Source organism: Sphingopyxis sp. (assembly GCF_036261875.1).
Classification (GTDB): Bacteria; Pseudomonadota; Alphaproteobacteria; order Sphingomonadales; family Sphingomonadaceae; genus Sphingopyxis.
In genome coordinates this window covers 112533-169675 of the sequence record NZ_DATAJZ010000034.1, presented here as the reverse complement: position 1 = coordinate 169675, position 57143 = coordinate 112533, and the positions used below count along the sequence as shown (strand labels likewise).

Annotated in this window: 51 protein-coding genes (2 of these 51 cut by a window edge); 18 read left to right on the top strand and 33 right to left on the bottom strand. The window is 66.4% G+C overall.

Going from position 1 to position 57143, the window contains the following annotated elements; all coding sequences use genetic code 11:
* Together VHO04_RS15470 and VHO04_RS15465 are read right to left on the bottom strand one after the other, a co-directional pair.
* Positions 1–569 carry the beginning of an acyl-CoA dehydrogenase family protein gene (locus VHO04_RS15470; protein WP_329629133.1) on the bottom strand. It extends 637 nt beyond the left edge of the window, so the window shows 569 of its 1206 coding nt (coding positions 1–569); it begins with the start codon at positions 567–569; its stop codon lies beyond the left edge, outside the window.
* Positions 570–573: 4 nt separating this feature from the next.
* A complete protein-coding gene (locus tag VHO04_RS15465; RefSeq protein ID WP_329629132.1) occupies positions 574–1986 on the bottom strand; it encodes an aldehyde dehydrogenase family protein in 1413 nt (470 codons plus the stop codon).
* Positions 1987–2103: 117 nt separating this feature from the next.
* Here VHO04_RS15465 and VHO04_RS15460 point away from each other — a divergent pair, with 117 nt between their 5' ends.
* Positions 2104–2514: a GFA family protein gene (locus VHO04_RS15460; protein ID WP_329629131.1), complete on the top strand. Its 411-nt coding sequence runs from the start codon at positions 2104–2106 to the stop codon at positions 2512–2514.
* Complete coding sequence (locus VHO04_RS15455) at positions 2511–4700, top strand: CoA transferase (protein WP_329629130.1); 2190 nt, start codon at positions 2511–2513, stop codon at positions 4698–4700. The genes VHO04_RS15460 and VHO04_RS15455 overlap by 4 nt, the downstream gene beginning before the upstream one ends.
* Positions 4701–4775: 75 nt before the next feature.
* Here the strand turns inward: VHO04_RS15455 and VHO04_RS15450 are convergent, their stop codons facing one another.
* From VHO04_RS15450 to VHO04_RS15410, 9 genes are all read right to left on the bottom strand, one after another.
* Positions 4776–5048 (bottom strand): hypothetical protein, encoded by a 273-nt coding sequence (locus VHO04_RS15450; RefSeq protein WP_329629129.1) that lies wholly within the window; start codon positions 5046–5048, stop codon positions 4776–4778.
* Between the two features lie 131 nt (positions 5049–5179).
* The gene (locus tag VHO04_RS15445) at positions 5180–5896 is read right to left on the bottom strand and encodes a response regulator transcription factor (RefSeq protein ID WP_329629128.1); all 717 of its coding nucleotides are present in this window, start codon (positions 5894–5896) and stop codon (positions 5180–5182) included.
* Positions 5893–8562: a sensor histidine kinase KdpD gene (locus VHO04_RS15440; protein WP_329629127.1), complete on the bottom strand. Its 2670-nt coding sequence runs from the start codon at positions 8560–8562 to the stop codon at positions 5893–5895. The genes VHO04_RS15445 and VHO04_RS15440 overlap by 4 nt, the downstream gene beginning before the upstream one ends.
* On the bottom strand, positions 8559–9149 hold the full coding sequence (gene kdpC / locus VHO04_RS15435) for a potassium-transporting ATPase subunit KdpC (protein ID WP_329629126.1): 591 nt from the start codon (positions 9147–9149) through the stop codon (positions 8559–8561). Before kdpC ends, VHO04_RS15440 begins: the two co-directional genes overlap by 4 nt.
* Before the next feature lie 10 nt (positions 9150–9159).
* Positions 9160–11193 (bottom strand): potassium-transporting ATPase subunit KdpB, encoded by a 2034-nt coding sequence (gene kdpB, locus VHO04_RS15430; RefSeq protein ID WP_329629125.1) that lies wholly within the window; start codon positions 11191–11193, stop codon positions 9160–9162.
* A 12-nt stretch (positions 11194–11205) separates the two neighbouring features.
* Positions 11206–12909: a potassium-transporting ATPase subunit KdpA gene (gene kdpA, locus VHO04_RS15425; RefSeq protein WP_329629124.1), complete on the bottom strand. Its 1704-nt coding sequence runs from the start codon at positions 12907–12909 to the stop codon at positions 11206–11208.
* 12 nt (positions 12910–12921) lie between these two features.
* Positions 12922–13011, bottom strand: a complete 90-nt coding sequence (locus VHO04_RS15420) for a potassium-transporting ATPase subunit F (RefSeq protein WP_329629123.1) — start codon at positions 13009–13011, stop codon at positions 12922–12924.
* A 12-nt stretch (positions 13012–13023) separates the two neighbouring features.
* A complete protein-coding gene (locus VHO04_RS15415; RefSeq protein ID WP_329629122.1) occupies positions 13024–13254 on the bottom strand; it encodes a hypothetical protein in 231 nt (76 codons plus the stop codon).
* 42 nt (positions 13255–13296) lie between these two features.
* On the bottom strand, positions 13297–15039 hold the full coding sequence (locus tag VHO04_RS15410; RefSeq protein WP_329629121.1) for a class I adenylate-forming enzyme family protein: 1743 nt from the start codon (positions 15037–15039) through the stop codon (positions 13297–13299).
* A 322-nt stretch (positions 15040–15361) separates the two neighbouring features.
* On the opposite strand from VHO04_RS15410, the gene VHO04_RS15405 reads away from it, so the two are divergent.
* From VHO04_RS15405 to VHO04_RS15395, 3 genes are all read left to right on the top strand, one after another.
* Positions 15362–16033, top strand: coding sequence for a hypothetical protein (locus VHO04_RS15405; protein ID WP_329629120.1), 672 nt, complete (start codon positions 15362–15364; stop codon positions 16031–16033).
* Positions 16034–16188: 155 nt separating this feature from the next.
* Positions 16189–16431: a hypothetical protein gene (locus tag VHO04_RS15400; RefSeq protein WP_329629180.1), complete on the top strand. Its 243-nt coding sequence runs from the start codon at positions 16189–16191 to the stop codon at positions 16429–16431.
* Positions 16432–16479: 48 nt separating this feature from the next.
* A complete protein-coding gene (locus VHO04_RS15395; RefSeq protein WP_329629119.1) occupies positions 16480–17235 on the top strand; it encodes an alpha/beta fold hydrolase in 756 nt (251 codons plus the stop codon).
* Here VHO04_RS15395 and VHO04_RS15390 read toward each other — a convergent pair.
* Together VHO04_RS15390 and VHO04_RS15385 are read right to left on the bottom strand one after the other, a co-directional pair.
* The gene (locus tag VHO04_RS15390; protein WP_329629118.1) at positions 17186–18229 is read right to left on the bottom strand and encodes an alpha/beta hydrolase; all 1044 of its coding nucleotides are present in this window, start codon (positions 18227–18229) and stop codon (positions 17186–17188) included. The two genes, VHO04_RS15395 and VHO04_RS15390, sit on opposite strands and share 50 nt — an antisense overlap.
* 48 nt (positions 18230–18277) lie before the next feature.
* On the bottom strand, positions 18278–19648 hold the full coding sequence (locus VHO04_RS15385) for a DEAD/DEAH box helicase (RefSeq protein WP_329629117.1): 1371 nt from the start codon (positions 19646–19648) through the stop codon (positions 18278–18280).
* Between the two features lie 367 nt (positions 19649–20015).
* Here VHO04_RS15385 and VHO04_RS15380 point away from each other — a divergent pair, with 367 nt between their 5' ends.
* Complete coding sequence (locus tag VHO04_RS15380; RefSeq protein ID WP_329629116.1) at positions 20016–21488, top strand: glycerol kinase; 1473 nt, start codon at positions 20016–20018, stop codon at positions 21486–21488.
* A gap of 32 nt (positions 21489–21520) precedes the next feature.
* On the opposite strand, the gene rpmE is transcribed toward VHO04_RS15380, so the two are convergent.
* The 12 genes from rpmE to rpsB form a co-directional block, all read right to left on the bottom strand.
* Positions 21521–21748, bottom strand: coding sequence for a 50S ribosomal protein L31 (gene rpmE, locus VHO04_RS15375; RefSeq protein ID WP_257548458.1), 228 nt, complete (start codon positions 21746–21748; stop codon positions 21521–21523).
* Positions 21749–21976: 228 nt separating this feature from the next.
* A complete protein-coding gene (fabZ, locus tag VHO04_RS15370; RefSeq protein ID WP_329629115.1) occupies positions 21977–22453 on the bottom strand; it encodes a 3-hydroxyacyl-ACP dehydratase FabZ in 477 nt (158 codons plus the stop codon).
* A gap of 5 nt (positions 22454–22458) precedes the next feature.
* The gene (locus tag VHO04_RS15365) at positions 22459–23142 is read right to left on the bottom strand and encodes an OmpH family outer membrane protein (RefSeq protein WP_329629114.1); all 684 of its coding nucleotides are present in this window, start codon (positions 23140–23142) and stop codon (positions 22459–22461) included.
* The gene (gene bamA, locus VHO04_RS15360; RefSeq protein ID WP_329629113.1) at positions 23142–25826 is read right to left on the bottom strand and encodes an outer membrane protein assembly factor BamA; all 2685 of its coding nucleotides are present in this window, start codon (positions 25824–25826) and stop codon (positions 23142–23144) included. The genes VHO04_RS15365 and bamA overlap by 1 nt, the downstream gene beginning before the upstream one ends.
* A gap of 71 nt (positions 25827–25897) precedes the next feature.
* A complete protein-coding gene (rseP, locus tag VHO04_RS15355; protein ID WP_329629112.1) occupies positions 25898–27028 on the bottom strand; it encodes an RIP metalloprotease RseP in 1131 nt (376 codons plus the stop codon).
* Entirely contained in the window at positions 27021–28181 is a 1161-nt protein-coding gene (locus tag VHO04_RS15350; protein ID WP_329629111.1) for a 1-deoxy-D-xylulose-5-phosphate reductoisomerase, read from the bottom strand. Before VHO04_RS15350 ends, rseP begins: the two co-directional genes overlap by 8 nt.
* Positions 28182–28183: 2 nt before the next feature.
* Positions 28184–28870, bottom strand: coding sequence for a phosphatidate cytidylyltransferase (locus VHO04_RS15345; RefSeq protein ID WP_414713124.1), 687 nt, complete (start codon positions 28868–28870; stop codon positions 28184–28186).
* 4 nt (positions 28871–28874) lie between these two features.
* Entirely contained in the window at positions 28875–29561 is a 687-nt protein-coding gene (gene uppS / locus VHO04_RS15340) for a polyprenyl diphosphate synthase (RefSeq protein WP_329629109.1), read from the bottom strand.
* Between the two features lie 122 nt (positions 29562–29683).
* Positions 29684–30238: a ribosome recycling factor gene (gene frr, locus VHO04_RS15335; RefSeq protein WP_329629108.1), complete on the bottom strand. Its 555-nt coding sequence runs from the start codon at positions 30236–30238 to the stop codon at positions 29684–29686.
* 23 nt (positions 30239–30261) lie between these two features.
* The gene (pyrH, locus tag VHO04_RS15330; RefSeq protein WP_257548439.1) at positions 30262–30984 is read right to left on the bottom strand and encodes a UMP kinase; all 723 of its coding nucleotides are present in this window, start codon (positions 30982–30984) and stop codon (positions 30262–30264) included.
* A gap of 115 nt (positions 30985–31099) precedes the next feature.
* Positions 31100–32026 carry a translation elongation factor Ts gene (gene tsf, locus VHO04_RS15325; protein ID WP_329629107.1) on the bottom strand — a complete coding sequence of 309 codons (927 nt, stop codon included), beginning with the start codon at positions 32024–32026 and terminating at the stop codon, positions 31100–31102.
* A gap of 133 nt (positions 32027–32159) precedes the next feature.
* Positions 32160–32984, bottom strand: coding sequence for a 30S ribosomal protein S2 (gene rpsB, locus VHO04_RS15320; protein WP_257548434.1), 825 nt, complete (start codon positions 32982–32984; stop codon positions 32160–32162).
* 600 nt (positions 32985–33584) lie between these two features.
* On the opposite strand from rpsB, the gene VHO04_RS15315 reads away from it, so the two are divergent.
* Positions 33585–33839 (top strand): hypothetical protein, encoded by a 255-nt coding sequence (locus VHO04_RS15315; protein WP_329629106.1) that lies wholly within the window; start codon positions 33585–33587, stop codon positions 33837–33839.
* Here VHO04_RS15315 and VHO04_RS15310 read toward each other — a convergent pair.
* Positions 33823–34596, bottom strand: a complete 774-nt coding sequence (locus VHO04_RS15310) for a phosphatidylcholine/phosphatidylserine synthase (protein WP_329629105.1) — start codon at positions 34594–34596, stop codon at positions 33823–33825. The two genes, VHO04_RS15315 and VHO04_RS15310, sit on opposite strands and share 17 nt — an antisense overlap.
* Positions 34596–35330, bottom strand: a complete 735-nt coding sequence (locus tag VHO04_RS15305; protein ID WP_329629104.1) for a phosphatidylserine decarboxylase — start codon at positions 35328–35330, stop codon at positions 34596–34598. Before VHO04_RS15305 ends, VHO04_RS15310 begins: the two co-directional genes overlap by 1 nt.
* A gap of 140 nt (positions 35331–35470) precedes the next feature.
* Between VHO04_RS15305 and VHO04_RS15300 the strand changes: the two genes are divergently transcribed.
* Positions 35471–36685 (top strand): NADP-dependent isocitrate dehydrogenase, encoded by a 1215-nt coding sequence (locus VHO04_RS15300; protein ID WP_297664009.1) that lies wholly within the window; start codon positions 35471–35473, stop codon positions 36683–36685.
* Between the two features lie 289 nt (positions 36686–36974).
* The gene (locus VHO04_RS15295) at positions 36975–38747 is read left to right on the top strand and encodes a cation:proton antiporter (protein WP_329629103.1); all 1773 of its coding nucleotides are present in this window, start codon (positions 36975–36977) and stop codon (positions 38745–38747) included.
* A gap of 148 nt (positions 38748–38895) precedes the next feature.
* On the opposite strand, the gene VHO04_RS15290 is transcribed toward VHO04_RS15295, so the two are convergent.
* On the bottom strand, positions 38896–41844 hold the full coding sequence (locus tag VHO04_RS15290) for a M16 family metallopeptidase (RefSeq protein WP_329629102.1): 2949 nt from the start codon (positions 41842–41844) through the stop codon (positions 38896–38898).
* Positions 41845–41947: 103 nt separating this feature from the next.
* Between VHO04_RS15290 and VHO04_RS15285 the strand changes: the two genes are divergently transcribed.
* Positions 41948–42805 (top strand): carbon-nitrogen hydrolase family protein, encoded by an 858-nt coding sequence (locus VHO04_RS15285; RefSeq protein WP_329629101.1) that lies wholly within the window; start codon positions 41948–41950, stop codon positions 42803–42805.
* A 389-nt stretch (positions 42806–43194) separates the two neighbouring features.
* Here VHO04_RS15285 and VHO04_RS15280 read toward each other — a convergent pair whose 3' ends face one another.
* Both VHO04_RS15280 and VHO04_RS15275 read right to left on the bottom strand, forming a co-directional pair.
* Positions 43195–43431, bottom strand: a complete 237-nt coding sequence (locus VHO04_RS15280) for a hypothetical protein (protein ID WP_329629100.1) — start codon at positions 43429–43431, stop codon at positions 43195–43197.
* A 176-nt stretch (positions 43432–43607) separates the two neighbouring features.
* Positions 43608–44393, bottom strand: a complete 786-nt coding sequence (locus tag VHO04_RS15275; protein WP_329629099.1) for an NUDIX hydrolase — start codon at positions 44391–44393, stop codon at positions 43608–43610.
* Positions 44394–44487: 94 nt separating this feature from the next.
* On the opposite strand from VHO04_RS15275, the gene VHO04_RS15270 reads away from it, so the two are divergent.
* Positions 44488–45123, top strand: coding sequence for a DUF4126 domain-containing protein (locus VHO04_RS15270; RefSeq protein ID WP_329629098.1), 636 nt, complete (start codon positions 44488–44490; stop codon positions 45121–45123).
* 59 nt (positions 45124–45182) lie between these two features.
* Here the strand turns inward: VHO04_RS15270 and VHO04_RS15265 are convergent, their stop codons facing one another.
* Positions 45183–46406, bottom strand: a complete 1224-nt coding sequence (locus VHO04_RS15265; protein WP_329629097.1) for an NAD(P)/FAD-dependent oxidoreductase — start codon at positions 46404–46406, stop codon at positions 45183–45185.
* Between the two features lie 78 nt (positions 46407–46484).
* Complete coding sequence (locus VHO04_RS15260; protein ID WP_329629096.1) at positions 46485–47222, bottom strand: IclR family transcriptional regulator; 738 nt, start codon at positions 47220–47222, stop codon at positions 46485–46487.
* A gap of 105 nt (positions 47223–47327) precedes the next feature.
* Here VHO04_RS15260 and VHO04_RS15255 point away from each other — a divergent pair, with 105 nt between their 5' ends.
* The 7 genes from VHO04_RS15255 (at position 47328) to VHO04_RS15225 (ending at position 56427) form a co-directional block, all read left to right on the top strand.
* Positions 47328–48245: an SDR family NAD(P)-dependent oxidoreductase gene (locus tag VHO04_RS15255; RefSeq protein WP_329629095.1), complete on the top strand. Its 918-nt coding sequence runs from the start codon at positions 47328–47330 to the stop codon at positions 48243–48245.
* Between the two features lie 10 nt (positions 48246–48255).
* Positions 48256–49437, top strand: coding sequence for an acyl-CoA dehydrogenase family protein (locus tag VHO04_RS15250; protein WP_329629094.1), 1182 nt, complete (start codon positions 48256–48258; stop codon positions 49435–49437).
* A 153-nt stretch (positions 49438–49590) separates the two neighbouring features.
* Positions 49591–50787: a CoA transferase gene (locus VHO04_RS15245; RefSeq protein ID WP_329629093.1), complete on the top strand. Its 1197-nt coding sequence runs from the start codon at positions 49591–49593 to the stop codon at positions 50785–50787.
* Positions 50788–50913: 126 nt separating this feature from the next.
* Positions 50914–52125, top strand: a complete 1212-nt coding sequence (locus VHO04_RS15240) for an acetyl-CoA C-acetyltransferase (protein ID WP_329629092.1) — start codon at positions 50914–50916, stop codon at positions 52123–52125.
* The gene (locus VHO04_RS15235; protein ID WP_329629091.1) at positions 52125–53714 is read left to right on the top strand and encodes an acyl-CoA dehydrogenase family protein; all 1590 of its coding nucleotides are present in this window, start codon (positions 52125–52127) and stop codon (positions 53712–53714) included. Before VHO04_RS15240 ends, VHO04_RS15235 begins: the two co-directional genes overlap by 1 nt.
* Positions 53714–54565, top strand: a complete 852-nt coding sequence (locus tag VHO04_RS15230; RefSeq protein WP_329629090.1) for an FAS1-like dehydratase domain-containing protein — start codon at positions 53714–53716, stop codon at positions 54563–54565. Before VHO04_RS15235 ends, VHO04_RS15230 begins: the two co-directional genes overlap by 1 nt.
* Before the next feature lie 53 nt (positions 54566–54618).
* A complete protein-coding gene (locus tag VHO04_RS15225) occupies positions 54619–56427 on the top strand; it encodes a diguanylate cyclase (RefSeq protein ID WP_329629089.1) in 1809 nt (602 codons plus the stop codon).
* A 151-nt stretch (positions 56428–56578) separates the two neighbouring features.
* On the opposite strand, the gene VHO04_RS15220 is transcribed toward VHO04_RS15225, so the two are convergent.
* On the bottom strand, positions 56579–57143 hold the 3' end of the coding sequence (locus VHO04_RS15220) for an aldehyde dehydrogenase family protein (RefSeq protein WP_329629088.1). It continues 866 nt past the right edge of the window; the window shows 565 of its 1431 coding nt (coding positions 867–1431); its start codon lies beyond the right edge, outside the window — the gene reads right to left on this strand; it ends in the stop codon at positions 56579–56581.

Here is a 57143-nt window from a genome sequence, read left to right as displayed (position 1 = left end):
ATCAGCAGGAAGGTGATCCCCTGCTGCTTGCGTTCACTCTTCGCGGTGCGGACCAGGCAGAAAATCCAGTTCGCGACATGGGCGTGCGTCGTCCATATCTTCGTGCCGGTGCAGACGAAATCATCCCCGTCGCGCACCGCCTTCATCTGCAGCGCGGCGAGGTCCGATCCGGCGCCGGGCTCCGAATAGCCCTGGCACCAGACATGCTCGCCGCTCAGCATCCGCGGCAGGAAAAAAGCCTTCTGCTCCTCGGTGCCAAAGCCGATGATCGCGGGGCCGCACATCTTGATCCCCATCGGCGATACCGGCGGCGCGCCCGCGCGGATGCGCTCGCTCGCGAAGATATGGTGCTGGACGACACTCCAGTCGCAGCCGCCATATCGGACCGGCCAGGCGGGCGCCGCCCAGCCCTTCGCATGGAGTTTCGCTTGCCATGCCATTTGCGACTCATGGTCTGCATAGACGCTGGTCATCAGCTTGCCGGCCCGGCGAAGCTCGGGCGTGAGTTCGGCCGCGAAGAAGGCGCGAACCTCTTCGCGGAAATTTTCGTCTTGCGCGCCGAGTTGCATCGGCTCAGGCCGCTTTCGGAATGAAGATCGCCTTGGGCCGGGTGAATTCGAGCAGGCCGGGGACGCCATTTTCCTGCCCGAAGCCCGACTGCTTCGCGCCCGCGAGCGGCGTGAAGGGCGTCGACTGGAGATTCTGGTTGATCCAGACGGTGCCGGTGTCGAGCCGATGCGCGATCGCGGTCGCCGCCTCGACGTCGGCCGACCAGACCGCGCCCGCGAGGCCATAGTCGCTGTCGTTCGCGCGCGCGACGACATCGTCGATGTCGATGAACTTGAGCAGCGGCAGCACCGGGCCGAAGGCTTCCTCGACGACGACGCGGCTATCCTCGGGCGGATTGTCGACGAGGGTCAGCGGCACGAAATAGCCTTTCTCGGGGACCGGACCGCCTTCGAGCAAGGTCAGCCCATTGGCGCGTGCATCGTCGAGCAGCGCGAGAACGCGGCGATATTGCGGCTCGTTCTGGATCGGGCCGTAGCGGTTGCCCTGCTCCGCCCCGTCGCCGACGGGCAGGTCCCTCGCAAGCTGGTGCAACCGGTCGCGCAGCCGATCATAGATGTCGGCGTGAATATAGAGCCGCTTCGTCGCGACGCAGACCTGTGCGGTGTTATGGAAGGCGCCCTCGAACAGTTGCGCCGCGACGGCGTCGACATCGACGTCGGGCAGCACGATCGCGGCGTCGTTGCCGCCGAGTTCGAGCGTGATGCGCTTCAAATCCTTCGCCGCCGATTCCATCACGCGGCGCCCGGTCGCAGTCGATCCGGTGAAGCTGATCTTCGCAAAGCCCGGATGCGCGGTCATCAGCGGGCCGAGCGCGTCGCCGCCGCTGATGATGTTGATCACGCCCGCCGGGAAGATGTCGCGAACAAGTTCGCCGATGCGCAGCGTGCAAAGCGGCGTGAAAGGCGAAGGTTTCAGCACCAGCGTGTTGCCGGCCATCAGCGCCGGACCGATCTTCCAGGAGGCCAGCAGCACCGGGAAGTTCCATGGCACGATGCCGCATACCACCCCCAGCGGCACATGATGGATCTCGATCCGCCGCGTATCCGAATCCTCGGTGACATCGACGGGGATGTCGAGCATCGTCGTTGCCTTCATCCACATCGCGGCGCCGAGGATTTCGGCCTTCGCGCCGGGAAACGGCCGCCCCTGTTCCTTCACGAACAGCGCCGCGAGTTCATCGGCATGGGCCTCGATCGCCTCGGCAGCTTTTGTCAGGCAGGCCTTGCGCTCGGCGATCGGCGTGTCGCGCCACGCCGGAAAGGCGCGGGTCGCGGCCGTAACCGCGGCATCGAGATCGGCGGCATCGGCATCAGGCGCGGACGCGAACACCTCGCCCGTCGCGGGGTTGAGCACGTCGATCGCCGCCTTAGCCCCGGCCGCGCGGCCGTCGATGGTCATCGCAAATTCGTCGCTCATCTGCCTCTGCCCTCTTGTGCGGCCGATCCATGTCGGCTCCATTGTCATCTGCGTCTTTACAAACTAACGACGTTAGATAAAAGCGCAAGCACGAAAAACGAAGCGGGAGAGCGAGCGATGTCCGAAATCGAAGGCGGCTGCAATTGCGGCGCCGTCCGGTACCGTCTGACGGGCGATCCGCTCGCCGTCGCCGTTTGCCATTGCAGCAATTGCCGCCGCCAGTCGGGCAGCGCCTTTTCGGTCAATGTCGTCGTCCGCGACGAGGCGATGCGGATGACGGGCGACGTCGCGACGTGGGAGGATCGCGACACCGAAAGCGGCCAGCCGGTGCTGCGACAATTCTGCGCGACGTGCGGATCGCCGATCCGCTCGCTGTCGGCGGCTTCGCCCAAGGTGGCGATCGTCAAGGCGGGCACTGCCGACGATCCGGGCCGGTTCGTCCCCGCCATCCACGTCTGGACCTCGTCGGCGCTGCCGTGGGTCGAGATCCCCGCCGGCCTGCCGCAATTTCCGCGCAACCCGGCATGAGCGCCGATCGCCCACTGTCGGGGCTGCGCGTCGTCGATCTCGTCGAGGGGCCGCTCGCTCCGATCACGCGCTATCTGGCCGAACTCGGCGCGCGCGTCGACCGCTTCGTCGCCGCGACGGGAGACGCTGCGGACGTTGCCGCCAATGCCGGAAAGATCGTCCACGCCGGCGCCCCGGATGAAAGCCTGCTTCGCCGCGCGCACATCATCGTGTCGTCCCCTTCGGCGGCGATCGATCCTGACGCCCTGCTGGCCAGCCATCCGGCGCTCGTCCTGATGCACGTCAGCAATTTCGGAACGGGCAACAGTTTCAGCGAATGGAAAGCCAGCGACGCCGTGCTGCACGCGCTGTCGGGCAGCCTGTCGCGATCGGGCCTTCGCGGCCGGCCGCCGCTGCTCCCGCCGGGCGAGCTCGCATGGCAATGCGCCGCGGCACAGGGCGCCTATGTCGTGCTCGCCGCCTGGTACAAGGCGTTGCGGTCGGGACGCGGCGACCGCATCGATTTTTCGGCGCTCGACGGCGCGATGCAGGCGCTCGATCCTGGATACGGCGTCAACGGCAGCGCGACGATGGGGCGCCCCACCCATCTCCTCTCGCGCGACCGCCCCGCCAAGGGAACCCAATATCCGATCTTTCCCTGCATCGATGGACAGGTCCGCATCTGCATCCTCGCCCCGCGGCAATGGCAGGGCATGTTCCGCTGGATGGGAGAGCCGGAGGCGTTTGCCGGCCCCGAGTTCATGAAGATCAGCACGCGGCAGCAATCGGCCGAATTGCAGGCCGCGCTTGCCGATTTCTTCCGGTTGCGCACCCGCGCCGAGCTGGAGGCCGAAGGTCAGGCGCATGGCGTTCCGATCGCCGGCCTGCTGAGCTTTGCGGAATTCGCCGCAAGCGAGCAGGTTGCGGCGCGGCAGGCCCTGACCGACGCATCCCTTCCCGATGGCACACGCGCGCTGGTCGCGAACGGCGTGCTGACGATCGACGACGTTCGCATGGGTCCGTTCGGCGAAGGGGTAGAGGGTGAAGCGCCGACACTGGGCAATGCCGGGATCGCACGTCCGTTCGAGGGTCTCAAGGTTCTCGACCTCGGCGTCATCGTCGTCGGCGCCGAAGCCGGCCGGATGTTCGCCGACGGCGGCGCCGATGTCGTGAAAATCGAGAGCGCCACTTTCCCCGACGGGTCGCGGCAATCCTATCTCCCCTATGGCCTGTCGGCCAGCTTTGCCGCGGGGCATCGCAACAAGCGCAGCCTGGGTCTGGACCTGCGGCAGGAGGACGGCCGCGCGCTCTTTCTCGATCTTGTGCGCGAAGCCGATGTGCTGCTGTCGAATTTCAAGCCGGGGACGCTCGACTCGCTCGGCCTCGATGCCGCGACGCTCGCGGCGATCAACCCGCGTCTCGTCATGACCGACAGCTCGGCCTTCGGCCCGACCGGCCCTTGGGCCAAGCGGCTCGGTTACGGCCCGCTTGTCCGCGCCGTGACCGGCCTCACGCACATGTGGCGCTATCCGGGCGATCCCGAAAGTTTCAGCGACGCGGTGACGGTTTACCCGGACCACGTCGCCGGCCGCATCAGCGCCCTCGGCGCGCTCGCGCTGCTCGTCCGGCGCGAACGGACGGGGCGCGGGGGCAGCGCGAGCGTGTCGCAGGCCGAGGTGATGCTGGCGCAATTCGCCGCCTATCTCTCGCCGGACCGTCGCAGCGAGCAAGTCTCTGCCGTCTTTCCCACAGCCGGCGACGATGCATGGTGCGTCGTCACGGTCGACGCTGACGAGAACGATCTGGCCGATATCGCCACGGCGATCGCAGGCCGGGACGCAATGGCGGCGGCAAAGGAGCTTCAGGCAAAAGGGATCGCGGCAGCCCCCATGCTGCGCGTCGCCGAGTTGACCGATTTTCCCTATTATCGCGAGCGCGACAGTTTTCGCATCGACGAACACCCCTATCTGGCCGAGCCGGTCATTTCCGAACGTCATGCGGCCCGCTTTCTGTCCGAAAGCTGCCCCCCTTGGAGCCCGGCGCCCCTCGCGGGCGAACAAAGCATCGACATAGTAAGGGCATGGCTAGGCATAAGCGATGCCGAGACCGGGCGGCTCATCGAGGCGCATATCCTCCAGCCCACCGGGGACGAGGTATTCGAAACCGTCCGCGAGCATCTTCATGGTCGCGCCCGAACTTCATCTTAAGCGAGAGCGACGGCTCGCTCTCTCAAGGACGGCTGCCGAGTAGCCTCCACCTTTGTCTTTTCCGCAGATTCCTCATCACCGGTCTTGATTTGGCGGCCGCCGCCAGCGCTCGGAGACCTCGACAGTCTCCCAGAGTCCGGGGCCGACAAACAGCAGCGCGCTGCCCGCGCTTCCGCAAAGGAAAACCGCCGCCGCAAGCAACATCATGAAGAATGTCGCATCGCGCGCCGATGTCGCCAGCGCAAGGTCATTCAGCCGGACGGCGACCGGCCAGCCGATAGCGAGCAGCGCAAGGCCGCCAGTCCGCAGGCCCAGATCGGCCGCGTGCGTTTCATGCCATTTCCTCATGAAAACCTCCACCGGAGGTCATTCAACTATGCAGGACGGCGTAGGATTTCGAGACCGGGAAATGCGACGCCGCGTTGAAATTGCATAGGATCGCTCGCCCCGGCCCCGATCATATCAGCGCGGCACCGGGCCTATTCCTCCTCATCCCCCACCTTCTCGGTTCCGAGCCGCAGGCGATAGCCGATCCCGAGTTCGTTGCTGATGATCTGCGGCTGCTGCGGATCGGCCTCCAGCTTCTGGCGCAGCGTGCGGATGAGCACGCGCAGATATTCGACATGATGCTCATGCTCGCGCGGCCATACCTCGGCCATGATCTGCTTGTGGGTGATCACGCGGCCGGGAAAGCGGGCGAGCTGCGCGAGCACCGCATATTCCTTGGGCGTGAGATGAATCTCGCTGCCGCCCTTCGTCACCGTCCGCGCGATCATATCCAATCTGACGTCGCCCGCCGTTACGACAAGATTGCCGCCGTCGCGCGTCAGGCGATTGCGCAGCGCAACGCGCACCCGCGCGAGCAGTTCGTCGGTGTCGAACGGCTTGGTCAGATAATCGTCGGCGCCAAGATCGAGCGCCGCCACTTTCTCCTCGGTCGCCTCGCGCGCCGATACGACGATCAGCGTCGTTTCGGACTGCTGCTTGAAAAGCGGAACCAGTTCCAGCCCGTCGCGATCGGGCAAGCCGAGATCGAGCAGGGTGATGTCGGGCCGCTCTTCGCGGAGTTGCTCGATCGCCGCGCGCGCGTTTCCGGCCTCGACGATCGCATAATCGGCGCGTTCCAGCGCCGCGCGGATCAGGCGGCGGATATGCGGTTCGTCATCGACGATCAGAATCTTGTGCCGAACCTTCATCGGATATCCTTGTCGGTCAGATCGGTGGCGATCAGCGCCTCGGGGATACGGATCGTGAAGCAGGCGCCATGCGGCTCGCTGTTGTTCCCCGCTTCGACCGTCAACCCCATCGCCTCGGCAAAACCCTTGACGATCGCAAGCCCGAGCCCGGTGCCATGCTTCACGCGGTCGCTGCCCTCCAGCCGCGTGAAGGTTTCGAAGACGCGCTTTTCGCTGCCCGGCGCGATGCCCGGCCCCTGATCGATCACCGAGAGCAGGATGGCGTCGGCGGTGCGGTTTGCCCGGATGGCGATAGGGGTGCCGGGATCGGCGTATCGCCCGGCATTGTCGAGCAGGTTGATCAGACAGTGATGAAGCAGCACCGGATCGACCCGCACGAGCGGAATGCTGGACGCGATGTCGATCAGGACGTCGTGCCCCGCAAGCGACGCGCGAGTATCGTGCGCCGCGCTCGCCGCGGCATCGAATAATTCCGTCGCTTCCACTTTCATCGGCAGGGCACCGGCCTCGACCCGCACCATGTCGAGGAGGTTCGAGACGAAGCGGTTGAGGCGCAGCGCTTCGGCCTCGATCGTTTCGGCCATTTCGGCCGACGGATGACGCCGCATCTCCTGCGCCGCCGACAATATCGTGGTGAGCGGCGTGCGAAGGTCATGACTCACCGACGACAGCAGAGCCGAGCGCAGCCGATCCCGCTCATCGACCTGCCGCGCGTGCAGCGATGCCTCCTCCAGCTCCATGCGGTCGAGCGCGATCGAGGCCTGATCGAGCAAGCTCATCAGCAGCGGCACCTGATCGGATCGCACCGGCTCGCCCGCGTCGTCGCGGGTCAGCCCGAGCACGCCGAGCACGCCGCGTGTCGTTTGCAGCGGATGAAACAGCCAGTCCGAGGCGGTGAGCGTGGCCGAGCCGCGCCCCGCAGGCTGCGCATTGTCGATCGCCCATTGCGCCGCGGCGCGCTCGATCTGTTCGAGCCGGTCCTCGGGCGGCACCGCGGCGCGCAACGTCGGTCCGTCCGCGGACGGCAGCAGCAGCACCGCACGAACGTCGAGCAATCGCCCGACCTCGGCGCAGATCGCCTGCATCAGCGCGTCCTGATCGGACGCCGCGGTCAACTGGCGCGAGAAACTGGCGAGCGCGGCATTCTGGCGCGCGCTCGATTGCGCCAGGTCCGCCTGCGCCCGCACCCGCGCCGCGAACTGGCTGGTGACGATCGCAACCCCGAGCAGCACGAGGATGCTGACGACGTTTTCGGGATTATTGACCGTCAGCGTGCCGGTCGGCGGCAGGAAAAAGAAATTATAGGCGAGGCTCGACGCGAGCCCGGCAAACAACCCCGCGCGCAGGCCGAAGGTCGCGGCCGCGAACATGACGGGGACAAGGTAGAGAAGTGCAATATTGCCGAGATCGATGGCTTCGAGCAGCAGGCGACCGAGCGCGGTCATCGCGGCGACCATCGCGAGCGACACGGCATAGTGCGACGGCTTGCCCCAGCGCCCGGGCTGAGCCGCAGCGCTCCGCTGGCCTGTCGGCTTGTCGACTTCGCCGGGCAGGACATGGACCGCGACATCGTCGATCGTCCGGACGAGCTGGTCGACGATCGAGCCGTGGCGCATCTCGAACCACCAGGGTCGGGTCGACTTTCCGATGACGATCTGCGTCGCACGCGCATCCGCCGCAAAGGCGCGCAGCCCCTCGGCGACGCTCGCGGCGGGAACGGTCGCGGTCGAGGCGCCGAGCCTGGAGGCGAGCGCCAGCGTGTCGGCAAGCTGCCTGCGATCCTCATCGGACATCGCCCGGCTCCGCCGCGTTTCGATATAGACCGCCGTCCAGTGCGCCTTCAGCGCATCGGCAAGTCGCTTGCCCGCGCGGACGAGCCCGGCCGCCACGGGAAGCTCGCTCACCGCCACGACGATGCGCTCGCCGACCGCGAAGCTGCCCGCCAGCGCGTGGCTGCGGACATGGTCGAGCATCTGCACATCGACGGCCTGCGCCGCCCGGCGCAGCGCCAGTTCGCGAAGCGCGGTGAGGTTAGATTTGGAAAAGAAGTGCGTCAGCGCACGCGATGCCTCCTGCGGAATATAGACCTTCCCGTCGCGCAGCCGCTCGATCAGCTCGTCGGGCGGAATATCGACGACCTCGATCTCGGCATTTTCCAATATGGTGTCGGGCACCGTCTCACGGACGCGAACGCGCGTGAAGGAGGCAACGATGTCGTTGAGGCTCTCGACATGCTGGATGTTGATCGTCGAATAGACATCGATCCCCGCGTCCAGCAGTTCCTCGATATCCTGATAGCGCTTGGGGTGACGGCTTCCGGGGGCGTTGGTGTGTGCCAGTTCGTCGACCAGCACGAGTTGCGGCCGCCGTTCGAGGATCGCGTCGATGTCCATCTCGCCAAGGCTGTGCCCCGGATGATCGACCGCGCGCCGTGGGATGATCTCATAACCCTCAACCAGCGCCTCGGTCTCGCGCCGACCATGGGTTTCGACGACGCCGATCACCACATCCACCCCGGATTCGCGGCGGCGACGGCCATCGGTCAGCATTTCCCAGGTCTTGCCGACGCCGGGCGCGGCGCCGAGAAACAGCTTGAGACGACCGCGGCCTTCCTGCGCCGCCTGGCGCAGAAAAGCCTCGGGTGGTGGTCGATCCTTTTCGGTCACGCGGCGGGTTTAGCCCCAAGTGCATCGAGTCGTCGATTGAGCTTGAACAGATTGACCCGCGGCTCGCCGAGGAAACCGAGCAATGGCGTCTCGATTGCCTGCTCGACGATCCTGCGCACGTTCGCCGGATCGAGCGAACGCGCGTGCGCGACGCGCTCGACCTGATAAAGAGCCGCCTCGGGACTGATATGGGGGTCGAGCCCCGAGGCGGAGGCCGTCACCAGGTCAGGCGGGACGTTCGGCCCTGGCGCCGTTCCGGAAAGCCGCGCGACATCCGCCTTCACGCGGGTTGCAAGTGCCTGCGAGGTCGGGCCGAGGTTCGACCCCGACGAGGCGAGCCCGTTATAACCGTCGCCTGCGGCCGAGGGCCGGCTGTGGAAATAACGGTCGCTGGCGAATGCCTGCCCGACGACGGTCGAACCGACGACCCGGCCGTTGTCGCGCACGAGGCTGCCGTTCGCCTGAACCGGAAAGAGCGCCTGTCCGACGGCTGTGATCGCGAGCGGATAAGCAAGCCCGAGCAGCGCCGCGAACAGCAGGGTCATGACGAGCGCGGGGCGCAGCGAGCTGATGATATCCTTGTCCATGCGTGTTTCCTCAGGCGAGACCGAGGCCGCCGACGGCCAGGTCGATGAGCTTGATGCCGATAAAGGGCGCGACGAGGCCGCCGAGACCATAGACGGCGAGGTTGCGCGCGAGCAGCGGCCCCGCCCCCATCGGGCGATAGGACACGCCCTTGAGCGCGAGCGGCACGAGCAGCGGAATGATCAGCGCGTTGAAGATGATCGCCGACAGGATCGCGCTTTCGGGGGTGGCCAATCCCATGACGTTGAGCACGCCAAGCCCCGGATAGAGCGCGACGAACATCGCGGGAATGATCGCGAAATATTTGGCGACGTCATTGGCGACCGAAAAGGTCGTGAGCGCGCCGCGCGTCATGAGCAATTGCTTGCCCAATCCGACGACTTCGATCAGCTTGGTCGGGTCGCTGTCGAGGTCGACCATATTGCCCGCCTCGCGCGCCGCCTGCGTGCCGGTGTTCATCGCGACCCCGATGTCGGCCTGCGCCAGCGCCGGCGCGTCGTTGGTGCCGTCGCCGCACATCGCGACGAGCCGCCCGCCCGCCTGTTCCTTGCGGATCAACGCCAGCTTGTCCTCCGGCGTCGCCTGCGCGAGGAAATCGTCGACCCCGGCCTCGGCAGCGATCGCAGCGGCGGTGAGCGGATTGTCGCCGGTGATCATCACCGTGCGGATGCCCATCGCGCGCAGTTCGCCGAAACGGTCGCGGATGCCCGCCTTGACGATATCCTTCAGAAAGATCGCGCCGAGCAATTGCCCGTCCTTCGCAACTGCCAGCGGCGTTCCTCCGGCGCGCGCGATCTCGTCGGTGATGCGGCGCAGCTCGGTCGCGGCGGCGGTCGCGCCCGCGCCGGGATTGGCGCGCAGAATCGAGTCCACCGCGCCCTTCTGGATCACGACGCCGCCGATCCGGACGCCCGACAGGCGCGTCTGCGCGGTGAAGGCGATGATCTCGGCCTCGGCGGGCAGCGCTGCCGTCTGGCCAAAACCTTCGCGCGCCAGCACCACGATCGAGCGGCCCTCGGGGGTTTCGTCGGCAAGGCTCGCAAGCAGCGCCGCCTCGGCAAGCTGCGCCGCCGAATGGCCGCCCACGGCGCGAAACTCGCTCGCCTGTCGGTCGCCAACGGTGATCGTGCCGGTCTTGTCGAGCAGCAGCACGTCGACGTCGCCCGCCGCCTCGACCGCGCGGCCCGACTTGGCGAGGACGTTGAAGCGCACCAGTCGGTCCATGCCCGCGATGCCGATCGCCGAAAGCAGCGCCGCGATCGTCGTCGGGATCAGCGTGATCAGCAGCGCAGCCAGAATCGCGACGGGGATCGCGCCGCCGGCATAGGAGACGAAGGCGGGAATGGTGCCGACCGCGATCAGGAAGATAATCGTCAGCCCGACCAGCAACAGCGTCAGCGCAATCTCGTTCGGCGTCTTCTGCCGCTCGGCGCCTTCGACGAGCGCGATCATCCGGTCGAGGAAGCCCTGCCCCGGCCCCACAGTCACCCGCACGCGGATCGCGTCCGAAATGACGCGCGTGCCCGCGGTGACCGCGCTACGGTCGCCGCCTGCCTCGCGGATCACGGGCGCGCTTTCGCCGGTGATCGCCGCCTCGTTGACCGACGCCACACCCGCGACGACCTCGCCATCCGACGGGATAAGGTCGCCCGTTTCGACGAGCACAATATCGCCGACCCGAAGCGCGCTGGCGGGCACCGCTTCATGCACCGGCCCCTCGCCCTTCAGCCGCTTGGCGGTAAGCTCGGCCTTGGCGGCGCGCAGCGACGCCGCCTGTGCCTTGCCGCGTCCCTCGGCGAGCGCTTCGGCAAAGGTGCCGAAGAGCACCGTGAGCCACAGCCAGAGGACGAGTTGGAGCTTGAAGCCGGTGGCGAGTCCGTCCTGCCCGACGACGAGCAGCATGGTGAGCAACAGCGCGACGACCGCGGTGGTGAACATCACCGGGTTGCGGATCAATTGCCGGGGGTCGAGCTTGCGGACGGCGTCGCCGATCGCCGGGACGATCAGGTCAGCGGTGAACATCGATTTTTGCACGGATCGGGCCATGTGCAGGGATCCTTAGAAAAGCTGGCCGTCGATCATCGCGAGATGATCGGCGATCGGGCCGAGCGCGAGGCTGGGCAGGAAGGTCAGGCCGCCAACGATCAGCACGATGCCGATCAGCAGGCCCGTCCACAGCGGTCCGGTGGTCGGGAAGCTGCCCGTGGTCGCCGGCGTATATTTTTTCGCCGCCAGGCCGCCCGCGATCGCCAGCATCGGCACGATGATGAAGAAACGGCCGATCCACATCGCGACGCCGAGCAGGCCGTTATAGAAAGGCGTGTTGGCATTGAGCCCGGCAAAGGCTGACCCGTTGTTCGCGACCGCGCTGGTGAAGGCGTAGAGGATCTCCGAAAAGCCGTGCGGCCCCTTGTTGAGCGGCCCCGCGAGCCCCGCCCCGGTCACCGACGCGATCGCGGTGAAGCCAAGGATGACGAGCGGCAGCACCGCGATCGCGAGCACCGCGAGCTTGACCTCGCGCGCCTCGATCTTCTTGCCGACATATTCGGGGGTGCGCCCGACCATCAGCCCGGCCACGAAAATGGCGAGGATCGCGAAGAGCAGGAAACCATAGATGCCCGCGCCGACGCCACCGACCACGACCTCGCCGAGCTGCATGTTGAACAGCGGGATCATCCCGCCCAATGCAGTGAAGCTGTCGTGCATCGCATTGACCGCGCCGCACGAGGCCGCCGTCGTGACGACCGCGAACAGCGCCGACTGCGCGATGCCGAAGCGCACCTCCTTGCCTTCCATATTGCCGCCTGCGGCGCCAAGCTGGTGCAGGATCGGGTTGCCGGCGGCTTCCTGCCAATAGGCGATAGCGGCGCCCGCGAGGAACAGGAGCATCATCGCCGACAGGATCGCCCAGCCCTGACGCGTATCGCCCACCGCTTTGCCGAAGCAATAGGTGAGCCCGGTGCCGATCGCTAAGATCGACAACATCTGGACGAAATTGGTCAGCGCGGTCGGATTTTCGAACGGATGCGCGCTGTTGGCGTTGAAGAAGCCGCCGCCGTTGGTGCCGAGCAGCTTGATCGCTTCCTGCGACGCCACGGGACCGAGCGCGAGCGTCTGTTTCACACCCTCCAGCGTCGTCACATCGACCGAACCCGCAAGCGTCTGCGGCACGCCGCTCGCGATATAGAAGACCGCGATCACCACGCATATCGGCAGCAGCAGATAGAGCGTCACGCGCGTCATATCGGCCCAGAAATTGCCGATCGTCTTCGTCTCGCGCCGCGCGAAACCGCGGAACAGCGCGAAGGCGAGCGCGATGCCGGTCGCCGCCGACAGGAAATTGTGGATGGTCAGACCGAGCATCTGGCTGAGGTTCGACATCGTCGATTCGCCGCCATAGCTTTGCCAATTGGTGTTGGCGGTGAAGCTGACCGCCGTGTTGAAAGCCAGGTCCGCGCTCGTCCCGTCACGACCAAGCGGATTGAGCGGCAGCACGCCCTGCAAACGCAGCACCGCATAGGTGAAGAGCAGCAGCGCGGCATTGAGGATCAGCATATGGACCGCATAGCGGCGCCAGCCCTGTTCCTCGTTGGGCTCGATGCCCGACAGACGGTAAAAACCCCTCTCGACCGGGCCGAGCAGGCGGTGGAGCGGCGTTCGCCGCCCTTCGTAGAGCGCGAAGAGCCAGAGGCCCATCGGCTTGGCGAGCAGGAGCAGCAGGCCGGTGAAAACGGCGATCAGCAGCCATCCCTGAAAGGTCATGGCGCGCCTCCCCTAAAAGCGTTCGGGCCGCGCGAGCACCGCGACGAGGTAGAAAAGAAGGCCGAGCGCGGTGAGGCCCGCGAGCCAGAGGTCGAGAGACATGGGCACCGATCCCTATGCGTCGTCGCACAGCCGCGCATAGCCAAGGCTCGCGGCGAGGAGAGCGAGGATGATGCCGATCCAGATCAGATCCTGCATGATGTTGCTCCGGCAAGACGCGGGCCGCGGAACGCGACGCGATTCGTCTGCAGGAGGCTCAAATAGAAGCGGAGCGCGTTTGAATTCGAGAGCGCGGAAGCTCGGAACGCATAGTGTTTGCGTATGATTTTTCGGACCGTCGATCATCTCGCCTCTGGGACGAAGATGAACTCCCGGGGCTTTTCTCCGCTACACTTCGAACAAGGCCTTCAAATCCTTCTTCAGTATCTTGCCGTTGGCGTTGCGCGGCAGCATGTCCGCCGCAAAGCGGATCGCGACCGGAACCTTGAAGGCGGCGAGACGCGCGCGCACCCAAGCCTGGAGTTCAGCCTCGGTCGCCGATGTCCCCGGCGCAAGGTGGACGACCGCGACCGGCTCCTCGCCCAGCGTCCGGTGCGGGATGCCGATGACCGCGGCATCGGTCACGGCCGGATGCTCGTAGAGGATGTTCTCGACCTCGGACGAATAGATATTCTCGCCGCCGCGCAGCACCATGTCCTTCGCGCGATCGACAATATAGAGAAAACCTTCCTCGTCGAGCCGCGCGAGGTCGCCGGTACGCACCCAGCCGTCCACGAAAGTCTCCGCCGTCGCCTCGGGTTTGTGCCAATAGCCCTTCACGATCATCGGGCCCCGCGCCCACAGCTCGCCGACCGTCCCCACGGGCAATAGGGTAACCCCATCGTCGGCGCGGATTTCGAGGTCGGCGACCGCGACCGGCGGCCCGGCGCTGGTCGGACGAGCGAGATAATCCTCCGCCCCGTGCGAGGTGACCGTCGCCGTCGTTTCGGTCATGCCCCAGCCGTTACCCGGCAGCGCCCCGAATTCTTCATAGATGCGCTTCACCAGTTCGGGCGCCGAGGGCGCGCCTCCATAGGAAATCGCCTCGAGCGAAGAGAGGTCGTATCGGCCGCGATCGGGATGCTCGATCAACTGCCAGGCGATCGTCGGAACGCCGCCGGTCATATTGACCTTCTCGCGCTCGATGATCTCCATCGCGCGCACCGCGTCCCATTTGCGCATGAAGATGGTGGTGTGGCCCGCCGCCATCGCCCCCATCAGCATCGCCGAGCAGGCGGTGACGTGGAACATCGGAATGACGGTCAGCAGCGTGCGCGGCACCGGATCGGGCACCGGCTCACCGCGGCGCAGAAAGCTGCGCGCCGCCGAAAATCCGCCCGACAGGATATTGGTGACAAGATTGCGGTGCGTGCCGAGCGCCCCCTTGGGATTGCCGGTGGTGCCGCTGGTATAGAAGATCGTCGCCTCGTCATCGCTCTCGATTGCGACCTGCGGCCGGCCCTCATCGGGCAATTCGCTCCAGCCGTGCGGCGTGCCGACGATGTCTTCGAGCGCGATCGCGCCCGCGACCGGCGCATCGGCGCGCGCCACGATCAGATGTTCAACCGCGGACATCGCTTCCAGATGCTCGTGGATGCGCGCGTGACGCTCGGCATCGACGATGAGCAGCTTCGCGCCCGAATCGCGGATGCCATAGGCCAGCTCGGCGCCGGTCCACCAGGCATTGAGCGGCACCGCGATCGCGCCGATCGTCACGATCGCGAAAAAGATCATCGGCCATTCAGGAAGGTTGCGCATCGCGAAGGCGACCCTGTCCCCCTTGCCCACGCCCATCGACCGGAACGCACGCGCAAGGGTAGCGGTCGCGCGCCAATTCGCCTCAAAGCTGACGCGCTCGTCGTCGAGGATGGTGAACAGATGCTCGCCGTGGGTGCGGGAGAGGTCGAGAAGCGCGCCGAGATCGTGCGGGGCATTCTTCCAGATCCGCGTCGGAACGCCGCCGATGACGGCGCGATCCATTTCGAACTTGGCACCCGGCGCGGTCAGCAGAGCGTTCGCCTCGGCAATCGAGATGGCGGGCCAGGCGGGATCGAGCGGAACGACGCGTTCGCTGGTCGGATCTTCAGCCATCGGCAAAGCCTCCATCATCTCTCTCCTCGCGCCGGGATCAGGCCCGGCATAGCGCTTCGGTAGGCCGCAGTTGACGTTCACGTCAACTGCGGGCGCGCAAAAATGCAAACAATGGGATCGCGAAGGTGCGGCAACCGCGGGCATCCGCCCTTGTCAAAGGTCCAGCGCCCTCCTATCCGTCGCATCGACAGCCCGGGGGCACATATCAACCAGCGGACGCCGCGACCAAAGATTGCTTCAGCTGAACCCTGTTCCAGCCACTCCCTACGTCGAACAGCTCAGCATCGGGCCTGGGCGCCGCACGCTTGCCATAAGCCTGGCCGTGCTGATCACGGCGCTGCTGCTGTTCCTGCTCTTCTCCTTTGGCCTGGGAAAGCCGCCCGGTACCAAGCAGGAACGCGTCACCGTAGTGAGCCTGAGCGCCGCCGAGGCTGGGAAAGAATCGCCCGAACCGAGCAAATCGAAGCCCGAGCGGACGAAGGAGCGGTCGCAGCCGACCCCCGAAAAACCGCTGCAGCCGAAACCGCCCGAGCCGCTTCCCCCGCCACCCATTACGCCGCCGGCCGCGCCGCCGCTGGCGGTGCCGCCAGCGCCGCCCAGCCCGCCGAGCGTCCTTCGTCCGCCAAGCGGGCGGGTGTATGGGCCGCCCGACACCGGCGGCTCCCCCGCCTCCCGCGATTCGGAGCGGGTGGGAACGGCGCCCAATGGCGAGCCGCTCTATGCGGCGAGCTGGTATCGCGAGCCGAGCGATGACGAACTGCGCGGCTATCTGTCCACCGCCAGCGGCCCCGGCTGGGGCCTGATCGCCTGCCGCACGGCGCCGGATTATCGCGTCGAGGATTGCGTCGGGCTCGACGAATATCCCACTGGTTCGCAGATCAATCGCGCGGTGCTCGCCGCGGCGTGGCAGTTCAAGGTGCGGCCGCCGCGGGTCGGCGGACGCGTATTGGTGGGGAGCTGGGTGCGGATCAGGATCGATTACGGACGGCGCTGATCGTCGCCCCGTCGATGTATCCGGCGTGCATTTTTCGGCTGGAGATAGCACCCGCCCTTCCCTTCGCTGTCGGGTTAATTTACAATTTACCATCTGCCCGCGGCGTCGAATCCCCGATTTGCGCCGCTGGCACGGCGCTTGCTTGGATGGGGATGATGCTGAAAAAGATCGGACGCCTGTTCGTCATCAAGACCCGCTTCGAGGCGTGTCTGATCGTCTATGCGCTCGCGATGGGGGCTATGGCGCGCGGGGCAGCGTATCTGCATCAATTTCCCGGTTTCGGCGGCCATCTGCTGATGGTGGCGTGCAGCGGCTCGGTGTTCCTCGCCGGCGCGAAGATTTTCGACTGCCTGCGCTATGAACAGGCGGCCAAAGCCGCGGCCGAACCGCAGGCATAGCGACGCGCGGCCTTTCACCCGTCATCAAGCTGTGCCAAGGCTGAGACCATGAGCAGGATCAGCGGCCGACCCTCGATCAGCACCGAACATGTCTATGGCCTCAGCCTGCGCGTCGCGCGCTGGCGCGAAGGCGCGGGCGGCACGCCGCTCCTCTTCCTCAACGGCATCGGCGCCGACATCGCCGCCGCCGCGCCGCTGCTCACGCAGATCCATGGTCGCGAGGTGTGGACGCTCGACATGCCCGGCGTCGGCGGCTCGCCCGACGCGCTGCTGCCCTATAGCGCGCCGACGATGGCGGCGACGGTGATGGAGATCGCGGGCCGCTTCGGTCATGGCTTGCTCGACGTCGCGGGGTTCAGCTGGGGCGGCGCGCTCACGCAGCAGATCGCGGTGCAGTTTCCGGAGCGCGTGCGCCGGCTGGTACTGATGGCGACGACGCCGACGGTCGGCGCGCCCGGCATCGGCTGGGCGGCGCTGCTCGACGACGATATGCTCGCCAGCGGATTGAAGCTGCCGACCGCGACCCCGCTCGGCCTGGCCTGGCAGACGATGGCGATGGCGGGCTGGACGAGCGCCGCGATGCTGCCGCATCTCCGCGATATGCCGACGCTGATCCTAATGGGCGAGCGCGACGGCGTCGTGCCCGCGTGCCACGGACAGGCGATCGCCGAATTGATCGACGGCGCGGTGCTGGAGGTGGTGCCGGGATCGCACCTTTTCCCCTTCACGCACGCCGCGACCATCGCCGCGCGGATCAACGACTTTCTGGAGCAGGCGCCGCCGACGGCGCGAGCCGCCGCGTAAGGAAATCGGCAATCGCCTTCGCGGTCGCGTCGGGGGCTTCCTCCATCGGCAGGTGGCCGATACCGTCGAACAGCACGACCTCCGACCCCGCGATCCGCTCGTGGAAGGTCTGGGCCGCGGTCGGATTGATCAGCCGATCCTCCTTGCCGAACAGGATCAGCGTCGGCGCCTTGATCTCGCCGATCCGGTCCGCCATCGCGGGCTCGCGGTCGATCCGCGCGCGGAGCGCCGTCGCCTCGCGATTGCCGGGAAAGCGCAGCAACTCCCAATAGCGGTCGATCATCGCATCATCGACGATGTCCTGCCGCGCGACCGAGCCGCGCAGCGATTCCTCGACCAGCGAGCGCGGGGTGATCTGCGTCGCCAGCCAGCGCCCGAACGGATATTGCAGGATGCGAAAGCCGATGTTCGATTCGGGCGCTTTCTCGCCCTTGCGCAGCGGCATCCCCGCCGCGTCGAGCAGCAGCAGCGCGTCGACCCGGTCGGGCCGGTCGAGCGTGTAGCGCCACGCCACCCAGCCGCCCATCGAATTGCCGCCGAGGATGAAATGGTCGAGGCCCAGCTTCGCCGCGACGACATCGACCGCCGCGATCATCCCGTCGGCGGTGTAGTCCTTGTCGGGCGTGCCGCCAGTCAGCCCGTGTCCCGGCAGGTCGAGCGTCACGATGCGCCAGGCGGGGCCGAGCCGCTTCACCAGCGGCTCCCACGTCTGAAGGCTCGAATTGGCACCGTGGAGCAACACGATCACCGGCCCATCGCGGCGCCCCTGGTCGCGGTAATGGATATGCTGCCCCGCCGGGCCGGCCGCGAAGGCCGCGTCCGCGCCGCCATATTTGGCGATCATCGCGTCGCGGTCGGTATCGGGCGTGCGCAGCGCCAGGAAGATCGCGACGATCGCAAGCAGCAGCGCCAGCGGGATCAGCACCCGCTTGCGCCGGATCAGCGGCCGCCGCGGCGGCAGCGGTTCGAAATCATCTTCGTCGATCGTCGGCATCAAGCCCCCCTCAGAGCGAGGGAGACCCTAGCGGACCGGGGCGCGACGTCAACCGACGCGCGTCACCGCCCCCTTGTGCGCGCCGACGCCGCCACGGCGCGGGCGAAAGCGGCGCTTGCGCTGCGGCTGTGCGGCTTCGCCCGCCGGCACCTCACGACGCGGACCGCGGTTCGGCTTCTCGCCGTTACGGCGCAACGCATCCTCGCGCTGACGCTGCGGATCGCGGCCCTTGCCGCCGGTGTTGCGCGGCGCCTGCACCGGCTTGGGCAGGTTGCGCACCATTTCGTTGAAGCCGTCGGGCAGCTTCACCGGCTCGGCGCGGGTGCGCGTCACGCGCTCGATATCGCGCAGATAGGCTTTCTCGTCCGGCGCAACGAAGCTGATCGCAATGCCTTCCGCGCCCGCGCGCGCGGTGCGGCCGATGCGGTGGACATATTGCTCGGGAACGTTCGGAATCTCGAAGTTGATGACATGGCTGACGCCGCTGACGTCGATCCCGCGCGCCGCGATGTCGGTCGCGACGAGCAGGCGCACCTGCCCCGAGCGAAAGGCCTGGAGCGCCGTCGTGCGCTGCGCCTGGCTCTTGTTGCCGTGGATCGCATAGGCCTGGATGCCCGCGCCCGCGAGGTGGCGGACGACGCGGTCGGCGCCATGCTTGGTGCGCGTGAAGATCAGCGCGCGGTCGATCTCTTCGGTCTTCAGCACATGGTGGAGCAGCGCCTGCTTCTCCTTCTGCTCGACGAAGCTGATCTGCTGGCGGACCTTTTCGGCGGTCGTCGCCTGCGGCGCGACCGACACGGTGACCGGGTCGTTGAGGAACTGGTCGGCAAGGCCCGCGATTTCCTTCGGCATCGTCGCCGAGAAGAAGAGATTCTGGCGGCGCGAGGGCAGCAGCTTGGCGATGCGGCGCAGCGAATGGATGAAGCCCATGTCCATCATCTGGTCGGCTTCGTCGAGAACGAAGATCTCGACATCGTCGAGGCGCAGCGCGCGCTGGTCGATCAGGTCGAGCAGGCGGCCCGGGGTCGCGACGAGAATGTCGACACCCTTCGCCAGATCGCGAATCTGCTTGTTGATCGGCACGCCGCCGAAGACGGTCGACACACTGAGCTTGGTGAAGCGGCCATAGTCGCGGCAGCTCTGCGCGATCTGTGCGGCGAGCTCGCGGGTCGGCGCGAGCACGAGCATCCGGCAGCCGCGCGGGTTCGCGCGATGCGGATAGGTCAGCAGGTGATGGATCGAGGGCAGCGAAAAGCCCGCGGTCTTGCCGGTGCCGGTTTGCGCGATGCCGCACAGGTCGCGGCCCTTCATCAGCGGCGGAATCGCCTGCACCTGAATCGGAGTCGGGGTGGTGTAATCCTTGGCGGCGAGCGCGCGATTGATGTCAGCGTGCAGGCCAAAGTCATTGAAACTCGTCATAAAATACTCACATAGGGCGACGCGCAGGCGCATCCGTTCGCATCGAACGGACGGCGCACGGCCGCGGGTTCGAAACGACCCGCGTGAAAGGGTGCCTCTGGGGACAAAGCGCCGGTCCGGCTCGCCCGCGCCTGATATGGGCGGGAAAATCACGCTGCCGGTGGTTACGGCGGGGAAGCCCGCCATGCTGCGCTGCACAACATATGGCATGGGTTGCGCGAAATTGCAAGATTATTGCTTGGCAACCTATTCGCGTTCGTCCCGAGCTTGTCGAAAGGCCGTTCTTTCTTCATGAAATGGGAAGGGAAGAGCTGTGCTTCGACAACCCCGGATCAAGTCCGGGGACGAACGGATGAGGGGTAGTGTTTTGGCCGAAAAGATCATCGTCATCGACGAAGGCACCACCTCCACCCGCACGATGCTATTCGCCGCCGACGGCACGCCGCTCGGCAACGCGCAGCGAGAATTCCGGCAGCATTACCCGGGGCCCGGCCTCGTCGAGCATGACGCCGCCGAGATATGGGACGCCACCCTCGCCTGCACGCGCGAGATGATCGAGCAGGCGGGCGGCGCGGGTGCGGTCGCGGCGATCGGCATCACCAACCAGCGCGAGACCGTCGTCTTCTGGGATCGCGCAACCGGCGAACCGCTTGCCCCCGCGATCGTCTGGCAGGACCGGCGCTCGGCCGCCGACTGCGCCGCGCTGAAGGAAGCGGGGCACGAACCGCAGGCGCAGGCAAAGACCGGCCTGCTGCTCGATCCCTATTTCTCCGGCACCAAGATCGGCTGGGCGCTCCGCCATTGGCCGCAGCTCAAGGAAGCCGGCGACCGGCTCGCGGTCGGGACGATCGAATCCTATCTCGTCTATCGCCTGACTGGCGGGGCGCATGTCACCGACGCCACCAACGCCTCGCGCACGCTGCTGATGGATATCAACGGTGTCGGCGGCTGGGACGAAGAATTGTGCGATCTGCTCGGCGTGCCGATGGCGCTTCTTCCCGAAATCACCGGCTGCACCGCCGCCGTCGGGACGACCGATCCCGAACTGTTCGGCGGCGCGATCCCGATATCGGGCATGGCGGGCGACCAGCAGGCGGCGACGATCGGCCAGGCGTGCCTGTCGCCGGGACAGACCAAGGCGACCTTCGGCACCGGCGCCTTCATCCTGTCGGCCAGCGGCACCACGCGGCCCATCTCGAACAACCGCCTCCTCGCGACGGTGCTGGTGCAGGAAGGCGACGTCCGCTCTTATGCGCTCGAAGGATCGGTGTTCGTCGCGGGCAGCTTGATCAAATGGCTGCGCGACGGGCTCGGCCTGCTTGCGAGCGCGGGCGAGAGCGAGGGACTCGCGCGTTCGGTCGCCGACACCGGCGGCGTCTATCTGGTCCCCGCCCTCGCCGGCCTCGGCGCGCCGCACTGGCGGCCCGATGCGCTCGCGGCGCTGTCGGGGCTGAGCTTCGCCAGCACCAAGGCGCATGTCGCGCGCGCGGCGCTCGAGGCGCAGGCCTATCAGGCGCACGACCTCAAATCGGCCTTCGCCGCCGACGGCGTCGACTGGGCCGAAGTGCGCATCGACGGCGGCATGGCCGCGAACGACTGGATGGCGCAGGACCTCGCCGACATGCTGGACATCGTCGTCGAGCGCCCCGATTTCGTCGAAAGCACCGCGCTTGGCGCCGCGATGCTCGCCGCGACCGGCGCCGAGCTCTATCCCGATCTGGCGAGCGCCGCCGCCACGATGCGCGGCACCGCGACGCGCTTCACGTCCGCGCTGGACGCCGACAAACGCAAAACGCGCCTTGCCGGGTGGCAAAGCGCGCTTGCGAAGGTGCTTTCATAACGTCGTCCCAGCGAAAGCTGGGATGACGGAGGTCAGCGCTTGAGCGTCAGTCCGCCGAAACGCTTGTTGAACTTGGCAACCTGGCCGCCCGCATCGAGCATACGGCCCTGGCCGCCGGTCCAGGCCGGGTGCGCAGTCGGGTCGATTTCGAGCGTCATCACGTCGCCCTCTTTGCCCCAGGTCGAGCGCGTCTGATATTCGGTGCCATCGGTCATCTTGACCGTGATCATGTGATAATCGGGGTGAATGTCTTTTTTCATGTCCAGCTCCTGTGCCGCTGGTTTCCGACCAGCGGCTGAGTCGATGCGCCCGAGGGCACGAAGCCCGCGCCTTTAGTGGGCGACGGGAGGAAATGCAACACCAACTCCGTCATTGCGAGGAGCCGAAGGCGACGCGGCAATCTCCAGCTATCGACCTTGCGCAAGATCGATAGCTGGAGATTGCTTCGCTCCGCTCGCAATGACGGAGTTGGAGGAAGGGCTTCTGCCTCAATCCGTCGGCGGGTCGGCGATCATCGCGGTGAACTGGCATTCGGTCGCCAGTTGATCGCCCAGCATCGCCCGTCCCTCGAACTTGCAGATGTTCCGCTTCGCCTGAAGGATGGTGACGTGGAGGTCGAGCAGATGACCGGGCTCCACGGGCTTGCGGAACTTCACGCCGTCGATGCCCATGAAATAGACGAGCTTGCCCGAGCCCGCGAGGCCGAGCGATTCGATCGCGAGCACGCCGCCCGCCTGCGCCAGCGCCTCGACGATGAGGACGCCGGGCATGATCGGTCGGCCGGGGAAATGGCCCTGAAAGAAGGGCTCGTTCATGGTGACCGCCTTGACCGCGTGGATCGACTGGTCCCGGACCATCGATTCCACCCGGTCGACGAGCAGCATCGGATAGCGATGCGGCAGGAGGCCGAGAATCCGGCGGATGTCCGCCGGACCCATGGCTTCACCCTTTTCCCCGTCCGCCATAGGGCTTAGCGCGTCGTCGGCGGAGTGCCAGCGGCCGGCGTGGCGGCGCCCGGCTGCGCGGCGCGCGCCGCGTCCATAAGCTGCTGGTTGCGCTGCTGGACGAGCTGGCCGGGCTTGTAGCCGGCCGGCGGAGTGATCGTCACGCTCGGCAGAATCTTGTTGAGCTCGACGACCACCGCATCGGTGATGTCGACATTATTCTCGCGCGCCAGCACGGCGTCGGGCTGCAGCAGCAGGTCGACCTTCTTCGCAGTCATCGCGGCCTTGATCGCCTCGTTCATGCGGACGCTGATCTGATCCTCGACATAGGCGAGCGCGAGTTCGACGGGCTCGCCGATCTTGCCCAGCTCTTCCTGCGCGGCCGTGCGCTTGTCCTGCACCGCCTTCGCGGCCGCTTGCAGCGCGGTCTGGTTCTGCGGGCTCTTCTTCGCCTCTTCATTATATTTGGCGATCAGCACATTCATTTCGGCCTGCAGCGTCTGGCCGCGGGTTTCCTGCTGATCGATCTGCGCCTTGTAGGTCGTCTGGATCTGCTGCGAGGCGACGGTGAAGGCGTTCGACTTGGCGGCGGCGGCGCGCACGTCCGCGACCGCGGTCGAGCGGGCCTGCGCCGCGGCGGGCGCGGCGACCATGGGCGAAACCGACAGCGCGGCGATGGCAAGCGCCGAAGCGGTGAAAATTTTCTTCATCAGAATTGGGTTCCTACGTTGAATGAGAAGCGTTTGGTATCGTCACCCTCTTCTTTGCGGAGGGCATAAGCGAAATCGATCCGGAAGGGGCCGAAGGGAGAGTTCCAGTTGACGCCAGCGCCGATCGCGACGCGCGGCATCCAGCTATCGCCATAGAAGCGTTCCTCGAACGGCGCGAGCGCGGTATAGCCGTTGGCGCTGTCGCAGGTCGAATAGAGCGTCGTGCTGCCCGTCGTCAGCGTCGCGAACTTGGTGTCGCCAGTGCTGGCGTTGCGGCACTTATATTTGGTCAGACCGTCCGACGGATCCTTGAAATCGGCGAGCGTGGTCAGTGTCGGGCGCTTCACGCTCCACACCGATCCGACATCGAGGAAGATCGACGGACGCAGGCCCAGCTCCTTGGCGCCGGTGCCGAGCGGAATGTCCATCTCGAGCCGACCCTGATAATAAGCGCGCCCACCGAGCGCATCGTCGATCAGGTTATTGCGGTTCTTGAGGTCCGTGTTGAGCACCGGATTCGACGGATCATCCAGATTGACGTCGGTAAAGCGGATCACGCGCGGACCGATGCCGCGAATGTCGAAGCCGCGCATCTGCGGCTCGCCGAGCTGGAAGCGATCGACGAGGCGGACCTTGTCGCTCGTCGGGGTCGGGCGCCCGCCGAACGGATAGATATAGCCGCCTTCGGCCGAGACGTTGAGGATGAAGCGATTGCCGAGGTTGAAATGCTTGCTGCCCTGGACGCGGGTGCGGGCATATTTGACGCTGCCGCCGAGCCCCGCGAAATCCTGGCTGAGCGACAGCGACTGGCCGCGCGTCGGACGCAGGCGGTTGTCGCGATCGTCATAGGCGAGCGTGTAACCGAGCAACGAGGTCGTGCGCTTGCCGATCGCGTCGCACAGATAGCGGCCGGCAACGAGCGGGTCGCACTGACCGCCGAAATAATAGAGATTCTTGTCGAGCGACACATCGTCGAAGTTGATCGTGTAGCGACCGAAGAAGGACATGAACTCGGTCAGCGGCACGCCGATGTTGATCTGGGCGCCGGTCGTCGTCTGTTCGAAGGTCGTCCGGCGGTCGTTGTTGATGAAGTTGAACGAATTGAGATCGCGGCGATAGATGCTGCCGCCGATCGAGATATTGCGGTCGAACAAATAGGGTTCGGTAAAGCCGAGCTCGACCGATTTGGAATAGCTCGAATAGTTGACCGACGCCTGCAGCTGCTGGCCGAGGCCGCGGAAGTTGCGCTGGCGGATCGAGCCCTGGAGCAGGAAATTCTCGATCGACGAGAAACCGGCCGACAGCGACAGTTCGCCGGTCGGCTTTTCCTCGACATTGGTCTCCAGGATGATGCGGTCGGGGGTCGAGCCTTCCTTGCGCTCGATTTCCAGATTCTCCTGGAAATAGCCGAGGCTGTTGAGACGGTTCTCGGTGCGCTTGACGCCGAAGCTGTTGAAGGCGTCGCCTTCGTTCAGGCGGAATTCGCGGCGCACCACCTTGTCGTGGGTCAGCGTGTTGCCGTTGACGTCGACGCGCTCGACATAGGTGCGCGGGCTTTCCCCGACGTCGAACGAAATATCCATCGTCCGCGTTTCGGGGTTGCGGTGAAATTCGGGATTGATGTCGGCGAAGGCGTAGCCGAACAAGCCGGCGGTCTCGCTCAGGCTTTCGACCGTATCCTCGACCTGCTTGGCGTTATACCAGTCGCCGGTGTGCATCGGCAGCAGCTTTTGCAGCATCTCGGGCTTGAAGTCGCGCAATTCGCTCTTCACGCTGACGTCGCCGAACTTGTAGCGCTCGCCCTCCTCGACGACATAGGTGATGATGAAATCCTGCTTGTTGCTCGTCAGTTCGGCAACCGCCGAGATGACCCGGAAATCGGCATAGCCGTTCTGCAGGTAGAAGAGGCGCAGCTTCTGCTGGTCATAGGCCAGACGGTCGGGATCGTAGCTGGTGTTCGACGACAGGATCGTCAGCAGGCCCGATTCCTTGGTCGCCATCTCATCCTTGAGGTCGCCGTCGCTGAACTTTTCGTTGCCGATGATGTTGATCTGGCGGACCTTCGATTTTGGTCCTTCGTTGATCTCGAACACCACATCGACGCGGTTCTGGTCGAGCGAGACCATTTTCGGCTCGACGGTCGCGGCGAAACGGCCCTGGCGCTTGTAGAGCTCGATGATGCGCGCGACGTCGGCGCGAACCTTCGAGCGCGTGAAGATCTGGCGCGGCGCGAGCTTGATCTCGGGGCGGATCTTGTCTTCCTTCAGGCGCTTGTTGCCTTCGAGGATCACGCGGTTGATCACCGGATTCTCGGCCACCTGGATCGTCAGCGCGCCGTCTTCGTCGCTGATCTGATAATCCTTGAACAATTCGGTCGCCGCAAGGTCCTTGAGCGCCTGGTCGAGCGTCGCGCGGGTATAGGGCTGGCCGACGCGCAGGCGCAGATAGGAAAGGATCGTCTGCGCCTCGAGCCGCTGGTTGCCGGTGACGGTGATCGACTTCACGGTCGTCGCGGTCGGCACCGCCTCACCCGTGGGCGCGGGGACGTTCGGCGCGGGAACGGTCGGCGGTGCGGCTTCCTGTGCGTGGAGCGCCGCTGTCGGCCATGCGAGCATGGTTCCCGCCATAAGAAGCGCCGATAGCTGGGTCCGCGCCCGGATTTTTTGTGAAGCCACGCTGTTCATCCCGCAAAAATAACTCAAAAGCGACAAACCCGCTTGCCCACAGGTCCGCGCGCACTCCTGCCCCAGTCCGCTTATCCAATCAAGCGCGCGATCCGGTCCCAGACCCCGATTGAGCCCAAATCGTTGAAAGTCACGACCAGCATCAGCGTCACGATCGCCAAAAAACCGAATCGGAACGCCCATTCCTGCGCCTCGGCGGGGGCAGGACGGCGCCGGATCGCCTCATAGGCATAGAAAAGCAGATGGCCGCCATCGAGCATCGGCAATGGCAACAGATTTATGAACCCCAGATTGATGGAGACGAAGGCGATGAAGAAGATCAGCGCCGCCGCGCCCAGCGTCGCCTGCTCACCCGATTGCTTGGCGATCCGCAAGGGACCGCCCATATCCTTGACCGATCGTTGCCCGGTCAGGAACTGACCCAGAATCTTGCCGGTCAGGCGAACGATGCTCCACGTCTGCTCGGCGCTGGCCTCCACGGCAGTCAGCGGCCCCGACGGGGCAAGGGTCGGCGGGACGGACATGATGCCGATAACCGCCACCTCGGCCTTGTTGCCGAATTCGTCGCTCTGGACAGTGATCCGCGGCTGCAGCCTGACATCGACCCGGTCGGCGCCGCGTTCGATTTCGATTTCGGCCGGCCGGCCAAGATCATAGGCGACGGTCCGCTGGATATCGCCGAACGTGTCCATTGCCTGCCCGTTGATGCGGGCGATCCGGTCGCCGACGCGCAGCCCGGCTGCCTCGGCCGCACTCCCCGGCTGCACTCCGCCGACCACCGGCGGGGTCATCGGAACGCCATAAGCCATGAAAAAACCGGCAAAGATCAGGATCGCGAACAGGAAATTGGTCATCGGTCCGGCAAGGACGATCAGCGCGCGCTTCCACACCGGCTGGGCGGGAAAGCTGTGCGCACGCTCGGCCTCCGGCAGCTTCTGCCAATCGGCATCGGGCTGGCTGACCGCGTCGCGGTCGCCCGCGAACTGGACATAGCCGCCGAGCGGCAGCCAGCCGATCTTCCATTCGGTGCCGCGCTTGTCGGTCCAGCCGACGATCTTGCGCCCGAAGCCGATCGAGAAAGCGTCGGCCTTCACTCCGCACCAGCGGCCGACGATATAATGGCCATATTCGTGCACGAAGACGAGCGGCCCGAGCACGAGCAGGAAGCCGACAATATAGAGCCAGGGGGGCACGTTAGACATGTTCGAGCTGGTCCACAAAATGCTGCGCGGCCGCGCGCGATGCGGCATCTACGCTGAATATGTCCTGAAGCGAGGCAGGCACCGCAGGCGCCGCCGCATCGATCACGCGGCGCACCGTATCGACGATCGCCGGGAAGGATATGCGTCCCGCGAGGAAAGCGGCGACCGCCACCTCGTTCGCGGCGTTGAGCTGCGCCGGACGCGCCCCGCCCTCGGAGATCGCGGCGCGGCAGAGCGCGGTCGCGGGAAAGCGCGTCTCGTCGGGCGCCTCGAAATCGAGCCGCGCGATGCTGGCGAGGTCGAGCGGCGCGCACGGCGTCGCCATCCGCTGCGGCCAGGCGAGCGCGCTGCTGATCGGAATCCGCATGTCGGGCGAGCCGAGCTGCGCCAGCGTCGAGCAATCGACATATTCGACCAGGCTGTGGATCACCGACTGCGGGTGGACGAGAATCTCGATGCGGTCGAGCCCGACGGGGAACAGGTGATGCGCCTCGATGAGTTCGAGACCCTTGTTCATCATCGTCGCCGAATCGACGCTGATCTTGGCGCCCATCGACCAGTTGGGGTGCGCAACCGCCTGCGCCGGGGTGACATGCGCCATGTCCGCTGCGCTCATCGTGCGGAACGGGCCGCCGCTGGCGGTCAGCATGATGCGGCGCACCTGATCGATCCGCCCGCCCGCGAGGCACTGAAAGATCGCATTATGCTCGCTGTCGACTGGCAGGATCGTCGCGCCCGATTTGCGCGCCGCCGCGGTCATCAGTTCGCCCGAGGAGACGAGCGCCTCCTTGTTGGCGAGCGCAACATCGACGCCCGCCTCGAGCGCCGCCATCGTCGGCGCGAGGCCGGCGGTGCCGACGATCGCAGCCATCACCAGATCGGTCGGATGCTTCGCCGCCGCGATCAACGCCTCGGCCCCCGCCGCGACGCCGATGTTCGTGCCCGCGAGCGCTTCCTTAAGCTCGCCATAGCGCGCTTCGTCGGCGATCACGACGAGTTCGGGCCGAAATTCGAGCGCGAGGCGCACCAGTTCGCCGACGTCGCTGTTCGCGGTCAGCACGCTGACCCGCCACGCCTCGCCATCGCGGCGCACGAGGTCGAGGGTCGACTGCCCGACCGACCCCGTCGCGCCGAAGAGCGAGAGGCGGCGCATGATCAGCCGGCCGCCCGCACGGCGATATCGCCCATGAAAGCCAGCGCGCCGAGCAGCAGCGCAACGGGCAGCAGTCCGTCGACGCGGTCGAACAGCCCGCCATGGCCGGGGATCAGCTTGCCCGAGTCCTTGACCCCGGCGCGGCGCTTCATCCAGCTTTCGCCGAGGTCGCCGAGTTGCGCGAGCAGCCCCATGAACAGCCCGATCCACAGCGGCACGCCGGTGATGCCGGCGCGGTCGCCGATCGTCGCGCTGGCGATGAGCGCCGCGACCATGCCGCCGATCAGCCCCGACCAGGTCTTCGACGGGCTGATCGCGGGCGCGAGGCGCGCGCCGCCGAAGGCGCGGCCGGCGAAATAGGCGCCGATGTCGGTCGCCCACACCATGCCGAACACCCAGAGCGCCGCGGTCATGCCGAGATGGTCGCGGATGAACCAGAGCCCCGCCATCGCCCCCAGGATCGCGAGCGGCCCGAGCAGCATCAACGCGCCCTTCGCGCCGCCGCCCAGTGCCATCGCGCGGACGAGCGCCAGCCATTCGACGACGACGAGCGCGCCGCCGACGAGCAGCAGCAGGCCGAAGGCGATCCCGCCGAACCAGAGCGCGGTGCCCGCGATCGCGAACAGGACGATCGCCGATCCCACGCGGGTCCAAAGGTCCGACCTAGCCTTGTTCGCGTCCGGCGCCATATCCTTAAAGTCCCCCGTAGCGGCGCTCGCGCCGCGCAAAATGGTCGAGCGCCGCCTGCAGGTCGGCGGGCTTGAAATCGGGCCACAGCGTATCGGTGAAATAAAGCTCGGCATAGGCCGATTGCCAGAGCAGGAAGTTCGACAGGCGCACTTCGCCCGAGGTGCGGATGAGCAGGTCGAGCGGCGGCAGGTCGGCGGTGTCGAGATGCGCCTCGATCGCCTCAGCCGTGATCGGCCCCGCCGCGGCGGCGGCGGTGGCCGCGCGCACCAGTTCATCCTGCGCGCCATAGTTGAGCGCGACCGCCAGCGTCGTGCGACTGTTCCCCGCGGTGCGACCCAGCGCCTTTTCGATCAGCTCGACGACGTCGGGCGACAGTGCGCGCCAGTTGCCGATGATCTTGAGCTTGACGTCATTGGCGGCGAATTCGTCGAGGTCGGACAGGATGAAGCGCTTCATCAGCCCCATCAGGTCGCTGACCTCTTCCTCGGGGCGTTTCCAGTTCTCCGACGAAAAGGCATAGAGCGTCAGCGCCTCCAGCCCCATTTCCGCCGCAGCGCGCACGATATTGCGTACCGCCTCGACCCCGGCCTTGTGCCCGGCGACGCGCGGCAGGAAGCGCTTCTTGGCCCAGCGGCCGTTGCCGTCCATGATGATGGCGACATGGCGCGCGCCGTGGTGTGTTTCGGACACTGGAGAAACCTAAAACTCCGTTCGCCCTGAGCTTGTCGAAGGGCCGTTCTTTCTTCCGGAGAAAAAGGACGGGGCTCCGACAAGCTCAGCCAGAACGGCTGAGAGGGAAGCGCGGAAACGCACTAGCCCAAAATTTCCTTTTCCTTCGCCGCCGCCGCCGCGTCGAGTTCGGCGATCGTGCTGTCGGTCAGCTTCTGGACCTCGGTTTCGGCGCGCTTGCGCTCGTCCTCGCTGATTTCCTTCTTATTCTCGTCGGCCTTGAGATTGTCCATGCCGTCGCGGCGGACGTTGCGGACCGCGACGCGCGCCTTCTCCGCATACTGCCCCGCGAGCTTCGACAGCTCCTTGCGGCGCTCCTGCGTCATTTCGGGGATCGGCAGGCGCAAAAGCTGGCCGTCGACGATCGGGTTGAGACCGAGGCCCGCCGAGCGGATCGCCTTGTCGACCGGGCCGACGTTCGATTTGTCCCACACCTGCACCGCGAGCATCCGCGGCTCGGGAACGCTGACCGAGGCGACCTGGTTCAGCGGCATGTGACTGCCATAGACCTCGACCGTCACCGGATCGAGCAGCGCGCTGTTCGCGCGGCCGGTGCGCAGGCCCGCCAGATCGTGCTTCAGCGATTCGACCGCGCCGTGCATCCGGCGTTCGAGGTCGGCCTTGTCATATTTCGCCATCTGTCTTTCCTCTCTTGATCTCGTCAGTCGGCCTGGCCGACGACGGTGGCAACACCCTCGCCCGCCAGCACGCGCGCCAGATTGCCGGCCTCGCGGATGTTGAACACGACGATCGGGATATTGTTGTCGCGGCAGAGCGCCACCGCGCTCGCGTCCATGACCTTCAGATTGTCGGCGAGCACGCGATCATAGCTGAGGCTGTCATAGCGGACCGCGTTCGCGTCCTTCTTGGGATCGGCGTTGTAGACGCCGTCGACGCTCGTGCCCTTTAGGAGCGCATCGCACTTCATCTCGGCGGCGCGCAGCGCGGCGCCGCTGTCGGTGGTGAAATAAGGCGCGCCGACGCCCGCGGCGAAGATCACCACGCGGCCTTTCTCCAGGTGGCGCTCGGCGCGGCGGCGGATCACCGGCTCGCACACCTTGTCCATCTCGATCGCCGACTGGACGCGCGTCTGGACGCCGAGCTGTTCGAGCGCATTCTGCATCGCGAGCGCGTTCATCACTGTCGCGAGCATCCCCATATAATCGGCCTGCGCGCGGTCCATGCCCTTGGCGGCGCCCGCCATGCCGCGGAAGATGTTGCCGCCGCCGATGACGAGGCAGATTTCGAGCCCGCGGTCCTTCGCTTCCTTGACCTCGGCGGCCATGCTCGCGACCGTTTCGGGATCGATGCCGAAGGGGGTGGAGCCCATCAACGCCTCGCCCGACAGCTTGAGCAATATGCGTTTCATGCCGGGCAAAGCCATGTCGGGGGGAACCTCTTGCAAACTCACCAAATGCGAATGGCGCGCACCCTAGTGAAGGCGCGCGCCATTGCCAAGCGGACTGCCGCGCCTTGGCGCAGCAATCCGTTCCTTCTTTTTAGACGCCGGCGGCCGCCGCGACTTCCGCCGCGAAGTCGCTTTCTTCCTTCTCGATGCCTTCGCCGAGCTGGAAGCGGACGAAGCCCTTGAGCGTGATCGTCGCGCCGACATCCTTGCCGGCAGCGGCGACGACTTCGGCGACCGGGGTCTTGCCGTCCATCACGAAGAGCTGCGACAGCAGCGCGTTTTCCTTGCGGAACTTGGCGATCGAGCCGTCGACCATCTTGGCGACGATCTCGGCGGGCTTGCCCGACTGCGCCGCCTTTTCCTCGGCGATCGCGCGTTCGCGCGCCACGAGGTCGGCGTCGAGGTCATCGCCGTTCAGCGCCAGCGGGTTCGCGGCGGCGACGTGCATCGCAAGCTGCTTGCCGAGCGGTTCGAGAACATCGGCGCCCGCGGTCGATTCGAGCGCGACGAGCACGCCGATCTTGCCCATGCCGGGCGCGGCCGCATTGTGGACATAGCCGGTGACGACGCCCGAGCCGACCGACAGGATCGCGGCGCGGCGCAGCGACTGGTTCTCGCCGATCGTCGCGATGTTGCTGGTCAGCTTCTCGGCGACGGTGCCGCCGGTCGGATAGGTCGCGGCGCCGAGCGCGTCGATGTCGGTGATATTGTTCGCGAGCGCGACCTGCGTCACGTCGCGGACGAAGTCCTGGAACTGTTCGTTCTTGCCGACGAAATCGGTTTCGCTGTTCACTTCGACGAGCGCGCCCTTGGCGCCGTCGGTCGCGAAACCGACGAGACCTTCGGCGGCGACGCGGCCGGCCTTCTTGGCGGCGGCGGCGAGGCCCTTGGTGCGCAGCCAGTCGATCGACGCTTCGATGTCGCCGCCGTTTTCGGCGAGCGCCTTCTTGCAGTCCATCATGCCGGCGCCGGTGCGGTCGCGCAGTTCCTTGACGAGGGCGGCCGTGATCTCAGCCATGGGATATTCCTTTCCAAAGGGGCGGGCGCGTTCGGGCCCGCGGGACGCCCGCGCGCATGGCGGGGCGATAAGTCAAATGAATGACAGGGACGACGCAGACCTTGCCGCGCCGCCCCGTCATGCACGAGCGCGCTTAGGCGTCGCTCTGGCGTTCGGTTTCGGCTGCCGCTTCGGCGGGAACCTGTTCGTCTTCGTTCGGAGCGGCTTCGACCAGCGCCGGTTCGGCGACGGGCTCGACGGCCGCGCCCAGATCCTCGCCGCGATCGGCGCGGGCCTGCTGGCCGCCGCGGGTCGCCGCCTGGGCCACCGCGTCGCAGTAAAGGCGGATGGCGCGCGCGGCGTCATCGTTCGCCGGAACCGGGAAAGCGATGCCGTCGGGCGAGACGTTCGAATCGAGGATCGCGACGACGGGAATGCCGAGGACGTTGGCTTCCTTGATCGCCAGCTCTTCCTTGTTCGCGTCGATCACGAACATCACGTCGGGAATGCCGCCCATGTCGCGAATGCCGCCGAGCGACATTTCAAGCTTGTCGCGTTCGCGGGTCTTATTGAGCACTTCCTTCTTGGTGAGGCCCGAGGTGTCGCCCGAAAGCTGCTCTTCGAGCGTCTTGAGGCGCTTGATCGAGTTCGAGATCGTCTTCCAGTTGGTGAGCATCCCGCCCAGCCAGCGGTGGTTGACGAAATGCTGGCCCGACGCGCGAGCCGCATCGGCGATCGGGCCCTGCGCCTGGCGCTTGGTGCCGACGAACAGCACCTTGCCGCCGGCGGCCGAGGTCGACGAAATGAAGTCGAGCGCGCGCGCGAAAAGCGGCACGGTCTGCGACAGGTCGAGAATGTGGATGCCGTTGCGCGCGCCGAAGATATACGGCTTCATGCGCGGGTTCCAGCGGTGGGTCTGGTGGCCGAAGTGGGCGCCAGCCTCGATAAGATTCTGCATCGTGACGACAGGGGCCGCCATAGTCTTTCTCCTTCCGGTTAGTCCTCTGAAAGGCAAGAACCGAGGCATCCGCTGGGGATGGACCCGGCACCGGTATGTGCGCCTTCCATGTGGAATGGGCGGCCCGTTAGCGGGGCTGAGGCGGAAAAGCAAGGGGGAAGCGCCACGCAACGGCCAGCGGGCTTTGAAGCGGGAGATAGGAAAGGGGCGCTATCGACCGATGACTAACCCATCCCACATCGTCATCCCGGACTTGATCAGGGATCCATTCATCCGGCGCTGAGAGAATGGATCCCGGATCAAGGCCGGGATGACGAAAGTTTGAAAGTCGCGCGCAGCATCTCTTATCTTTGTCATTCCCGCGAAAGCGGGAACCCAGAGCATGCGTCAGCTAACCCCACTCTGGGTTCCCGCTATCGCGGGAATGACGAATGATGGGGGAAGATGGGGAATGTCCGCCGCTCTCCCAAAGCCAACGCCCCGAACGCCCTCAATTCATCGACGAAACAAAACGCTTCATCGCAACATCATTGAGAACAAAACAGGAACATGGAACGAAGAGCGCAAGGAAACCGTCCAATGGACACAGGTTTCGCACATCGAAGCCGGAAGGACAAGATCATGGTTCAGGTCGCCGCCGCTCTCCTCTTTGCCGTCGCCGCCGGGCTCGGCCTGACCGTCATCCTGGCGATGCTGAAGAATAACGAGGCCGCCATTCTCTCGGCGCTGATGGGCGAAGGCGCCTTTCCGGCCGGCGCCGCGCCGCAGCCCGGCCCGGCTTCGCGCGTCATTACGCTGCGCCGGTCGCCCGAACGCCGCGATGCGCCGCGCGCCCTTCGCACCGCCGTCCGCGCCCCGATCAGCCGCGCCGCCTGATCCTGGCATAGCTCGCGACGCCGAAAGGCAGCAGGGTCACATAGACGGCACACACCGCCAGCAAGGTCTGCCACGGCGCAGTGACGAGCGCCGCGCCGAGCAGGCCGACGCCGGCAAGCGCGAACAGCCGCCACGATCGGCGCAAGCGGATCGACGACCAGCTATACGTCGGGATCGCCGAAATCATCAGCATCGCAACGCCGAGCGCCCAGGGCATCACGACATACCATTCGCGAAACAGGTCGTTGCCGCTCGAAAGCCAGAGATAGACCGGGACGAAGGCGAGCCCCGCCCCGGCGGGCGCGGGAATGCCGGTGTTGAAGCCCGCCGACTTATGCGGCTGAATGTCGGCATCCATGCGCGAATTGAAGCGCGCCAGCCGCAGCGCGCAGCCCACCGCGAGCGCCAGCGCCGCAGTCCAGCCGAATTTCGGCGCGTCGGCCAGCGACCACAGGAACAAGATCATCGCCGGCGCGACGCCGAAAGCGATGACGTCGGAGAGCGAATCGAGCTCGGCGCCGAACTTGCTCTGCGCGCGCAGCAGACGGGCGATGCGCCCGTCCATCCCATCGAGCACGCCGGCGAAGATCACCGCGGCGAGTGCCTTTTCCCATTCCTCGCCGATCGCGAAGCGCACGCCGGTCAGCCCGAAGCAGAGCGCGAGTGCGGTGATCGCGTTCGGCGCGAAGGCACGCAGCGGGATGCCGCCCAGGCGGCGCTGTTCGGCGTCGACGCTCGTCTGCGGCGCGTCGGTCATTATTTTCCGATGCCGTCGAGGATTTCGGACGTGCCGATCCGCGCGATCACCGTTTCGCCCGCGAGCGCGCGCTGGCCGAGCAATATCTGCGGCGTCGTGCCCGCGGGCAGATAGACGTCGACGCGGCTGCCGAAGCGGATCAGCCCGACGCGCTGCCCCGTCTGAAGCTCGGTTCCCATGCTCACGAACGGCATGATGCGCCGCGCGACGAGCCCGGCGATCTGGGTGAAGCCGATGCGCACGCCGTCGGCGCGCTCGACGACGAAATGCTGGCGCTCATTCTCCTCGCTCGCCTTGTCGAGGTCGGCGTTGACGAACTTGCCGGGAATATAGACGAGCTTGCGCAGCGTTCCTGCGACGGGGGTGCGGTTGATGTGGACGTCGAAGACGCTCATGAAGATCGACACGCGCAGCATCGGCGCGTCGCCAAGCCCATCGGCGCCCGCGATCTCGGGCGGCGGCGGCACTTCGGCGATCTGCGTCACCAGCCCGTCGGCGGGCGCGATCACCACATCGGCGCCGGTCGGGGTGACGCGCACCGGATCGCGAAAGAAGGCCGCGACCCAAAGGGTGATGCCGAACGCCAGCCAGCCGGCGATCTCCCACCCCAGCAGCCAGAAACAGAGCGTGACGACCCCTGCGATCAGCAGGAATTTGCGGCCTTCCGGGTGGATCGACGGCCAGCGCCATTTGATGCCGCCGCCCGGACGGTTGGAAGAGAGGATAGAGGACATGCCGGTCTTTCTAGAAAGGCGAACGGTCATAGACAATCGAATAAGCCGCCCCGCGGGTTCCACCACGGCCATTGATCAATCGCGCCGCTTTCCCTAAGGCCCGCTGCAACTCCGACTCCCCAAGGAAAAAGGCTGAACGCATGGGCAAGATCAAGGTAGTCAATCCGGTCGTCGAACTCGACGGCGACGAAATGACCCGGATCATCTGGCAATGGATCCGCGAACGGCTGATCCTGCCCTATCTCGACATCGACCTCCATTATTACGACCTCGGTATCGAGGAACGCGACCGCACCGACGACAAGATCACCGTCGAGGCGGCGAACGCGATCAAGAAGCATGGCGTCGGCGTGAAGTGCGCGACGATCACCCCCGACGAAGCGCGCGTCGAGGAATTCGGGCTCAAGAAGATGTGGAAGTCGCCCAACGGAACGATCCGCAACATCCTGGGCGGCGTCGTCTTCCGCGAACCGATCGTGATGAAGAACGTCCCCCGCCTCGTGCCCGGCTGGACCGACCCGATCGTCGTCGGCCGTCACGCCTTCGGCGACCAGTATAAGGCGACCGACTTCCGCGTCCCCGGCCCCGGCAAGCTGCGCCTGGTGTTCGAGGGCGAGGACGGCACGCTGATCGACGAGGAAGTGTTCCAGTTCCCCTCGTCGGGCGTCGCGATGGGGATGTACAATCTCGACGATTCGATCCGCGATTTCGCGCGCGCCAGCCTCAACTACGGCATCGCGCGCCAGTGGCCGGTGTATCTGTCGACCAAGAACACGATCCTCAAGGCCTATGACGGCCGTTTCAAGGATTTGTTCGAGGAAGTCTTCATCGACGAGTTCAAGCCGAAGTTCGATGAGCTCGGCATCACCTATGAGCATCGCCTGATCGACGACATGGTCGCCTCGGCGCTCAAGTGGAGCGGCAAGTTCGTCTGGGCCTGCAAGAATTACGACGGCGACGTCCAGTCGGACACCGTTGCGCAGGGTTTCGGCTCGCTCGGCCTGATGACCAGCGTGCTGATGACCCCCGACGGCAAGACCGTCGAATCGGAGGCCGCGCACGGCACCGTCACCCGTCACTACCGCATGCACCAGCAGGGCAAGGCGACCTCGACCAACCCGATCGCGTCGATCTTCGCCTGGACCGGCGGGCTCAAGCATCGCGGCAAGCTCGACGGCACGCCCGAGGTGACGAAGTTCGCCGACGACCTCGAAAAAATCTGCGTCGCGACGGTCGAAAGCGGCAAGATGACCAAGGATCTCGCGCTGCTGATCGGCCCCGATCAGAACTGGCTGACCACCGAAGGCTTTTTCGAGGCGATCGTCGAGAATCTCGACAAGAAGATGGGCGCCTGACGCCGGCTTCGGATCGGCGCCGACGTTTATGCTCCTCCCTGTCGCGCAGCGATGGGGAGGTGGCAGCGCCCTTCGACTGCCTTGCAGGCGCTCAGGATAAACTGCGCCTTTGGCGCAGCGCTGACGGAGGGGTAGAGCGCGCAGCGCTCGCTGATGCTCGCGGCCCCTCCACCACCGCTTCGCGGCAGTCCTCCTCCCCACGGCTGCGCCGCAGAGAGGATTCATCAAACAAGCGTTTCGATTGACAAAGGCGGTAGCCAAGCCCGGCCCCGCTCCCTAAGACCTTTGCATGTCCATCGAAACGGAAGCATCCAGCCTCGGCAACGCTCTGGTCGTGCTGGGAGCAGCGGGGATCGTGATCCCCGCTTTCGCGCGGTTTCGCATCACGCCGGTGATCGGCTTCATTCTCGTCGGCCTGCTCGTCGGGCCGTCGGGGCTCGGCGCGCTCGCGGGCCAATATCCCTGGCTCAAGCATGTCACGATCCGGTCGCCCGAGGATATCGCGCTGTTCGGCGAGTTCGGCATCATCCTGCTGCTGTTCTCGATCGGGCTCGAGCTTTCGTTCCGCCGCCTGTGGCAATTGCGCAAGCTGGTCTTCGGGGTCGGCGCCGCCGAACTGCTGCTGAGCGGCGCGATCCTCGGCGGCGTCCTCTATATGATCGGAACGCTGTCGCTGCCCGCCGCGCTCGGCCTCGGCACCGCGCTCGCGCTGTCGTCGACCGCGCTGGTGCTGCCGATCGCCGGGACCAAGTCCGCGGTCGGCCAGGCCTCCTTCGCCATGCTGCTGTTCGAGGATCTGGCGATCGTCCCGATCATCTTCGTGCTCGGCGCCTTCGCGCCCAGCACTGCCGGTCACAATGCCGAGTTGCTGCTGACGACGCTGTGGCAGGGGGCGCTCGTCGTCGCGGCGCTCGCGATCGGCGGCTGGTTCCTGCTGCCGCGCATCTTTGCCCAGGCGGCGCGCGCGAAGGACCCCGAACTGTTCCTGGCGGCCAGCCTGCTGGTCGTCATCGTCGCCGCGCTGGCGACCGCGGCGGTCGGCCTGTCGCCGATCGTCGGGGCGCTGCTCGCCGGGCTGATGATCGCCGAGACCGAATATCACGGCGAAGTCGAGGCGATCACCGCGCCCTTCAAGGGGCTGGCGCTCGGGGTGTTCCTGATCAGCGTCGGCATGGGGCTGAACCTCGCGACCATCGCGCGCAACTGGACGGCGCTGGTCGCTGCCGTGGTCGGGGTCGTCGCGGTGAAGGCGATCGTCACCGCGGCGCTGCTGCGCTTTTCGGGCTCGGCGCGGCGCAGCACCGCGGCCGAGGTCGGCCTGCTGATGTCGAGCCCGTCGGAAACGACCTTGATCGTGCTCGCCACCGCTTTCCAGGCACAGCTCATCAGCCGCGCGACCGCCGAATTCTGGCAGCTCGTCACCGCGATCGGCCTGACGATCACGCCGCTGCTGGCGCGGATCGGCCACGATGTCGCGCGGCGCATCGAGATCCGCAACAGCGACGTCGCGGAGGAAGAAGAGGCGCCGCCACGCCGCACCGTCGTCGTCGGCTTCGGCCGCGTCGGCCGCATCGTCGCCGACCTGCTGCGCGAGCATGACCGGCCCTATATCGCCGTCGATGCCGATATCGACACGGTAGCGGCGGCGCGGCGCGACGGCTTCGTCGTTCGCTATACCGACGTCGGCCGCCCCGGAAGCCTCAGCAAGCTGGGGATCGAGAATGCCGAGGCCGTCGTGCTGACGATGGACGACCCGGTTCAGCAGCTTCGGATGACGCGGCGGCTGCGCCGGAAATATCCCGATCTGCCGATCATCAGCCGCGCGCGTGGGGCGGATCATGCCGCCGCTCTCTATCAGGCCGGGGCGACCGACGCGGTGCCCGAAACGCTCGAAAGCTCGCTGCAACTCGCCGAAGCGGTGCTGATCGACCTCGGCGTCGCGATGGGCCCGGTCATCGCCTCGATCCACGACGTGCGCGCGAAGATGCGCCACGATATCATGACCAAGGGTCATCTCGATCACGAACCGCGGATGCCCAAGCTGCGAACGCCGGGGAGCTAACGCATGGAGCCTTAAATCTATCTCCCCCCGTCCCGTTCGTGTCGAGCGAAGTCGAGACACCCATCAGCGTAACGCTACATCGATGGGTGTCTCGACTTCGCTCGACACGAACGGAAGAGAGGATGGCGCAGATTTAACGCTCGATACCCTACCGCCCGCCCTGCGCCGCCGCCTTGTCGAGCGCGGCGGCGTCCGCCAGCGTCATGCCCTTCGGCAGGATCGCCACCGACCACTGGCGCTCCGACACCAGATATTGCCGCGCGAGCCGCTGGATATCGGCCGGGGTGATCGAGGACATATCGCGGCCGATCGACAGCGCCGCCGCGGCAACGCGCGGATCGCGGGTCGCGCCCTCGAGCAGGAACATCCAATAGACATTGCCGGTCGAGGCGCGCTCGATCTGCTCGCGCAGCGGCCCGGCATTGCGCGCCAGTTCGTCGGCGCCGACCGGGTTGGCGACCAGATCGGCCGCGATCTCGCGAACGATGCCATAGAAGCGGTCGACGTCCTTCGGCGCCAGCAGGCTGCCGACGACCAGATAGCCGCCGCTGCCCTCGAAACCCGTCGGCCAATGGCTGTCGGCGCTGGGGCCATAGCTTGCCCCCTGCTCGGCGCGCAGCCGGTCGAACAGGCGGTCGTTGAAGATCGCCGCCAATATCTCCAGCCCATGCGCGTCGCGCGGATTCGCAAGGCCGCCGCTCGTCGGCCAGGCGGTCATCGCCGCCGCCTGCCCCTGTTCGCCCTTGTGATAGGCGATCATCGGCGTCGTGTTGTGTTTCGCGAAAGCGACCTGCTGCCCGCTCGGCGGCGCCAGCTCCTTGCGCGGGGGCAGCGCGCCCAGCGTGTTCGCCAATATCTGCTTGTAATCGACCGTCGACAGGTCGCCGAATATCTGGACCTCGATCGGCCCGCTCGCCAGCCGCGGTTCCCAAAAGGCGCGGAAAGCGGCGGGGGTCAGCGCCGATATCGCCGCCTTGTCGGGCGCCGCCCAGCGCGCGTCGTCGCCGGTCAGCCAGCCTTGCAGATTGCGGTCGAGCACCGCGTTCGGCGTCGCGTCGTTGAGGTCGTAGCCGGTCAGATAACCGACGCGCAGCCGCTCGACCGGCGCGGCGTCCCAGCGCGGCATGGCGAGCTTCGCCGCCATCAGCTTCATCTGATCGGCGAGGTCGGCGGGCTTGCTTTCGGCCGACAGTTCGAACGCATCGTCCTCGACCGAGAAATTCATCTGGATCTGACGGCCGTTGGTGAGCTGATCGATCTCATTCTGACCCCACGGGCCGATGCCGCTCGCGACCAGCGCATAATCGCCGGTCCACAGCAGGTTCGGCGCGTCGGCGGCGACGCTGCGATTGCCGGTGCCGAAGCGGACCTTCACCCGCACCTTGCCGGGTTCGACCTGATTGTTCGACACCAGCGCGGTCACGCCGTTGGCGAATTCGATCCGTTCGGCGCGCAGCCCCGGAAGCGGCGCCGTCGACACGATCGATCCCGGCTTGCCGATCGCTGGCAATTGCTTGAAATCGACGTTCGTCGCGGCCAGCCGGTCGCCCTGTATCTTGGCGGGCGCAGCCAGCGCCGCGATCAGCGCGCCATCGCCGCCCGGAATCGCGGTCGGGGTGGTCAGCACGACGCGCGTCACCGGCGCGCTGAAGATCGCCTTGCTGATCTTCAGCATCACCTGCGGCGTCGCGGAGGCGCGGATCGCCTTGAACATGTCGACCTGCCCCTGCGGGCTCGCGACCGTTTCGCCGATATCGACCGCGCGCACCATGTCGTCGGCGAGCCGCGCGCCGGGTTCGTTGCGGGCGTTGTCGAGTTCCTTGAGCAGGAACGCCTGAATCTCGTTCGCTTCGCGATCGATGTCGGCCTGCGACGGCGGCGTCGTCACCGCGTCGGCAATCACCCCGCGCACGTCGGCGAGTGCGGCCTTCCAATCGCTGAGCGGCACGATCTGCGTCATGGTGACGTCGGCGCTGCGGCTGACATATTGCTGCTCGACCGTCGCGACCAGAAAGCTGCCGCCCGCCCGCGCGCGATTTTCGAGCCGCCGGTTGACGAGCGCCTGCGCGATGAATTCCAGATACAGCCGGCGCGTATTCTCGACCGTGTCGATCCGTTTCTTCCACGGCCGGATCATCGCGAGCGTCAGCGCGAGCGGCTGGTTGGGCTCGACGATCACCTTCGCGACCGGCGCCTTGGGGTCGGGCTTGCCGAAATCGGGCGGCGTCGGCACCGGGCCGTCCCCTTGCCAGTCGCCATAATATTTGGCGATCAGCCGCGCGAACTCGGCCGGATCGCCGTCGCCGGAGATCACGACCACCGCGCGATCGGGCCGATACCAGCGATTGTGAAACGCCTGCACCGCCCCCGCGCGCGCCGCGCCGAGCGAGGCGACGGTGCCGATCGGCGAGCGGTCGCCGAGCAACTGCCCCGCGAACAGATGCGCGGTGGTGAGATCGGCGATCCGCTTTTGCGGCCCGTCCGATTCGCGCAGTTCGGACAGGACGACCCCGCGCTCGGCGGTCACCGCCGCCTCCGAAATCCGGGGCTCGCGCACCATGCCGGCGAGCAATTTCATGCTCTCGTCGAGGTTCGCCGGGGTCACGCTCGGCAGGTCGAGCTGATAGACCGTCTGCGTCGGCGTGGTTTGCGCATTGGAATCGCTGCCGAATGTCACGCCGAAACGCTGCCAGATGCGTTTTGTCTCACCATCGGGAATATGCTCCGACCCGCGAAAGGTCAGATGCTCGAGCAGATGGGCAAAGCCGCGTTCGGCGTCGGTTTCGAACATCGATCCGACATCCATGCGGACGCGGATCGACACCTGCCCCGGCGGCACCCCATTGTTGCGGACGGCATAGCGGACCCCGTTGGGCAGGATGCCGAACTGCCATGCGGTATCGCGCGGAATGTCGCTGCCCGCATAGAGCCAGTCGCTGGCCTGCCCGGCCTCTGCCGGCACCGAAACGGCGGGGGACGAAGCGGGTGCAGTCTGCGCGGCGGCGACCGGCGCGAGCAGCATCGCCGCGGCGACGGCGCTTGCCGGAAGGAAGGATCGCAGGAAAGAACGGGGCGTCAGCGGGGGAGAATAGGACATTGCCCCCTCTTATCGCGTTCGAACCTTGCTGGCCACTGAACTTCGCCCGCCCGCCCCGCGCGTCGGGCTTGCTGCGGGCGCGGCTTGGGCTTAGCCAGACGCGATGGAAACCGCCCCCGCTCCGCTCGCCGCGCTCGTCCAGATGACGAGCGGCATCGACCCCACCGTCAATCTGGCGACGATCGACCGCGCGCTGGCCGAGGCAGCGGCAAAGGGCGCCGTGATGGCCTTCCTCCCCGAAATGGCGCTGCTGCTCGATCGCGACCGCCAGCGCTCGGCCGCGCATATCGTCCGCGAGGCGGACAGCCCCTGGCCCGCCGCGCTCCAGCAAATGGCGCGGCGCCATGGCCTGTGGCTGCACAGCGGATCGATGCCCCTGCTGTCCGACGACGGCGCCCGGCGCGTCAATCGCAGCCATGTCATCGCCGCCGACGGCAGCGTCCGCGCGCGCTACGACAAGATTCACATGTTCGACGTCACCCTGCCCTCGGGCGAGAATTGGACCGAGTCCGCCGCCTATGCCGGGGGCGACGCCATCGAGGTCGTCGAGACGCCGCTGGGCCGGCTCGGCCTCAGTATCTGTTTCGACCTGCGCTTTCCCGAACTCTATCGCGCGCTGGTCGATCGCGGCGCCGATCTGATCGCGGTGCCCGCCGCCTTCACCGTCTCGACCGGCGAAGCCCATTGGCACCTCCTGCTCCGCGCCCGCGCGATCGAAACGGCGTGCCATGTCGTCGCGGCGACCCAGAACGGAACGCACGCTGACGGGCGGGCAACCTACGGCCACAGCCTCGCGATCGATCCCTGGGGCGCCGTGCTGGCCGAAGCGGCGGCCGGCAACGCCGATGGTGATCGCGGCTATGATCTGATCCTCGCCCCGATCGCCGCCGATGCCGCCACGCGCGCGCGGCAGGCGATTCCGCTGGCCCGATCGCGCGCTGTTCGATCGATCGAAATTTAGGCTGTGATCAAATTTCCTATGCCGGCTTTCGACCGGAAGCCGACCTATCTTACATCGTCATCCCGGACTTGATCCGGGATCTATTCTCTCAGCGCCGGTTGATGGATCCCGGATCAAGTCCGGGATGACGAGAGTCTGAAAATCGCGCTCAGCATCTCCTATCTTCGTCATTCCCGCGAAAGCGGGAACCCAGAGCGTGCGTCGGCTAACCCCACACTGGGTTCCCGCTTTCGCGGGAATGACGAAAGTAGGGAATGTCAGCTTCCCACCCCGCTTCGACCATCTGCTGTTCGGCCAATGAGCGAAGCTCAATCCCCAAACCCCAGACGCACAAAAGGCCCCGAACTTTCGTTCGGAGCCCCTTGGTATAGCTAAGCGATCAGCCGCTATTACGGGCTGGTCGGGTTGTCGCTATTGTTGTCCGATGCCAGGATGATGCCACCGATGATCGCGGCCAGAGCAACGATAGCGATGATCCAGCTGGTGCTGCCTTCGAGTTCGCTTTCGCCGCCGACAACCGACGTCGCACGAGCCGAATCAAGCGAGGTAGCAGCCGAAGCGGCAACCGGAGCCACGATCATCGACGTTGCCGCGAGGGAGATCGCAGCTTTCTTAAGCAGGTTCATCTTCTTCTCCGTCCACTGGAACTAGTCTTATCGAATCACACCAACGCACTGGCTATCGCTGTGAATCTACTCAGCCTCTGTAGGCATAGTCATTGCCGATTGCAACGATGATTTGACCTACCCCCCATTTGTTATGAATTTGCTAAACCAGAGAAAAGCACCGCATTGGCACCAATTCATCCGCGTCGGATACGATCGAACGGCTCGCTTGTCACCGGGTAGCCGAGATGATCGGGGATGCACAGGTGCGCGCGACCGTCGCGCTCCTCGATCCACGGCGTGACCAATTCGACCGGAAAATCCCCGGCGTGCGCCGAAAAATCAGCAAAACCATCCGCCTGCGCCAGCCTCTCCAGATTGCGGCGGGTCGGGAAAATGATCGACACGTCGCCGCGATCGGCCATCGCCAGCGTATCGCCCGCGCTTGCCCAGAAGATGTGGCTATGCTCAGCCTCTTCGACGGTCAATTCATGCCCGTGCGGCGGCGCGGCGACGGCATAGAAGCGGGTGTCGAAGGTCCGCGCTTCCTTGAAATTGGGACACCAGCGCGCAAAAGGCACGAGCGATTCGAGCGCGAGTCGCTCGCCGCGCGACGCCAGCATGTCCGACAAGAGCGCGCCGCCGAGAAGCGCCTGACGGATCGCGCCCGTTTCCTGATCGGCGAGCGCCGGCCAGCCGACCGCAAGGCCCGTCTCCTCGAGCGTTTCGCGCAGCGCCGCGACCCGCGCCGCGCCCTCGACGTCGTCCGGCGCGAAGCCGTGCCGCTGTGCCACCACATGATCGTCGGGGTCGATGCGTCCGCCCGGAAACACCACTGCGCCCGCCGCGAACGCCATCGTCGTCGAACGCTTGACCAGCAATATCTCGTCGGGTCCGCCGCCGCCCGCGGGGCGCATGATGACGAGCGTGGCGGCGGGGATGGCGTTGTCCGGCACGGCGGACGGCGAAGCGGATGAACTCATGCCGAAACCCTAACCGCGCGCACCGCGCTTGTCATCCGGCCATTGCAGAGGCGCGGACGAGGGTGCAAGAAGGACCTCCAGTGGGAGCAGGACCATGGGAATATTGGAGATTCTGGGTGTCGCCGGCAGTCTCAGCCTGCTTGCGGGCTGGCGGCTTTATCTCACCATCCTCGCCACCGGCATCGCCATGCATTTCGGCTGGCTGCCGCTGCCCGAACATCTGAAGGCGCTTCAGGTCCTCGCCAACCCCTGGGTGCTCGGCGTCGCGACCGTCGGCACGCTCGCCGAATTCTTCGCCGACAAGGTCGCGTGGATCGATTCCATCTGGGATACGATCCACAGCATCATCCGTCCGCTCGGCGGCGCGCTACTCGCGCTCGCGCTCGTCGACAGTTCCGATCCGACGTGGCAGGTCGTGGCCTTCCTCCTCGGCGGCGGCGGCGCGCTGCTCAGCCACGGCGCCAAGGCGACGACGCGCGCGGTCGTCAACATCAGTCCCGAACCATTCAGCAACGCCGCAGTCTCGACCGGCGAGGATGTCGCGACGACCGGGCTGCTCGCGCTCGCCATCGCCTATCCCGCGCTCGCGATCGTGATCGCCATCCTGCTCGCCGCCGCCGCGGTGGTGGTGATCATCGCGCTGCGCCGCCTGCTCCGCAACATCAAGACGACGCTGAAACGCGCGCTCGGCGATCTGCCGCCGGAGGCGGAGCGGTTGCCGCCGGTCTAGGCCGGCGATTCGGCAATCGGTCCTCCCACCACTTCACGGCAGGGAGGATCGGATAGCGATCAACCTGCGAGCAATTCCTTGAGCGGGGTGTTCGTGTCGGCGAGCTGCTCCGCCGTCGCGACGAGCCCGGCGGTGACGATCATGCGACCCTGGACATAGTCCTTGGTCGCATTGACGCAGTCGAGCGCGATCACCCTGCCCGCCTTCAGATAGACGATCGAGAAGCTGCGGCTCGCGATGTCGCCGCGCACGACGGTCTGGTCGTGCCCGGTCGACAGGCCCGCGGTCTGGAGCTTGAGGTCGTACTGGTTCGACCAGAACCAGGGAATCGCGTGATAAGGCGCTTCGTCGCCGACGACCCCCTTGGCGACGACATTCGCCTGGTCGTTGGCGTTCTGCACCGATTCGAGCCGGATCGTCGCGCCCTCGGCAAATTCGTTCACATGCGCCGCGCAGTCGCCGATCGCATAGATGTCGGGCAGGCTCGTCTTGCAGTGCCGGTCGACGAGCACCCCGTTGCCGCCCTCGGCGCCCGCCGCGATCAAAGGCTCGACCGCCGGAACGATGCCGATGCCGACGATGACGAGATCGGCGGGGACGACCTCGCCGTCGGCCAGCCGCACGCCCGTGACATGATCGCTCCCCTCGATCGCCGTGACCGAGACGCAGAGGCGGAGGTCGACGCCATAGTCGCGATGCTCCTTCTCGTAGAAGCGCGACAGATCCTCGCCGGCGACGCGCGCGAGCACCCTGTCGAGCGCCTCGAGCAGCACGACCTTCTTGCCCGCCTTGGTCAGCACCGCCGCCGCCTCGAGCCCGATATAGCCGCCGCCGATCACGACGATCTGCCGCGCCGTCTCCGACGCCGCCTTCATCGCATCGGCATCGGCGCGCGTGCGAACCCCCTGCACGCCGGGCAGGTCGCCGCCGGGGATCGGCAGCATGCGCGGACTGCCGCCGGTCGCCCAGACGAGCTTGCCGTAACCGATCGTCTCGCCGCCGTCGGTGGTGACACTATGTGCCGCAGGATCGACGCTCACCACACGCTTGCCGAGCAGCATCGTCACTTCGCGCTCGTCCCAATATTTGGCGGGGCGAAGCTGGATGCGCTCGAATTCCTTCTCGCCCGCGAAATATTCCTTCGACAGGGGCGGGCGCTCATAGGGCAGTTCGGGTTCGTCGCCGATGATCGCGATGGAACCTGCAAACTTCTGCGTCCGCAGCATCACCGCGACCTGCGCGCCGCCGTGTCCGGCCCCCACGATCACCACGTCGAACTGCATAATCCCTCCGTTACGGCACGCTCGCTTTTCGGCCGTGCCCTTGCACGCCGCAGGCGGCGGCACAACAAACATTGGCTATCAGGCGAACAGTATCACCTCGTCGCGAAGCGCGACAAGCGCCGCACCCAGCGCCTCGACCTCGGCCTCGCTGCGCGATCCGGCGACGAACGAAGCGGATAGGCAGAAGCCAGGGGCGATGTCGGCGATTCCCGCGGCGACGGTGCAGACGCCGCGGTGGGCATATCCGCGATCGACCGCAAAGCCCTGCGTCGCCGCCGCCGCGACCTGCCGCGCATAGGCGTCGAACGGCAATTCGTCCTGCCAGCGCACCGGGGCGTAGCGCCGTGCCAGTTCGGCCTCGCTCACCCGTTGCACCGCGGCGATCGCGCGCCCCGCCGCCCCGCTGCCGAGCGGCTGGCGCTGGCCATCGGCGAGGCTGAGGCGCATCCCCGCATCGCTTTCGGCGCGCGCGGCAAGTTCCATGCGGTCGCGCGAGACGATCTTCCACAGTCCGACCGCCGCCTCGGCGCTTTGGGCAAAGCGCGCCATCAGCGGCTGCGCGCGGTCGGCCAGCCGCGCGGCGCGGGTGTCGCGCAGCGCATCGGCCGCCTGCCACGCCGACGCCAGCCGATACTGCTTGGTTCGCGCATCGCGCTCGACTGCGCCCTCGGCGACAAGCGTCTTCAAAAGGTTGAGGCAGCTCGACGGGCTGAGGTCGGTGAGACGGCCGATATCCGACAGCGTCAGCGCCCCCGATTCCGCGAGCAGGCGGAGGATGGCGAAAGCCTGCGAGACGGAGCGAACCGGGCCGGTCATGGATCAGAGATATTTTCAATATGATGAAAAATCAATTCTGAATGTTGAAATGATGCACGCGGTCGCTTATCGCGCTATCGACACGAATCGAACGGGAGAGCGGCCATGAGGAAATGCCTTGACGGAAAGGTCGTCGCGATCACCGGCGCCGGGCGCGGCATCGGCCGCGAACTGGCGCTGCATTGCGCGGCTCAGGGCGCGGCGGTGGTCGTCAACGATCCGGGCGTCGCGCAGGCGGGCGACGGCGGCGATGCCGCTCCGGCCGAAACGACCGCGGCCGACATCATCGCTGCGGGCGGCAAGGCCATCGCCAACTTCGGCAACGTCGCCGACCCGAAGGAGGCCGCGAGCATCGTCGAGGATGCGGTCGCCAAATTCGGCCGCATCGACGCGGTGGTGAACAACGCCGGCATCCTCCGCGACACTATCTGGCACAAGATGAGCTACGAGGACTGGAAGAGCGTCATCGAGGTCAATCTGACCGGCGTTTTCAACGTCTCGAAGGCCGCGACACCCTATTTCCGCGAACAGCAGTCGGGCAGCTTCATCCATTTCACCTCGACCAGCGGGCTGATCGGCAATATCGGCCAGGCCAATTATTCGGCCGCCAAGCTCGGCGTCGTCGCGCTGTCGCAGTCGATCGCGCTCGACATGGCGCGCGCCGGCGTCCGCTCGAATTGCATCGCGCCCTTCGCGTGGAGCCGCATGACCGCCTCGATCCCCGCGACGACGCCCGCCGAACAGGAACGCGTCAAGCGCATCCAGGAAATGTCGGCCGACAAGATCGCGCCGCTCGTCGCCTATCTCGCCTCCGACCTGTCGCAGGACGTGACCAACCAGATTTTCTCGGTGCGCAAGAACGAGATCGTCCTGTTCTCGAAACCCCGCCCGGTGCGTTCGATGACCAAGCTCGAAGGCTGGACGGCAGAGGCGATCGCCGACGAACTGATCCCCGCTTTCCGCCCGAGCTTCGCGCGCGCCGACGAAGTGTCGGCGCACGTCTTCCCCTACGACCCGATCTGAGGAACGACCCATGAGCAATCCCGGCAGCAACCCCGGCATGGACGCGGACGTCTTCGACCAGTTCATCGAGCAGCTTCAGCGTTATGTGCGCGAGCGCCTTCTCCCCGCCGAGAAGGAGATCATCGAGACCGACCGCATCCCCGACGACATCCTGTCCGAAATGCGCGACATGGGGCTGTTCGGCCTGACGATCCCCGAAGCGTTCGGCGGCGCGGGGATGAACGTCAGCCAGTATGTCAGGACGATCTACACGATCAGCTATGCCATGCCGGCCTTCCGTTCGATCATCTCGATCAACATCGGCATGTTCGCCTCGGCGCTCAAGAATGGCGGAACCGAGGCGCAGAAGGCCGAGTGGCTGCCGCGCGTCGCGGCGGGCGAAATCGCCTGCTTCGGCCTGACCGAGCCGGGGTCGGGATCGGACTCGGCGGGGCTGCAGACGACCGCGACCCAGACCGACAATGGCTGGGTGCTCAGCGGCACCAAGCGCTACATCACCAATTCGCCCTTCGCCAAGGTCGGCCTGATCATGGCGCGCACCTCGAAGGAGAATCTGCCGAAGAACGCCCATGTCTCGGCCTTCGTCGTGCCGATGGACGCGCCCGGTGTGTCGATCGGCAAGTCGGACAAGAAGATGGGCCAGTCGGGCAGCCACATCGCCGACATCGTGATGGACGACGTCCGCGTCGGCGGCGAAGCTTTGCTCGGCGGCGAACTCGGCAAGGGGTTCGCTTTTGCGATGATGAGCCTCGACAACGGCCGCATGTCGGTCGGCGCCGCCGCGACCGCCTACGCCCGCCGCGCGCTCGACAGCGCGGTGCGTTACGCGACCGAGCGCAAGGCGTTCGGCGAGCCGATCGCCAACTTCCAGCTGATCCAGCAGATGCTCGCGCAGAGCGAGATCGACATCTACGCCGCCGAATGCATGATGGCGGACGTCACGCGCCGCGCCGACGCGGGCGAGAATGTCCTGCGCAAGGCTGCGGCGTTCAAAGTGTTCGCGTCCGAAATGTGCGGCCGCGTCGTCGACGCCTGCGTGCAGGTCTATGGCGGCGCGGGTTATCTCGCCGAATATGACGCCGAGCGCTTCTTCCGCGATGCGCGCATCTATCGCATCTACGAAGGCACGACGCAGATTCTCCAGCTTCAGATCGCCAAGCATATGCTGCGCGAATTCGCGGCGGCGAATTGAGGGTGAGGAACCGCTTTCCCTCTCTTCCACCGTGCCCCTGCAAAGGCAGGGGCCTATCTCCTGCCCTAACGATACAGAGCAAGCGGTGGCAGGAGATCGATAGCGTCGGAGATGGGCCCCTGCCTTTGCAGGGGCACGGCGGGAAAGAATCTGATGTATAACCTCCTCTCCGGCCTCCCCGTGATCGAGGCGTCGTCCTTCGTCGCCTCCCCCACCGCCGGCCTCTACCTCGCGCAGTTCGGCGCCGAGGTGATCCGCGTCGACCAGATCGGCGGCGGTCCCGATTTCCGGCGCTGGCCGGTGACGGCGGAGAACAACTCGCTCTATTGGGAAAATCTCAACCGCGCGAAAAAGTCGGTCGCGCTCGACCTCGCCCGGCCCGAGGGGCGCGAACTGCTGCAGGCGCTGGTGCGCGCCACGGGCCAGTTCGTCACCAACTTCCCCGCCGGCGGCTTCCTGTCGCACGAATTGCTGGCCGAGGGCTGCTCCGACCTGATCACCGTGCGCGTGATGGGCTGGGCCGACGGCTCGCCCGCGCTCGACTATACCGTCAACAACAGCGTCGGCTATCCGATGCTCACCGGGCCGGGGCCCGAGCCGGTCAATCATGTCCTGCCCGCCTGGGATCTGCTTACCGGCGCCTATGCCGCCTTCGCGCTGCTCGCCGCGATCCAGCGCCGCGCGGCGACCGGCGAAGGCGGCGAGGTCCGCCTGCCGCTCTCCGACGTCGCGATCGGCACGGTCGCCAATATGGGCGGCATCGCCGAGGTGCTTTATACCGGCGAGAACCGCCCGCGGCTCGGCAACGCGGTCTATGGTCTGTTCGGGCGCGATTTCACCACCCGCGACGGACAGCGGACGATGATCGTCGTCGTCACGCCGCGCCAATGGGCAAACTTGATCGCCGCATTGAATCTCGGCGAAGCGGTGGCGGCGATCGAGGCGGCCCGCGGCGTCTCCTTCGCGAAGGACGACGGCCTCCGCTTCACCCACCGCGACGCGCTCTATCCTTTGTTCGAGCAGGCGATCGCGGCGCGCGACCACGCCGACCTCGCCGCTGCCTTCGATGCGGGCGGGATCGTCCATTCGCCCTATCGCACGATGCTCGACGCCGCGAACGACCCGGCGCTGGTCGCCGACAACCCGATCTTCGGCGCCGCTGCCAATCCGAGCGGGTTCACCTATCCCGCCGCGGGCGCCTTCGCGACCATCCCGCAAGCCGATCGTCAGCCGCCGCGTCCAGCTCCGCGCAATGGCGAACATTCGGAAGCGGTGCTGGCAGAGCGCCTGTCGCTCTCCTCGGGCGAAATCGCCCGCCTGATTGACGCGGGGATTGTCGGTGTCGGCTGAATCCCTTCCCTCCGTCACCCCGGACTTGATCCGGGGTCCATTCTCTCAACGTTGCTTTGAATGGACCCCGGATCAAGTCCGGGGTGACGATCCAGCTTATCCTTCGATATTCAATGGAGACATAACATGACCCTGCGCCGCGCCGCCATCGTCGCCCCTATCCGCACCCCCGTCGGCAAGTTCGGCGGTTCGCTCTCGTCGATGACCGCGGGCGATCTCGGCGCCGTCATTCTCAAGGCGCTGATCGAGCGCACGAAGATCGACCCCGCGCGCGTCGACGACGTCGTCTTTTCGCAAGGCTATGGCAATGGCGAGGCGCCGTGCATCGGCCATTGGTCGTGGCTCGCCGCGGGCCTGCCGCTGGAGGTGCCGGGCTATCAGCTCGACCGCCGCTGCGGCTCGGGGCTGCAGGCGATCGTCAACGCCGCGATGATGGTCCAGACCGGCATGTCGGACGTGGTCGTCGCGGGCGGCGTCGAATCGATGTCGAATGTCGAGCATTACAGCACCGACATCCGCAAGGGCGTGCGCGCGGGCAATCTCACCCTCCACGACCGGCTGACGCGCGGGCGCGTCATGTCGCAGCCGGTCGAGCGCTTCGGCGTGATCACCGGCATGATCGAGACGGCTGAAAATCTGGCGAAGGATTATGGCATCGGCCGCGAGGCGTGCGATGCCTATGCGGTGCGCAGCCACCAGCGCGCTGCCGCCGCCTGGGCGAATGGCCTGTTCGACGACGAACTGGTGCCGGTGTCGGTACCGCAGAAGAAGGGCGATCCCATCGTCTTCGCCCACGACGAGGGCTATCGCGCCGATGCGAGCATGGAAACGCTCGGCAAGCTGCGCGCGCTGGAAGGCGGCGTGGTCACCGCGGGCAATGCGAGCCAGCAGAACGACGCCGCCGCCGCCTGCCTCGTCGTCGCGGAAGACAAGCTCGAAGAACTCGGTCTCGAACCCATCGCCTGGTATCACAGCTCGGCCGCTGCGGGTTGCGACCCGAGCCGCATGGGCATCGGCCCCGTTCCCGCGGTCGAACGGCTGTTCGCGCGGAACGGCCTCGGCTGGGGCGACATCGATCTCGTCGAACTCAACGAGGCCTTCGCGCCGCAGGTGCTCGCGGTGCTCAAAGGCTGGGGCTGGTCGGACGACGACAGCCGGAACGAAATCCTCAACGTCAACGGCTCGGGCATCTCGCTCGGCCACCCGATCGGGGCCACCGGCGGCCGCATCCTCGCCAATCTGACGCGCGAACTGGTTCGCAGGAACGGCCGCTATGGCCTTGAAACCATGTGTATCGGCGGCGGCCAGGGCATCGCCGCAATCTTCGAGCGCGCCTGATGGACCTGCGCTCAGCCCTGCAAGCGGCGCAGGCCTATCGCGGTGCGGCGCAGGCGGCGCTCGCCGAACGACTGGCAGCGCGGCCGATCGATCGCGAGCAGCGCGCGGCGCACGGCTTTGCCTGGGTTGCGACGACGGTGGCAGCGCTGGAAGCGACACAGGATTGGTTTGAAACAGGCAATGGCGCGAACCCGCTCGACGGCCAGATCGCCACCCTCGCCTTCGCCGAAGGTATTGGCCAGCTCACCGGCGGCCTGCCGATGGGGCAGAACGAGATGTTCCGCCCGGCCGACCTCGGCCTCGCCGCCGCCGCGCGGGCGCTGGCGGATGCCTGCGCCGACCTGCTCGACGCCGACCATGCGGCAACGCGCGCCGCGGTCGCCGCCGCGCTCGCCGAAGGCCATTGGCCGAGCGAGACGCTGCACGACGCCGACCTCGATGCGATCCGCGAGCAGTATCGCCGCTTCACCGACGCCGCGATTATCCCGCACGCGCACGGCTGGCACCTCGCCAATGACCTGATCCCCGACGCCACCGTGCAGGCGATGGCCGAACTCGGCACCTTCGGCGTCTGTATCCCCGAAGCCCATGGCGGCCTCGGCCTCGGCAAGCTCGTGATGTGCATCGTCACCGAGGAATTGTCGCGCGGCTGGATCGGCGCGGGCTCGCTCGGCACGCGCTCGGAAATCGCGGGCGAACTGATCGCGATGGGCGGCACCGACGCGCAAAGGGCCGAATGGCTGCCGAAGATCGCCAGCGGCGAGATATTGCCCACGGCGGTGTTCACCGAACCCGACGTCGGCTCCGATCTCGGCTCGCTCCAGACGCGCGCGCGGCGCGAGGGCGATCATTGGGTCATCGACGGCGCGAAAAACTGGATCACCCACGCCAGCCGCTCGGACCTGATGACCCTGCTCGCGCGCACCCTCCCCGACGCCAAGGGCTATGCGGGCCTCTCGATGCTGCTCGTCCCCAAGCCGCGCGGGACCGAGGCCGATCCCTTCCCCGCCGCGGGAATGACCGGCAGCGAGATCGAGGTGCTCGGCTATCGCGGGATGCGCGAATATGCCCTGCAGTTTGACGGCATGACCACGCCCGCCGACGCGCTGCTCGGCGGTGAGGAAGGGCAAGGCTTCAAGCAGCTCATGCGCACTTTCGAGGGCGCGCGCATCCAGACCGCCGCGCGCGCCGTCGGCGTCGCGCGCCGGGCGCTCGAACTCGGGCTCGACTATGCGCTCGCCCGCAAGCAGTTCGGCAGGGCGATCGTCCATTTTCCGCGCGTCGCCGACAAGCTCGCGATGAGCCTCGTCGATTTCGTCACGGCGCGCGAACTCTCCTACGCCGCCGCGCGCGCCAAGGATTCGGGCAAGCGTTGCGATATCGAGGCGGGAATGGCGAAGCTGCTCGGCGCACGCGCTGCCTGGTCGAACGCCGATGCGGCGCTGCAGATCCACGGCGGCAACGGCTATGCGCTCGAATATGAGATCAGCCGCGTGCTGTGCGACGCGCGCATCCTCAATATCTTCGAGGGGGCCGCCGAAATCCAGGCGCAGGTGATCGCGCGCGGACTGACCGGAGGACGCAATTGATGAGCAGCTGGGACGACTGGATCGGCCGCGAGGATATCCGCAATGACCACATCGATCCCGCCGCGGTGACGCGCTGGCTCGCGACGCTCGACCGCACCGCCCCGGCAGACGGCAGCGTCCCGCAGGCTTATCACTGGTGCCTCGGCCTGCCCGATGCGCCGACCGCGATCCTCGGCGCCGACGGCCATCCGGTGCGCCAGGACAGCAACGACAGCTTCCTGCCGCCGATTCCCCTGCCCCGGCGTATGTGGGCGGCGAGCAAGGTCGAATTTCTCAGCCCCCTGCGCCCCGGCCAGTCGGTGGCGCGCACCTCGCGCGTCGTCGCGATCACCGAAAAACAGGGCGGCAGCGGCAAGCTCGTCTTTGCCGAAGTCACCCACGAAACCCGCGGCGACGGCGAACTGGCAGTGCGCGAGACCCAGTCGATCGTCTTCCGCGAGCCGGCCCCCGCCGGCGCGCCGCCTGCCCCGCCGCCGCCCGGCGACGACAGTTTCGATCCGTCGCCGTGGGACACGCACCACATGCTCGTTCCGTCGGAGGCGCTGCTGTTCCGCTATTCGGCGTTGACCTTCAACAGCCACCGCATCCACTATGATCTGCCCTATGCGCACGAACAGGAGGGCTATCGCGGCCTCGTCGTCCATGGCCCGCTCACCGCGACATTGCTGCTCGACCTCGCGCAGCGGCAGTTCGGCGACAATGCCGTCAAACACTTCGACTTTCGCGGCACCTCGCCCGCCATCTGCGGCGAGGAACTGCACCTTGCGCTGCGCGGCAGCGGCGGTGCGATCGAGCTCGGGGCCTTTGCGGCCGACGGGCGGCAGGTGATGGCGGCAACCGCGTCCGTCTGACCGGGCGCGCATTTCTCTCTTCCATAAGATCGCGATGCCATTAAGCGAAGGTCATGCGTCTCGCGACCATCACCAACTGGGCCTATGGCGCGACGGTCGTGCTGACGATCGCTTCGTCGACGACGATGCTGCTCGCCTCGAACGCGCAGCAGCGTGAGCGCGAGGCGGTCGAGCAACGCTACCGGCTCGATCAGGCGACCGCGACGCTGGGCGACGACATCTTCGCGCTGAGCGACCGCGCGCGCCAATATGTGAACAGCGGCGATGCGACCTATCTGGTCGGTTACCGCGCCGAAGCGGCGGCGCTCAAACCGGTCGAGCAGCGAATCGCGCATATCGGCGATGCCGGCGCGTCCGAAAGCGAGCTCGCGGCGCTCGGCGAGGCGGTGCGGCTCGCCGACCTGCTCCGCGACGAGCAGAGCGCGGCGCTGGCGGCGCATGAAAAGGGCGATGAGGCAGAGGCGCGCCAGCTTCTGTTCGGCGCCGAATATGAGCGGCAGCTCGACCGTGCCGAAATGAACCTCAGGCGCTTTCAGGACCGGCTCGAAAGCCGCACCGAACGGCAGGTCGCGGCCGCCACCGACCTGTCGCGGCTGTGGAAGCGCATTTCGGAGATCGTGCTCGCGCTGACCGCGCTGCTCGTGCTCTGCGTCCTCTATTTCGTCTTCAAGCAGCGCGTGCTGCATCCGGTCGTCAAATTGAGCGACGTCGTTAACCGCCTCGCCCGGCAGGATTTCGAGGCCGAACCGCCCGCGATCGACCAGATCGACGAGATCGGCGACATGGCGCAGGCGATCCGCATCTTCCGCGAGAACGGCCTCGAACGCCTGCGGCTGGAGGCCGAGCGCGACGCCGACCGGTCGATGCGCGACCTGCTGTCGCGGATGACGCAGCGGCTGCAGGGCTGCGACACGATGGATGATCTGAAAGAGGTCGTCGGCCGCTTCATGCCGGAGATCGCGCCGGGACTCGCGGGGCGCCTCTATCTGCTCGACCGGCGGCGCAACATGGTGGTCGAGGCGACCAACTGGCTCGATCCCCTCCATTCGAGGCCCGAGTTTTCGGCGCTTTCCTGCTGGGCGTTGCGGCGCGGCGTTCCGCACCGGCCCGCGGGCGCCAGCATCGACGTGCCGTGCGATCACGTCGAGCGGACCGGCGAAGCGCCGCTCGACACGCTGTGCCTGCCGCTGATCGCGCAGCGTGAAACGCTGGGCCTGCTCTATCTCGAACCCAAGGATCCGCAGGGCGACGGCCTGACCGGCCCCGAAATCTATCTCGACATATTGGCCGAGAATATCGGGCTCGCGGTCGCCAACCTCCAGCTCCGCGAAACGCTGCGCGAAATGGCGCTCGCCGATCCGCTCACCGGCCTGCCGAACCGGCGGCAGCTCGACCAGCTTCTGGAGGTGCAGCTCGCCGAGGCGGGGCGGCTCGGCCGCGATCTCGGCTGTCTGATGGTCGACGTCGATCATTTCAAGCGCTTCAACGACGTCCACGGCCACGATGCCGGCGACATGATCCTGCGCGAAGTCGGGCGCGTGCTGGCGAATGCAACGCGCGAAGCGGGGCTCGCCTTCCGCTATGGCGGCGAGGAGTTCATGGTCCTGCTGCCGGGCTTTTCCGCAGACCAGGCGAGCGCACGCGCCGAGGAGATCCGGCAGCGGATCGCCGGCCTGCAGCTCGGCAGCGAAGCGGGCAATCTCGGCCCCGTCACCGTCTCGATCGGGGTTGCAATCACGCCGTTCCATTGTCCGCCCGACCGGCTGGTGCGCACCGCCGACGCCGCGCTGCTGCGCGCGAAGGCGATGGGACGCGACCGCGTCGAGATGGCGCAGCAGCGCGATTCCTTCGCCGCCGGCTGACGCTAGAGCGTCGCGCGTTAAATCCGCACCACCCCAATTCCGTTCGTGTCGAGCGAAGTCGAGACACCCATCGCTGTAGTGCTGCCTCGATGGGTGTCTCGACTTCGCTCGACACGAACGGGGCGGTGGGTCCGATCTAGGGCTCGTCGCTCTAGGCGGGCACCGCTTTCTTCCGCCGCACGATCGTCTGCGCATTGGTATATTCGAGCAAGCCTTCGACCCCGCCCTCGACCCCGACGCCCGACTGCTTCATCCCGCCGAACGCCGCGGTGGGCGACAGATGCTGGACCTCATTGACCCAGACGGTGCCGCTCGCGATACGCTCGGCAATCGCGAACGCCTTGTCCTCGTCCGCGCCCCAGACCGAACCGCCGAGGCCGTAATCGGTCGCATTGGCGCGCGCGACGACCTCGTCGAGATCGTCGAATTTGAGGAGCGGCAGCACCGGGCCGAACTGCTCCTCCTGCACGATCCGGCTGTCCTCGGGCGGGTTGTCGAGGATGGTGACCGGGATGAAATAGCCCGGCACCTCCGCCGCCTCACCCCCGACGAGGAACTTGTAGCCCTTGTCTTTCGCGTCCTGAATCAGGTCGAGCACGCGGCGGTATTGCGCCTCGTTGTTGATCGGGCCGATCTGCGTCCCCTGTTCGGACCCGTCGCCGACCTTCACCGTCTTCGCATAGGCGACGAGCGCTTCCTTCAGCGGCTCGTAGATG

Bases quoted from the DNA above. Each gene is read 5' to 3' on its own strand.
- VHO04_RS15390 (WP_329629118.1), bottom strand. From the start codon at position 18,229: ATGCCGACGATCGACGAAGATGATTTCGAACCGCTGCCGCCGCGGCGG.
- VHO04_RS15365 (WP_329629114.1), bottom strand. From the start codon at position 23,142: ATGAAGAAAATTTTCACCGCTTCGGCGCTTGCCATCGCCGCGCTGTCG.
- VHO04_RS15460 (WP_329629131.1), top strand. From the start codon at position 2,104: ATGTCCGAAATCGAAGGCGGCTGCAATTGCGGCGCCGTCCGGTACCGT.
- VHO04_RS15275 (WP_329629099.1), bottom strand. From the start codon at position 44,393: ATGAGTTCATCCGCTTCGCCGTCCGCCGTGCCGGACAACGCCATCCCC.
- VHO04_RS15225 (WP_329629089.1), top strand. From the start codon at position 54,619: ATGCGTCTCGCGACCATCACCAACTGGGCCTATGGCGCGACGGTCGTG.
- VHO04_RS15285 (WP_329629101.1), top strand. From the start codon at position 41,948: ATGGAAACCGCCCCCGCTCCGCTCGCCGCGCTCGTCCAGATGACGAGC.
- VHO04_RS15465 (WP_329629132.1), bottom strand. From the start codon at position 1,986: ATGAGCGACGAATTTGCGATGACCATCGACGGCCGCGCGGCCGGGGCT.
- VHO04_RS15310 (WP_329629105.1), bottom strand. From the start codon at position 34,596: ATGACCGACGCGCCGCAGACGAGCGTCGACGCCGAACAGCGCCGCCTG.
- VHO04_RS15290 (WP_329629102.1), bottom strand. From the start codon at position 41,844: ATGTCCTATTCTCCCCCGCTGACGCCCCGTTCTTTCCTGCGATCCTTC.
- rpsB (WP_257548434.1), bottom strand. From the start codon at position 32,984: ATGGCGGCCCCTGTCGTCACGATGCAGAATCTTATCGAGGCTGGCGCC.
- tsf (WP_329629107.1), bottom strand. From the start codon at position 32,026: ATGGCTGAGATCACGGCCGCCCTCGTCAAGGAACTGCGCGACCGCACC.
- VHO04_RS15230 (WP_329629090.1), top strand. From the start codon at position 53,714: ATGAGCAGCTGGGACGACTGGATCGGCCGCGAGGATATCCGCAATGAC.
- kdpA (WP_329629124.1), bottom strand. From the start codon at position 12,909: ATGACCTTTCAGGGATGGCTGCTGATCGCCGTTTTCACCGGCCTGCTG.
- VHO04_RS15415 (WP_329629122.1), bottom strand. From the start codon at position 13,254: ATGATCGACGGTCCGAAAAATCATACGCAAACACTATGCGTTCCGAGC.
- VHO04_RS15345 (WP_414713124.1), bottom strand. From the start codon at position 28,870: ATGGCGCCGGACGCGAACAAGGCTAGGTCGGACCTTTGGACCCGCGTG.
- VHO04_RS15245 (WP_329629093.1), top strand. From the start codon at position 49,591: ATGTATAACCTCCTCTCCGGCCTCCCCGTGATCGAGGCGTCGTCCTTC.
- VHO04_RS15260 (WP_329629096.1), bottom strand. From the start codon at position 47,222: ATGACCGGCCCGGTTCGCTCCGTCTCGCAGGCTTTCGCCATCCTCCGC.
- VHO04_RS15250 (WP_329629094.1), top strand. From the start codon at position 48,256: ATGAGCAATCCCGGCAGCAACCCCGGCATGGACGCGGACGTCTTCGAC.
- pyrH (WP_257548439.1), bottom strand. From the start codon at position 30,984: ATGGCTTTGCCCGGCATGAAACGCATATTGCTCAAGCTGTCGGGCGAG.
- VHO04_RS15455 (WP_329629130.1), top strand. From the start codon at position 2,511: ATGAGCGCCGATCGCCCACTGTCGGGGCTGCGCGTCGTCGATCTCGTC.
- frr (WP_329629108.1), bottom strand. From the start codon at position 30,238: ATGGCGAAATATGACAAGGCCGACCTCGAACGCCGGATGCACGGCGCG.
- VHO04_RS15350 (WP_329629111.1), bottom strand. From the start codon at position 28,181: ATGCGCCGCCTCTCGCTCTTCGGCGCGACGGGGTCGGTCGGGCAGTCG.
- kdpC (WP_329629126.1), bottom strand. From the start codon at position 9,149: ATGGACAAGGATATCATCAGCTCGCTGCGCCCCGCGCTCGTCATGACC.
- VHO04_RS15235 (WP_329629091.1), top strand. From the start codon at position 52,125: ATGGACCTGCGCTCAGCCCTGCAAGCGGCGCAGGCCTATCGCGGTGCG.
- VHO04_RS15410 (WP_329629121.1), bottom strand. From the start codon at position 15,039: ATGGCTGAAGATCCGACCAGCGAACGCGTCGTTCCGCTCGATCCCGCC.
- VHO04_RS15450 (WP_329629129.1), bottom strand. From the start codon at position 5,048: ATGAGGAAATGGCATGAAACGCACGCGGCCGATCTGGGCCTGCGGACT.
- VHO04_RS15270 (WP_329629098.1), top strand. From the start codon at position 44,488: ATGGGAATATTGGAGATTCTGGGTGTCGCCGGCAGTCTCAGCCTGCTT.
- fabZ (WP_329629115.1), bottom strand. From the start codon at position 22,453: ATGGCGGACGGGGAAAAGGGTGAAGCCATGGGTCCGGCGGACATCCGC.
- kdpB (WP_329629125.1), bottom strand. From the start codon at position 11,193: ATGGCCCGATCCGTGCAAAAATCGATGTTCACCGCTGACCTGATCGTC.
- bamA (WP_329629113.1), bottom strand. From the start codon at position 25,826: ATGAACAGCGTGGCTTCACAAAAAATCCGGGCGCGGACCCAGCTATCG.
- VHO04_RS15445 (WP_329629128.1), bottom strand. From the start codon at position 5,896: ATGAAGGTTCGGCACAAGATTCTGATCGTCGATGACGAACCGCATATC.
- VHO04_RS15240 (WP_329629092.1), top strand. From the start codon at position 50,914: ATGACCCTGCGCCGCGCCGCCATCGTCGCCCCTATCCGCACCCCCGTC.
- VHO04_RS15300 (WP_297664009.1), top strand. From the start codon at position 35,471: ATGGGCAAGATCAAGGTAGTCAATCCGGTCGTCGAACTCGACGGCGAC.
- rseP (WP_329629112.1), bottom strand. From the start codon at position 27,028: ATGTCTAACGTGCCCCCCTGGCTCTATATTGTCGGCTTCCTGCTCGTG.
- VHO04_RS15265 (WP_329629097.1), bottom strand. From the start codon at position 46,406: ATGCAGTTCGACGTGGTGATCGTGGGGGCCGGACACGGCGGCGCGCAG.
- VHO04_RS15280 (WP_329629100.1), bottom strand. From the start codon at position 43,431: ATGAACCTGCTTAAGAAAGCTGCGATCTCCCTCGCGGCAACGTCGATG.
- VHO04_RS15295 (WP_329629103.1), top strand. From the start codon at position 36,975: ATGTCCATCGAAACGGAAGCATCCAGCCTCGGCAACGCTCTGGTCGTG.
- VHO04_RS15315 (WP_329629106.1), top strand. From the start codon at position 33,585: ATGGTTCAGGTCGCCGCCGCTCTCCTCTTTGCCGTCGCCGCCGGGCTC.
- VHO04_RS15400 (WP_329629180.1), top strand. From the start codon at position 16,189: ATGCTGAAAAAGATCGGACGCCTGTTCGTCATCAAGACCCGCTTCGAG.
- VHO04_RS15305 (WP_329629104.1), bottom strand. From the start codon at position 35,330: ATGTCCTCTATCCTCTCTTCCAACCGTCCGGGCGGCGGCATCAAATGG.
- VHO04_RS15255 (WP_329629095.1), top strand. From the start codon at position 47,328: ATGAGGAAATGCCTTGACGGAAAGGTCGTCGCGATCACCGGCGCCGGG.
- VHO04_RS15420 (WP_329629123.1), bottom strand. From the start codon at position 13,011: ATGTCTCTCGACCTCTGGCTCGCGGGCCTCACCGCGCTCGGCCTTCTT.
- VHO04_RS15385 (WP_329629117.1), bottom strand. From the start codon at position 19,648: ATGACGAGTTTCAATGACTTTGGCCTGCACGCTGACATCAATCGCGCG.
- VHO04_RS15395 (WP_329629119.1), top strand. From the start codon at position 16,480: ATGAGCAGGATCAGCGGCCGACCCTCGATCAGCACCGAACATGTCTAT.
- rpmE (WP_257548458.1), bottom strand. From the start codon at position 21,748: ATGAAAAAAGACATTCACCCCGATTATCACATGATCACGGTCAAGATG.